Genomic DNA, 52,372 nt, shown 5'->3' with positions numbered 1-52,372 from the left:
AAGCTCTTGTTGGAGATCCACTTCATGAACCAGGCGATGACCGCGTACCCGGAGGCGAAGGCGATCACCGTCGCGAACAGCGTCGGACCCCAGGAGACATGGTCGCTCTCCATCGCGTCCTTGAGCTCGAACAGACCGGAGGCGAGCACCGCGGGGATCGCGAGGAGGAAGGAGTAACGGGCCGCCGCCTCGCGCCGGTAGCCCATGAACAGGCCGCCGCTGATGGTCGCGCCGGAGCGGGAGACGCCGGGGATCAGGGCGGCCGACTGGCACAGGCCGAAGACCAGCCCGTCCTTCACGCCCAGGTTCTCCAGGGTCTTGCGCTGTTTGGGCGCCCGGTGCCGGCCCCCCGTCTCGTCGCGCGCGGCCAGTCGGTCGGCGACGCCGATGACCACGCCGACGACGATCAGCATCGTCGCGGTGATCCGGAGATCGCGGAACGGCCCCTCGATCTGGTCCTTGAACAGCAGCCCGAGCACCCCGATCGGGATCGAGCCGACGATCACCAGCCAGCCCATCTGCGCGTCGTGGTCCCTGCGCATCTTCTTGTCGGCCAGCGAGCGCGCCCACGCCGAGACGATCCGGCCGATGTCCCTGCGGAAGTAGATCAGCACGGCCGACTCGGTGCCGATCTGCGTGATCGCCGTGAACGCCGCCCCCGGGTCCTTCCAGCCGGAGAAGGCGGCGGTCAGCCGCAGATGCGCGCTGGAGGAGACGGGGAGGAACTCGGTCAGCCCCTGGACGAGTCCGAGGACGAGTGATTCAAACCAGGACATGACGTCAGGGAGTCCAAGTGCTGATCGTGGAAGGGCGCAGGGCGCACCGCACCGGCGGGCGTGGAGATCACGGGCAGCGTAGCGTCCCCGAGTGACAGGCCCGGCACGGGGGTTGTGGGCGCCGCCCCGTCGTCTCAGGCGGCCGACGGCCCCGAGACCGTCCAGCCCTCGGCCTGCGGATGGGCCGTCAGATCCTCGTGACGCACCGCCTCGCCGCAGGCCCCGCAGGTGACGACGGGGACCAGTTCACTGCCGCAGATGTGCTCGATCACCATCGGGCGGTCGTCCTCCGTGCGCAGATGGCGGTCTCCCCACTCCATGAGCGTCATCAGGACCGGCTCGAGGTCGAGTCCCGCCTGCGTGGGCCGGTACTCGAAGCGCTGCGGACGCTCGCTGTAGACGCGCTTGGCGAGGATCCCGGCGTCGACGAGGCGGCGCAGCCGGGTGGCCAGGATGTCGCGCGGGGCGCCGATGTTGCGCACCAGCTGGTCGAAGCGGCCGTTGCCCAGGCACACCTCCCGCAGGACGAGGAGTGAGTACTTCTCGCCGACCAGCGCGAGCGTGTCGGCGATGGAGCAGGGACGCGGATCTTTCGGGGCGGCCATGAGGCCCAGTCTAGAGGAGGGTTTGTTTTTCCAACTCACGGAGTTATGGTGAGTTTGGATTTCCTACTCACTGGTAATCGGTCATTGCTCGTCCTGGAGGCCCGCACATGCGTGACGCCGTCGTCGTCGAAGCCGTACGCACCCCGATAGGCAAGGGCAAGCCCGGTGGCGCCCTCGCCCACGTCCATCCCGTCGAGCTCCTCGCCCACACCCTGCGCACCCTCGTCGAACGCTCGGGCGTCGACCCCGCGCTGATCGACGACGTCATCGGCGGGACCGTCGACCAGGTCGGCGAACAGGCCATGAACACCACCCGCTACGCCGTCCTGTCGGCCGGCTTCCCCGAGACCGTCCCGGCGACCACCGTGGACCGCCAGTGCGGCTCCTCCCAGCAGGCCGTGCACTTCGCCGCGCAGGGCGTCATGGCGGGCGCGTACGACATCGTCGTGGCGTGCGGTCTGGAGTCGATGAGCCGGGTGCCGATGTGGTCGAACGTGCCGGAGGGCAAGGACCCCTTCGGCCCCAAAGTCGCCGAGCGCTATCCAGAGGGCCTGGTCCCGCAGGGCATCAGCGCCGAGCTCATCGCCGCCAAGTGGTCGATCTCCCGCGAGCAGATGGACTCCTTCGCCGTCTCCTCGCACCACAAGGCCGCCGCCGCCTGGCAGCAGGGTCTGTTCGACGCCGAGGTCGCGCCCCTGGAGGGCGTCACGCGCGACGAGTGCATCCGGCCCGGCAGTACCACCGAGATCCTCGCCGGCCTCAGGCCCGCCTACCACGACCCCGCCTTCGCCGAGCGCTTCCCGCAGATCGAGTGGAACGTCACCGCGGGCAACGCGAGCCCCATCAACGACGGCGCCTCCGCCGTGCTCATCATGGCCGGCGAGACCGCGGCCCGCCTCGGGCTGCGCCCGCTCGCACGGCTGCACAGCTTCGCCGTCACCGGCAGCGACCCGCTGCTGATGCTCACGGGCGTCGTGCCGGCGACCGAGAAGGTGCTGCGCAGGGCGGGTCTGCGGCTCGACGACATCGACCTGTTCGAGGTCAACGAGGCGTTCTCCAGCGTCGTCCTGGCCTGGCAGCAGGAGACGGGCGCCGACCTCGGCAAGGTCAACGTGCACGGCGGCGCGATCGCCATCGGCCATCCGCTGGGGGCCAGCGGCGCCCGCCTGACGACGACCCTCGTGCACGCCATGCGCGCGCGTGGCGCGCGTTACGCCCTGCAGACGATGTGCGAGGCGGGCGGTCTGGCCAACGCGATGATCCTGGAAGCGGTGTAGACGATCCCGGAAGCGGTGTAGGCGATCCCGGAAGCCGTGTGGTGGACGCCTACCGGCTCCTGAGGTGGTGCCGCTTGCGCCAGGCCACCACCGCGGCCACCAGGGCCGGTACGGCGATGCACGCCATGGCGATCAGGAAGGCGGGCGACGTCGGCGCGGAGGCGCGGGCGCCGGCCACGACGTAGGCGGCGGTATTCGGGATGGAACCGAGCGCCGTCGCGAGCAGGAAGGGCAGCCAGCCCATGCGGGAGACCGAGGCGCAGTAGTTCGCCGCCCAGAACGGCACCCCCGGGAAGAGCCGGACCGCCATCATCGAGCGGAAGCCGTGCCTGCTCAGCTGTCCGTCCGCGGCGTTCAGCAGTCTGCCCCGCAGCAGCGGGCGCAGCGCGTCCTGGCCGAGTACACGGCCGAGGCCGAAGGCGATCCCGGCGCCCAGGACCGTGCCCGCCAGCGCGGCGCCGGTGCCGAGCTGGGAGCCGAAGAGCGCACCCGCCGCGAGGTTCAGCAGCGGCCGCGGCACGAAGGCCACGGTGCACAGGCCGTACGCCACCGCGAAGACCACGGTCGCCGCGGCCCCGTCGAGCTGCGGCGGCCAGCCGTGCGCCAGCAGCCGCTGCGGCTCGTAGATCAGCACGGCGCTCGCGGCGGCGGCGAGCAGGACGACGAGAAGCGACAGCCGCGTCCACGGCGAGAGCAGCACGCGCGTGCAGCGCACGCTCAGGCCCGAGGGCGCGGGTGCGGCGACGGCGAGCTCCGTGGCGGTGGCCCGGGGAGAGGCCGTGGCGGTGCCCCCAGAGCGGGTGGTGGCATCGAGCATCCGGTGACACTAACCGACATATGTGTGTGATCGCCGTATGGTTCGTCTCATGAGCGTCACAGGTGCGGGCATTCCGGATGTGCCGTCCAGCACACTCGCCGACACCGTCCTGCAGCGGCTCGCCGCCGTCTACGCCCCGGCCGCCGACCCCCAACGGGCCGCGCCCATGCGGGCGTACATGAAGGACGTGGCCCCCTTCCTCGGCCTGACCACGCCCGTGCGCCGGAGCCTGTCCCGCACGGTCCTGGAGGGCCTGCCGCGCCCCACGGAGGCCGACTGCAGAGCGATCGCGCTGCGCTGCTGGCAGCTGCCCGAGCGCGAGTACCACTACTTCGCCGTCGACTATCTGCGCCGCCACGCGCGCGTGTGCTCCTCCGGCTTCCTGCCGGTGGCCCGGCACCTCGTCTCCACCGTCCCCTGGTGGGACACGGTCGATCTCCTCGCCGCCCATGTGGTGGGCGCGCTGGTGGCGGCCGATCCCGCGCTGAAGGCGGACATGGACCAGTGGATCGTGGACGACGACCTGTGGGTCGCCCGCACCGCCCTGCTGCACCAGCTGCGTCACAAGGAACACACCGACACCGAACGCCTCTTCACCTACTGCCTGCGCCAGTCCGGGCACCCCGACTTCTTCATCCGCAAGGCCATCGGCTGGTGTCTGCGCGAATACGCCAAGACCGATCCCGAGGCCGTACGGACGTTCCTCGCGCGCGAACGCGGGCGGTTCGCACCGCTGTCGGTCCGCGAGGCCCTGAAGAACATCGGCCCCTGAACGCGCACGTCCCCGAACTCGGCCCGGCGGAAAACCATTCGACGTCCGACGACGCGTCGGCGATGATCGACGTCATGTTCCGGTACGCCTTCCACCTCGCAGCATCCGCGGTCGCGGATGCCCCGAAGGCTGCCGTTCCCACACTCGTCGCCGCAGTCGACGGCGCCCGAAGCTGACCCTCTCCGGAACGTCCGGCGGACCCCGCAGGGGGAGGGTCGGCACGTCCTTGGGGTCCTGATCTTCCTGATCTCTCCTACGAAGAGGCTTCGAGGTACCGCCATGTCCAAGACGGCGTACGTGCGCACCAAACCGCATCTCAACATCGGCACCATGGGCCACGTCGACCACGGCAAGACCACCCTGACCGCCGCCATCACCAAGGTGCTGGCCGAGCGCGGCACCGGCACCTTCATGCCGTTCGACCGCATCGACCGCGCTCCGGAGGAGGCCGCCCGCGGCATCACCATCAACATCGCGCACGTCGAGTACGAGACCGACACCCGCCACTACGCGCACGTGGACATGCCGGGCCATGCCGACTACGTCAAGAACATGGTCACCGGCGCCGCGCAGCTCGACGGGGCGATCCTCGTCGTCTCCGCCGTCGACGGGATCATGCCGCAGACGGCCGAACACGTGCTGCTCGCGCGGCAGGTGGGCGTGGACCACATCGTCGTCGCGATCAACAAGGCGGACGCGGGCGACGAGGAGCTCACCGACCTCGTCGAGCTGGAGGTCCGCGAACTGCTCACCGCGCAGGGCTACGGCGGCGACTCCGTGCCCGTCGTACGGGTCTCCGGGCTCAGGGCCCTGGAGGGCGACCCGCGCTGGACGGCGTCCGTCGAGGCGCTGCTCGACGCCGTGGACACCTATGTGCCCATGCCCGAGCGGTACTTGGACGCGCCGTTCCTGCTGCCCGTGGAGAACGTGCTCACCATCACCGGCCGGGGGACCGTGGTGACGGGTGCGGTCGAGCGGGGAGTCGTCCGCATGGGCGACCGGGTCGACGTGCTGGGCGCCGGGCTGGAGACCGTCGTCACCGGCCTGGAGACCTTCGGCAAGCCGATGGAGGAGGCGCAGGCCGGGGACAACGTGGCGCTGCTGCTGCGCGGGGTGCCGCGGGACGCGGTCCGGCGCGGGCACGTCGTCGCCGCGCCCGGCAGCGTGGCGCCCAGCCGGCGCTTCTCCGCGCGCGTGTACGTCCTGTCCACGCGCGAGGGCGGACGCACCACCCCGGTGTCGACCGGCTACCGGCCGCAGTTCTACATCCGCACCGCGGACGTGGTCGGCGACGTCGACCTCGGCGAGACGGCCGTCGCCCGGCCCGGCGACACGGTGACCATGACCGTCGAGCTGGGGCGGGACGTGCCGCTGGAGCCGGGGCTCGGATTCGCCATCCGTGAGGGTGGTCGGACCGTGGGCGCGGGCACGGTCACCGCGGTCGGCTGACCGTGTGCGGCGCCCGCCGCTTCGGGGGCGGGCGCCGCGTGCCCGGGCCGGTGATGGAGGCGGAACCGTCTGCTCCGCCTCCCGCTCCCGGCACAATGGAGCCGTGGACGAGCCCATACCCGTGACCCGCGACGTCGATCACGGGACCGCCAAGCTGATGCCCGACGTCGACCGGGCGCGGGCCTGGCTGCTGACGGTCGACGGGGCGCCCCAGTCCTACGTGGACCTGGACGCGCCGGAGCACCTGGAGTTCGAGTACGCGCGGCGGCTCGGGCATGTCCTGGACACGGTGGCGGCGCCGGGGGTGCCGATGGACGTGCTGCACCTCGGCGGGGGAGCGCTCACCCTTCCCCGCTACCTGGCCGCGACCCGGCCCGGCTCGCGGCAGGACGTCGTCGAGGCGGACCGCGCCCTTCTCGACCTGGTCGTGGAGCACCTTCCGCTCCCACCGGACGCCGGCATCACCCTGCACACCGCCGACGCGCGCGCCTGGCTGGAAGCGGCCCCGGCCGACTCCGCCGACGTGCTCGTCGCCGACGTCTTCGGCGGCTCCCGCGTCCCCGCACACCTCACCTCACTCGCCTACGCCCGCGAGGCCGCACGCGTGCTGCGCGAGGGAGGGGTCTACCTGGCCAACCTCGCCGACGCCACGCCCTTCACCTTCCTGCGCTCCCAACTCGCCACCTTCGCCGCGGTGTTCGAGGAACTCGTCCTCATCGCAGAACCAGCCGTCCTACGCGGCCGCCGCTTCGGCAACGCAGTCCTCGCCGCCGCCCACCACCCCCTCGACACCCCCACCCTGGCCCGCCTCACCGCCTCCGACACCTTCCCGGCCCGAGTCGAACACGGCCCGAGAATCCGCGAACTCACCGCGGGGGCGCACCCGGTACGAGACGAGGAGGCGGTTCCGTCACCGGAGCCGCCGGGTGGGGCGTTTGGGGTTGGTTGAGGGGGGCTCTGATTTGGGGGTTGGTCGTCGGGGGCGCGGCTGTTGGGGTGTCCGGGCGGGGGCTTGGTGTCCGGTTGGGGGGCGGGGTCCAGAGGTTTGTCGCCGACGCGCAGCCGGTGTGGGACGAGGAGGCGGGTCCGTCGCCGGAGCCGCCGGGTGGGGCGTTCGGTCTTGGCCCAAGGAGCGGGCCCCCGGGGTTCGTTCGGGGCGCAGCTGGTGCGGGATGCGGATGCGGTGGCGTCGCCGGTGCCGACGGGCCGGAGGGGTGCCAGTTGACGGGGGCGGGGTTCGAAGGTTGGTCGCCGACGCGTAACCGGTGCGGGACGAGGGCGCGGGTTCGTCGCCGGGGCCGCCGGGCGGGGTGTTCGGGTCGGTTGTGGGCGGCGAGATGCGGCGGTTCGTCGTCGGGGGCGTAGCCGGTGCGGGGCTGTGGGGTACGTGCGGTTACCCAGGCCCGGCGACGGGGCGTTCCCGGTGTTCGGGGGTTGCCGGGTCCTCTGTGGGCGGTGGTGTGTGGTTCAGGATCGGTCTGGTGGTTCGGCGGAGGTTGCGTACGTCCGGGACGCACAGGACCGCGGCCGTGACCAGGACGACCAGGGCGGAGCAGCCCCACAAGGAGGCCGTGCGGCCGAAGGCGTCCTCCGAGGGGCCCGCCAGAGCCGTCGCCAAGGGCACCAGGGCGATCGAGCCGAACCAGTCGTAGGCGGAGACCCGGGAGAGCTTGTCCTCCGGTATCTCCTGGTGGAGGGCCGTCATCCACGACACCCCGAACACCTCGACCAAAGTGCCCGACAACAGCATCACCGCGCACAGCACGCCCACGGGGACCGGGACGGCGAGTGCCGCGGAGGGCAGGGCCATCGGGAAGACGCACAGGGTGCCCGCGAGGAGGAGGCGGCGCGGTTTCCAGCGGGTCATCAGCAGGGCGCCGCAGACGGTGCCCGCGCCGAAGAACGCGAGAGCCAGGCCCCACGGTCCGGCTCCTCCCAGGTCGTCGCGGGCGACGAGCGGGCCGTAGACGGCGTCCGCGGCGCCCACCACGGCGTTGGCGATCGAGAACTGGACGACGATGCCCCACAGCCACGGACGGCCGGTGAACTCCCGCCACCCGTCCCGGAGATCGGCGAGCAGCCCACCACCGGGCGCGCGCGCCGGAACATGGCTGACGTCGATGAAGGACCGCAGCGCCCCGGCGACCGCGAACGCCGCCGCGTCCGCCGCGAGCACCCAGCCGGGCCCGACCAGGGCGACCATGGCACCGCCGAGCGCGGCGCCGCCCAGACCGGCCCCCTGCATCGCCATCCGGAACACCGCGAAGGCGCGGCTCGCCTGCTCCCCCTGGACCGACGACATCAGCATGCCCTCGGCCGCCGGGCCGAAGAACGCCTGACCGGTGCCGCCGAGCGCGGTCAGCAGCATCATCTGCCACAGCTGCGGGTGCCCGGTGAGGACGAGGACCGCGAAGGCGGCCTGCGACAGGCAGTTGAGGGCGTTGGCCGCGACCATCACCCGATGCCGCGGCAGCCGGTCCGCCACCGCTCCGCCGATCAGCAGGAACACCACGAGCGGCAGCGTGCGGGAGGCGGCCACCAGACCCACGTCCCCGCCGTCGCCGCCCGCGTCCAGCACGGCGAACGCGGCGGCGATCAGTGCGCCGTTGCCACCGAGGCCGGTGATCACGGCGGCGGCGGTCAACAGGCCGTAGTTGCGTCCCGCCCACGCGGGACGCGACCGGCCGGGAGCGGAGGCGGAGTGTTTGGTCACTTCCGAACTATGGCCAGCGACCCCGCCCCAGGACAAACCGATAAGGCCCCGCCCCGGGGCAGACCGACAACTCAGCCGCCGGTCGGCTCGCCGGACAGCCGTACGGTGCTCAGGATCTTCATGATCGTCTTGTCCGGGACCTCACCCTTGACGCCGGTCGCGCCGTAGAGATTCCAGGCCACGAAGTCGCCCGCGGAGTTCTTGAAGCCGAACGAGATGGCCTTGCCGTCGCTCGCGCACTTCGACTTGCCGATCTGCGGGCTGTTGTGCGAGCGGGCCCAGGCGTAGCTGCCCGTGATGCCGGCGGCCGTCGTGTACTTCTTGGCCTTCTTGTCGAAGGTGAGGCTCTTCTTGTCCGGCTGGGTGTAGCCACCGAAGACCCACCACGGCACCTGGTTCACGGCGACCTCGTCGGTGCTCTTCGCACCGTCCGCGCCCTTGGTGCCCACGGCGGCGAGCGCCGTGTCGTCCGACGTGCCGTCCTTGTTGGCGTCCGAGGTGCACCACTTGGACTTGTAGTAGGCCGGTGCGGACATCACGATGAGCGGCTTGCTGCCCGGGTCCTTGCTGTCGTCCTCGAAGCCGATGGTCGTACCGGGGGACTCGATCTCCCAGTCCGCCGGTACGTCGAACGCGGTGCCCCACTTGGGGTTCACGACGACCTTCCAGCCCGGAATGGTCGCCTTCAGGCCCTCGCCGCCACGCGGGTTGTCGTCCGAACCGGACGCCGAGGCGCTCGCCTCGGACGACGCGGGAGGCGACTGCCGGACCTTCTTGCCCGAGCCGCCGTCCGCCTTGTCGTCGTTGTCGCCGCCGAGCACCAGGAAGCCGGTGACACCCGCCGCCACGACCACGGCCGTGGCCGCCACGATCGCCACCAGCTTCGTCCGGTTGCCGCCACCGCCACCGCTGCCGCCGGCCCCGGTCGGAGGCTGCGGGGTGCCCGGCGCGCCGGGCGGGCCCCACTGCGGCTGCTGCCCATAGGTGTTGGGCTGCTGGTACCCGGGCTGCTGATACGGATTCGGCTGCTGGTACCCCGGCTGCTGGTACGGGTTGTTCTGCGCAGAGGGGTTCTGCCCCTGCGGATTCTGCTCGCCCCCGGGCGGCTGCTGTCCTGGCCACATGAAGAGCCACCCTAGTGCCGTCCCGGACACGATTCGGTCACTGTGGCTCGTCGAGGCCGTAGCAAAACAGGGCCCTCAGGATTCCTCGGGAGGCGTGTACAGACGTACGGTGCCCAGGATTTTCCTGACCGTCGCGTCCGGGACCTCCTCGCCGACCCCCCTCGCGCCGACGAACGACCAGGACGCGAAGTCGCCCTCGCCGTTCTTGAAGGCGAAGGTCGTCGCCTTGCCGTCGGAGTCGCACTTGTGCGCTTTCGTCACCCCGGCCGACCGCGAGGTGGCGACGCTGCCGACCAGGCCGGAAGCGGTGGTGAAGGCCGTGACCGGACCGGTGGTGACCTTCTTGTGGTCGGGCTGGGCGTACGCGCCGTAGACCCAGGCCGCCGCGTCCGAGCGGGCCGCCTCCTCGGTGCTCCTGGCCCCGTTGTTCTTCCGTGTGCCGACGCTGGCCAGGGGCGTGTTGTCGACCTGGCCGTCCTTGTCGTCGTCGGAGGTGCACCACTTCTCCTTGAGGAGGGCGGGCGCCTTCATGGCGACGAGCGGCTTGTCCTCGGGATCGTCGTCCTCCGCGACGTACGACACCCAACCCGGCGACTGCAGGGCCCAGTTGGCCGGTACGTCGAAGGCGATGCCCGCGTCGGGGTTCACCACGACCTGCCAGCCGGCGACGGTGGGCTTCGGTGCGTCGCCGCTCCGCGGGTCGGTCGACGAGGTGGGTGATGCCGAGGTCGCGGTCGGCCCCGGATCGGCCCCGTCGTCGCTGCCGCCGCCCAGCACCACGGCCCCGGTCACCGCGGCGGCCACCACGACGACGGCTGCTGTTGTGATGGCAATCACCTTGGTGCGGCCGCCGCCCGGCGGCCGGGGCGCCGGGGCCGCGACGGTCGGCGGCTGGGCGGCGTACGGGTTCGGCTGCTGGTATCCGGGCTGCTGGTACGGGTTGCCCTGGGCCGGCTGCTGCGGTTGCTGACCGTCCCCCGGCGACTGCTGTCCTGGCCACATGGGTCGTAACGATACGACGATCATCGAACACGTCTGGTCAGTGGAGGCTACTCATGGGTAACCTCCCCTCATGAGCGCAGACCAGATGTCGATCGGCGAGATGCTCGCCGCGACCGTGCCGATGGCCCGGACCCTGAACCTCGAGTTCCTGGAGACCACGCCGGAGAAGGCCGTCGTGGCCCTGCCGGACCAGAGCGAGTACCACAACCATGTGGGCGGGCCGCACGCCGGCGCGATGTTCACGCTCGGGGAGTCCGCGAGCGGGGCGATCGTGCTGGCCGCGTTCGGGGAGCAGCTCGCGCGGGCCGTGCCGCTCGCGGTGAGCGCCGAGATCGCGTACAAGAAGCTGGCGATGGGTGCCGTCACCGCCACCGCCACCCTGGGCCGTCCCGCCGCCGACGTCGTCGCGGAGCTGGACGCGGGGGAGCGCCCCGAGTTCCCGGTGTCGATCGAGATCCGGCGCGCGGACGACGCCGTCACCGGCGAGATGACCGTCGTGTGGACGCTGCGCCCCAACGGCTGAGCGCCCCGGCGCGTGCAAAAGGCCCGGGGGTGTGCGGTGTTCCCGGGCCTTCGGTGGGCCATCAGGCCGCCGGTCGGCTGTGTTCGCCGACGGTGCCGCCGTCCAGTGCGGCCACGAACTCCTTGAGCCAGGCGACGAATTCGGGGCCGAGGTCGTCCCGGTCGCAGGCGAGGCGGACCACCGTGCGCAGATAGTCGGCCTTGTCGCCGGTGTCGTAGCGCAGTCCGTCGAAGACGACGCCGTGCACCGTGCCGCTCGTGGCCAGTTCCCGTAGGGCGTCGGTGAGTTGGATCTCGCCGCCCCGGCCGGGCGGGGTGCGCTCCAGGGTGTCGAAGACGGCCGGTTCGAGGACGTAGCGCCCGATGACCGCGTAACTGCTCGGTGCGTCCCGGCGCGACGGCTTCTCCACCAGACCGGTGACCCGGACGACATCGTCCTCGCCGGTGGTCTCCACGGCCGCGCAGCCGTAGAGATGGATCTGCTCCGGCGCGACCTTCATGAGGGCGATCACGCTGCCCCCGTGGCGGTCGCGCACGTCGAGCATCCGGCTCAGCAGTGTCTCGCGCGGGTCGATCAGGTCGTCGCCGAGCAGGACCGCGAAGGGCTGGTCGCCGACGTGGCGGCGGGCGCACAGGACCGCGTGCCCGAGGCCGAGGGGCTCGCCCTGGCGGATGTGGTGGATGCCGGCCAGCCGGGCAGGGTCGCGCACGGCGTCCAGGCGTACGGCGTCTCCCTTGGCCGCGAGCGCCTGCTCCAGTTCGAAGGCGCTGTCGAAGTGGTCCTCGATGGCGCGCTTGTGGCGGCCGGTGACCATGAGGATGTCGTCGAGACCGGCCGCGGCCGCCTCCTCGACGACGTACTGGATGGCCGGCTTGTCGACGACCGGCAGCATTTCCTTGGGAGTTGCCTTGGTCGCGGGCAGGAAACGTGTGCCGAGTCCGGCGGCCGGGACGACCGCCTTGCGGACGGCGCGTGCGGGGGTGCCGGCAGAGGAGTGGGGGGAGGTCATGCGGCCCATGCTGGCGCACGCCGATGAGAGCAGGCCGAGAGAAACTTCGGAACTCGCTGTGGGTACGCGGGCGGTGGAGATTCGGTGTATTTCGAATGCGGGTGCGGGTACCGCCGGTAACTTATTTGAAGTTTCCGCTTTTTGAACAGGAGTCACTCGAACTTCTTGTTTCCTGTGCGTCAATTGTGCGAAAGTGAGCGGCCCCATAGCGGACCCACGGATGCGCTTTCCACCGTCCTGCGGCTCGGAAGGAATTGGTTCAGTGCAATCCCCTCACCCCCCACGACCGCCGTACCCGCCACGCCCGGGATCGGGCGCCACCGAGTCCGACCGCGATCTCCTCGCACGGCTGACCGAGGGCCCCGACAGCGGCCGTGCGACCGCGCTGCTGCTGGCCCGGCACTGGCGCGCGGCCTTCGACTACGCCGTCATCTGCTGTGCGTCCGGGGAGGATCCGGCGTCCATGGCCGCGGCCGCCGCGTTCCAGCGGGTCCTCGGGCGGCCGGCCGACGGCGCGCTGCGGCCACAACTCCTCACCGCCGTGCGCGACACGGTCAAGGAGTGGGCGGCGGATGACGGTATTTCCGTTCTTCTGCCGGAACTCCGCAAACCGACCGGAGGGCGCGGACTGCGTGCCGCGCGGTCCGTGACCCCGGAAAGGCGGCGCCTCGCGGAGCGGGCGTTCGGTGCCCTTCCGGGAGCCTCGCAATGTCTGCTGTGGCACACCGAGGTGGAGGCGGAGCCCATATCCGTACCGGCTGGTCTGTTGGGGGTGGATCCGGGCACCGCGAGAGCCGCCCTGGACCAGGCACGCGAGCAATTCCGGGCGGGCTGTGTACGCGCCCACGGGGAACTCGCGCCCGGCAAGGAATGCCGTTTCTACAACCGCCTCCTGGACGTTCCGATACGCCGGGGCGGCGCCCTGCTCCCCGATGTCCAGCAGCATCTGATGGCATGCCGGTACTGCCGTCACGCCGCCGAACAACTCAGCCATTTCGAGGGCGGCCTCGAGGAACTGCTCGCCGAGACCGTGCTCGGCTGGGGAGCCCGGCGCTATCTCGACTCCCGTCCCCGCCGCGGCGGCAGCAGGCCACTGACCGCCGGACGCGGCCCCCTGCGGCCCGACGGCATCGGACGCCACCGCCCGGGCCCGTCGCGCAGGCACACCACGGCGGTCGCCGTGGGCGTCGGTGTGGCGGCCCTCGCCCTGCTCGCCACCGTTCTGGTCAGCAAGGGCTGGACCGACGACAACGGCGTTCCCGGCCCCGGGGCCACCTGGGGTGCGCAGGGCGGCAGTTCGCAGCATCCGTCGCGCTCCGCGGACGGCAGCTCCGCGGACGGCAGCTACACGGGCGGCATCTCCACGGGTGCCACCTCCGCGAGCGGCAGCTCTGCCGACGGCTCCCCGTCGGCCGCCTCCGTGGGGCGGCCCGTCGAGATCGGGCACGGCAGACTGCGCAACCCGGCGTCCGGCCGCTGTCTCGACATCGGCGGCGGCGAGGCCGTTTCCGGCGCGGCGGCCGTACTGGCGGCCTGCTCCTCCGACGCCTCCCAGCAATGGTCGTACCAGGCCGACGGTCTGCTGCGCAGCGGCGCCGACCCCGCCCTGTGTCTCGACTCCGGCTCGGCCGCCGAGCCGTCGGTGCTGCTCGTCGGCTGCCCGGTGCACGGCGGCGAGATGCGTTACGACCTCACCGTCCGCGGCGAACTCCTGCTGCGCGACGGCGACGGGCTCCTCCTCGCACCCGGTACGGGCGCGGCAGCGGCGCGGGTCGTGGTCATGGCGCGGGACGGTTCCGTCGGGCAGCGGTGGGTGCTGGACGCCGGGGACGGTGACGCGGACGGTGACAGGGACGGCAACGGTGGATCCCGCGAGGGCGCTCACTCCGAGCGTCAGGACTCTCCCGGCAGCACGCCGAAGTCGCCCAACTTCCAGTTCCCGCCGGACAGTTCCGCAGGAGAGTCGTACGAGGTGCGCTTCGCCCAGGTCGGCGACGACACCGCACCCTCCGCACGGTCCGAGACACCACTCGCCGGCGTACACACCCTGCAGGCCGACGTGTTGGGCACGGTTACCACCGCGGCGGACACCGTGGCGTCCTCCGTGGACACCGCGGCCCCGCCACGTGTCGGCATCCGGCCGTTTCCCGTCCGCTTGATTGACGCGAGTCACTGACGGTTCTAGTTTTCCCGCCGCACCCCCACGCACCGGAGGTGAACAAGTGATGCGCCGTGTCGTCATCGGCCTGATCGCCCTCGTGGCGGCGCTCGTCGCTCCCGTACCGGCCGCGCAGGCCGCGTCGGCGGGCGGGGGTACCGTCGTCCGCACCGAGGCGGGGCTGGTGCGTGGCGAAGTCACCGCCGAGGGGCGGCAGTTCCTCGGCATCCCGTACGCCGAACCGCCCGTCGACGCACTCCGCTGGCGCGCACCGCGGGCCGTGCGGCCCTGGCACGGGGTGCGCCCCGCACGGGACTTCGGCAACAAATGCGTACAGAACGCGAGTTGGGACCCCGGCTACGACCAGCCCTCGTACACCGAGGACTGTCTCGATTTGAACGTGTACGTCCCCGAGGGCTCCGCCCGGCGCCCGGTCCTGGTCTGGTTCCACGGCGGCGGGCTGACCGCCGGAGCCGGACAGGACGTCGTACCGGACGTGTTCGCCCGGCGGACGGGGACGGTCGTCGTGACCGTCAACTACCGCCTCGGCGCGATGGGTTTCCTCGCCGCGACGGGTCTCGACGACGAGGCGCGCGACGGGGTCTCCGGCAACTTCGGCATGCTCGACCAGCAGGCCGCGCTGCGCTGGGTGCGCGCCAACGTCGGCCGCTTCGGGGGCGATCCGGCCCGCGTCACCATCGCGGGCGAGTCGGCCGGCGGCCGCTCGGTCTGCACCCAGCTCGCCTCGCCGACGGCCAGGGGCCTGTTCCGCGCGGGCATCATCGAGAGCGGTGCCTACGGCGACTGCGGCGCACGTACGCACCAGGACGCGGTGGCTCAGGGAGCCGCCTTCGCCCAGAAGCTCGGCTGCGCGACCGTCGCGTGTCTGCGCGGGAAACCGGCCCGGGAGATCCTCGAGGCCCAGGGCGGCTTCGACTGGGCACCGGTGGTCGGCGGCGCCTTCCTGCCGGTGCAGCCCGAGCAGGCGATCGCGAACGGGACGGCGTCCCGGGTGCCGGTGATCAACGGCTCGAACAAGGACGAGGGGCGGCTGTTCGCCTTCTCCTCCTTCGACCTCGCCGGTACACCCCTGACGGCCGAGCAGTACCCGGGGGTGATGCGCGACAGCTTCGGCGACGAGGCCCTGCGGCGCTACCCGCTCGCCGCCTATCCGACGCCCACCATCGCCTACGCCACCGCGCTCGGCGACACCCTGTTCAGCTGCTCCGCGCTGCGGCTGGACGGCCTGCTCGCCGCCCGCGGTCCGGTCTACTCGTACGAGTTCGCCGACCGCACCTCCCCGCCCTTCGCCTCCCTGCGCGATCTGCACACCGACTTCGACTTCGGCGCGACCCACGTCAACGAGATCCAGTACCTCTTCAAGCACTTCGGGCTGGACTCGCCGCTGAACGCCGAGCAGAGGGCGCTGTCGCGGCAGATGGTGCAGTACTGGGGCTCCTTCGTGCGGACCGGCGTCCCGCGGGCCGAGGGGCAGCCCGCGATGCCCGGTCGTCCCGGCGTGGTGCTCTCCCTGAAGACCGCCTCCGAGGGCGGAAACACCCTGAGCGGATCCGTCCACGAGGACCATCGGTGTGATCTGTGGGACGGCGCTCCGGCACAGTGACCCGGTAGGCTTCCCGGCGTGCGCCCGATGCGGCGCGCGCCGGGAATGCAGGAGCAAAGGGTCACACAACGGGAGGACCGGCGTTGCACGTCCAGGAATGGCTCGACACGGTACCGGCGGGAGCCGTCTACGCGGTGGTGGCGCTGGTCATCGGCCTGGAGAGCCTGGGCATCCCGCTGCCGGGCGAGATCGTCCTGGTCTCGGCCGCCTTGCTGTCCTCCCACCACTCCGGCGTCAACCCGATCGTGCTCGGCGCCTGCGCCACCGCCGGGGCCGTGATCGGCGACTCCATCGGCTACGCGATCGGCCGCAAGGGCGGACGGCCGCTGCTGGCCTGGCTGGGCAAGAAGTTCCCGAGACACTTCAGCGAGGGGCACGTCGCCACCGCCGAGCGGTCCTTCGAGAAGTGGGGCATGTGGGCCGTCTTCTTCGGCCGCTTCGTCGCCCTGCTGCGGATCTTCGCCGGGCCGCTCGCGGGCGTGCTGCACATGCCGTACTGGAAGTTCCTGACCGCCAACCTCCTGGGTGGCATCTGCTGGGCGGGCGGCACGACGGCCGTCATCTACTACGTGGGCGTCGTCGCCGAGGACTGGCTCAAGAGGTTCTCCTACCTGGGCCTGGCGATCGCGGTCCTGATCGGCCTGACCTCCATGCTCATGATCAAGCGCAGGGCGAAGAAGGCGGCCGCGCATCGGGAGGCGAAGGAGCCGGCCGAGGCGGAGACCGTACCGGCGGTTGACTGAGCCGCAAGCCGACGCCCGGCCGGCTCCTTCGAGGTTCCTACGGCTTCTCGTGCACCTCGTGGTGCGCCTTCGCGAGTTCCGTGTAGAAGGTGCCGTTCAGCGTGACACCCTCGCGCTCCTCGGAGGTCAGCTCCCGCTTCACCTTGGCCGGTACTCCCGCCACCAGTGACCCCGGCGGCACCTGCATCCCCTGCGGCACCAGGGCCTGCGCGGCGACGAGCGAGCCCGCGCCGATGACGGCTCCGTTGAGCACGGTGGCGCCCATGCCGATCAGACAGTCGTCCCCGACGGTGGCCCCGTGCACCACGGCGTTGTGCCCCACGGACACCCGTGCACCGATGCTGACGGGAAAGCCGGGGTCGGCGTGGAGCGTGCAGTTGTCCTGGATGTTGGCCTGGGCGCCCACGGAGATCCGCTCGACGTCACCGCGCAGGACCGCGCCGTACCAGACGCTCGCCCCGGCCTCCAGCGTCACATCGCCGATCACCGACGCCGTGGGTGCCACGAAGGCCTCGTCGTCGATCCTCGGTTCCCTGCCGCCGATCCCCGTGATCAACGCCTTGTGCGTCATGGCCGCCCTCTCCTCGTCGTCGGTTCACACCGCACCGTAGGCGATGAACCCCCTGAGCAGCGCGCCGGGGCCGGGCGTCACCCGCCGCGGGTGGCCGCCGACCGCGGGTCACCTGCCGAGGGTGATGCGCGGCGGGCGGCCCGGCCCGACCGTGAGGGCATGGACAACACGACGCCGGGGCAGCGCCGGCCGGCACGGGCGTCACTGGCGGCCGCCACGGCGTCGGTGCTCGTCCTGGCCGTGTTCGCGGGGCTGAAGACCTTCGGCCTGCTGGCGGTGGGGCTCGCCGGTACGGTCATGACCGTCGCCGCCGTGTGGTGGCTTCTGACCCGGCGGGGTCCGTCCCGCCTGTTCGCGGCGCTGCTCGCGGTCGGCGCGCCCGTCTGGGTCGTCGTGTCGTACACGAGCGCCCACCTGGCCTGGGTCGTCGCGGTGGCCGGTGCCCTGTGGGTGCCGGCGCTCGGCGCAGGCCGCAGCGCCCTCGTCCGGGCCGACGCGTCCCTGCGGCCGACGGAGCATCCCGCGCCGCCGGTCGGCCACGCCGTGCTGATCATGAATCCGCGGTCGGGCGGCGGCAAGGTCGAGCGGTTCGGGCTGCGCGAGAAGGCCGAGTCCCTGGGCGCGCGGGTGCTGCTCCTGGAGGGGCCGGGGGAGACCGACGTGTCCGAGCTCGCCCGCAAGGCCGCGGCCGAGGGCGCCGATCTGCTCGGCGTCGCGGGCGGGGACGGCACCCAGGCCCTGGTCGCGGACGTCGCCGCCTCGCTCGGCGTCCCCTTCCTGGTGATCCCCGCCGGGACCCGCAACCACTTCGCCCGCGATCTCGGCCTGGACCGCGAGGATCCCGCCAAGGCCCTGGACGCCCTGCGCGACGGCGTGGAACTCAGGGTCGACCTGGGCCGGGCGGGCGTGCGCCCCTTCGTCAACAACGTCTCGTTCGGCGCCTACGCCGAGGTCGTGCAGAGCCCCGCCTACCGCGGCGAGAAGACCCGCACCACCCTGGAACTCCTCCCCGATCTGCTCCTGGGCCACGAGGGCGCCACCCTGACCGCCGTCGCGGGCGACACCCTCTTCACCGCGCCACAGGCCCTGCTCGTCAGCAACAACCCCTACGGCACCGGCGACATCGCGGGCCTCGGCCGCCGCGCCCGCCTCGACACCGCAGTGCTGGGCGCCGTCGGCGTGAACGTCACCAACGCCGCCCAGGCCGCAGGACTGCTCCGCGGCACCCGCGCCACCGGCCTGACCCGTGCAACGGCCACCGAGGTGGTCGTCGACGCGGACCGCCCCTCGATCCCGGCCGGCCTCGACGGCGAGGCCCTGATGCTCCCCGTCCCCGTACGCTGCACGATCCGTCCCCACGCACTACGAGTCCTGGTGCCACGCCACCGCCCGGGGATGCGCACGCCGAAGCCCCGGCTCGAGTGGGGACGGGTTGTCCGGATGGCGTTGCCGGCGGTGCGTGGTGGGCGGGGTGACGCCTCGGCCGGCGCCGTCACCCCGGTCGTGTGATGTGCCGTGCCGGGACCCGGGAGATGGTGGGCGTACCCGGGTCGCGGCAGCGGAGGTGACTCCCATGGGCACGGCAGACGAGCGCGGACCTGAGCGGGGCGGGGCGCGGGCCGGCGGCGACTTCGAGATCCGGATCAAGGGCAGGGTCGGCAGCGCCTTCCGGTCCGCCTTCGCCGAGTTGACGGTGACGGTCAACCCGCCGGAGACGGTCCTGCACGGCGCCGGACTCGACCAGGCCGCCCTGTACGGCATCCTGGACCGCATCCAGGCCCTCGGACTGGAACTCGTCGAGGTCCGACGGCTGAATGGGCCGTAAGACCCCCTTCCGCCCCGGAAGCCGAGCCTGCACCGTTGGGCGTGTACCACCCACCCGCCGAGGAGGTGAGGGACATGCCTGCGGTGCTTGGCCGTGTGACACGGCAGAAGAGCGCGAACTCCCCGGCCACCGACGTCCGTCGGGCGTCGGTTCTGCACGGGCAGCTGCGCGCCCTCGGCCGCAACGTACCCGGGGCGGACACCGCGGTGGCGACCTGCCTGGTGTGGGTCGCGGACACCCTCGTGGAGATCGCGAGCGCGCTGCGTGATCCGCGCAGTGCGGACGTTCCGGTGGACGAGGCGGCGGCCCAGCACTTGACGGAGCGTGAACACAGTGTCCTCGTACGGCTCCAGGAGGACGTGCCGCTCCGGCAGATCGGTCTGGACCTCTTCATCTCCCACAACACGGTGAAGACCCACGCACGCGCGGTGTACCGGAAACTCGGTGTCTCCTCGCGCACCCAGGCCCTGGACCGGGCGAGGCAACTGGGACTCCTGTGAACCCCAGCAATCAGGGTCCTCCCGAAGAGACCATCACCCCACTCTCAAGTCCCGCCGCACTCACAGCAGTTCGAGCTCGCGGGCTCGCCGTACCGCGGCCGATCGCCTGGTCACGGCGAGCTTGCGGTAGACGCCCTTGAGATGCGTCTTGACCGTGTTGACCGACAGATACAGGTCGGCGGCGATCTCTTCGGTCGTCATCATCTGCGCCAGCCGCCGCAGGACGTCGTACTCCCGTGCGCTCAGTTGCTCGACCGGCGGACGGTCGTCCTGTTCGCCGGGGCCCGGCGGAAGAGCCCGCCCGTCGGCCCCCGACGCCCTCAGCGTGTGGACCCGCGCCGCACAGACCGAGGCGGCGCACGCCTGCCGCACCGGCCTGCGCAGGTCCTCGGCGAGCCAGTCGGCGGAGTCCGGCAGGGCGGCCACGGCCTCGGGCGACGGCGGCGCCCCGCCCTCCAGCGCGCAGAGAAGCTGGGCCACGAGCGACCCCACCCCGGCCACGAACGGATCGGGCGCCGAGCGCAGGGCGCTGCGGGCCAGGGCGAGTTCGCCGCGCGCCCGCGCGCACTCGTACCGCACCAGACAGACCCAGGCCCGTACGACATGCAGGGCCGCCGCGGACGGGTCTTCGGGCGAACCCGCGGGCCGCGGCGCTCGCAGAGCGTGCCCGGCGAGCTCGTCCGCGACCCGGAACCGTCCGCGGAGCACTTCGAGCAGCGCGAGTTCGGCCAGGCACTCGCGGCGCAGCACACCGCTGCCGACGGCACCCGCGGCCTTCAGCCCGACCGTCAGGGAGGCCTCGGCCGCCTTGAGAGTGCCCTCCCGCAGTTCGGCGCGCCCGCGGATGGACAAGGCGAGCGCCTTGAGTTCGGGGCGGCCGGCCGGCAGGCCGTGCGGCATCCGCGCGAAGAGCTGCTCGGCGTCCGCCGCCGCCAGACGTGCGGCCTGCGGATCGCGGCACCTGTCCCGCACCATGCGGATGACGGCGTGCGTCAGCCGGCAGCGGGCGATCCGGTCGCTCTCGTCCGGCGGCAGCTCCGTGAGCAGCTTGTCGGCCAGCTCCAGGGCCTCGGCGCAGACCGGCTCCTCGCCGCGCCGGAGCGCGACGGCCGCGGCCACCAGGGCGCACTCGGCGTCCGGCGACTGCGCGGGCGGCAGCGTGTCGGCGAGGGGCGGTCGCACCAGCTCGCCGGGCAACCGGGCGTCGGTCAGGGCGAGTACGTCTCCGATCGCCAGCTGATGGACGACCAGACGGCCGGCGTAGCGCCGGTCGCCCGCGGACAGTGCATGGCACACCGCCTCGGCGAGCAGCCCGTGCTCGCCCAGCCAGACGGCGGCCCTGCGGTGCAGCCCGGGGATCAGATCCGGCGCCTCGTGGCGCAGACGCACCCGTAGGACGTCGGTGAACATGCGGTGGCAGCGGTACCAGCCGCGCCCGGCGTACTGCAGGAAGGAGTTGTGCTCGACGAGCGCCGGGAACTGCGCACCGGCCTCCTTGCCCGCGAGTTCGGTGGCCAGTTCGGCGTTGAGGTGGTCCAGCACGCTCGTGGCCACCAGGAGTCTGCGCATCTCGGGGCTCTGTCCGTCCAGGACCTCCTCGACGAGATAGCTGACGACCGCCTCGTCGTCGCCCGCGAACTGCGCCACGAACCGTTCGGGATGCGGGTGTTCGGCCATTGACATGGCGGCCAGACGCAGCCCCGCCGCCCAGCCGTCGGCGCGTTCGCGCAGCGTGCTGACGGCCGACCGGGACACCTCCACGCCGTGCTGGGCCAGCAGCGCCGCCGTCTCCCGGTCGTCGAAGGCGAGGTCGGCGGTGCGCAGTTCGGTCAGTTCGCCGGCCAGCCGGTGCCGGTGCAGATGCAGCGGCGGGTCCCGGCGCGAGAGCACCACCAGCCGCAGCACCGGGCCCGCGTGCCGCAGCAGCCGCGCGGTCCCGCGTGCCACGGGCGAGCCGGTCTCCGGCTGGAAGTCGTCCAGCACCAGGACGACCGGCTCCTTCCGCGCGGCGAGCGCGGCGGCCAACGAGGCGACCAGGAGGGGCTGTTCGGCACCGGGATCGCCACCGGGATCACCATGCGGCACATCCTCCTCGCCGGCCGGCGCCTCGCGCACGACGGCTTCTCGTACGGCCTCCTCGCCTACGACCGCATCCCGTACGGCCGTCTCGCGCGCGACTGCTTCCCGTACGACCGCATCCCGTACTGCCGCCGCCCGTGCCCCCGTCTCCCGTGCGACCGCCTCCCGCACGACCGCCCCGGGCAGTTCCGTCTCCGGCTGCAGTGCGTCCGGGAACGGCGGCAGGTCGACGCCCGCCTCGCGCAGCGCGGTTGGCACCCGGGACCAGAAGACGTCCGGTTCCTCTTCCGCGCCGTCGCAGGTGACCCAGGCGACGGGGCCGGGTGCCCTGTGGGTGTGGGCCCACTCCACGGCCAGCGCGGACTTTCCGGCGCCCACGGGGCCCACCACCACGGTCAACGGCCCGAGAACACCGCGGGCGAGACGGTCCGTGAGCCTGGGACGCGGCACGAGCCAGGCCGGCAGGGGTGGGACACCGACCTGGCTCGGGAGCCCAACCGCTGTGGAGGCGACGCGTGCGTCCGGCGGCCGCTGCCGCCCCGTCCACTCGTCCATCGCCGGGCACCTCGCTCTCCAAGCCGTCTGGTGCACGTCAGACGAGTGTGGCCGCGCGGATGCGGGAGGCACATCGCTCGGGCCTGATCTCACCCGGGTGACTTCTGTTCAATGTTCAGTCGGGTGTGCGTGGCAGCAGCCCCGGTGCTTCACCCATGGCGGGTGAGGACTGGCCGTCCGCATCCGCGGCGGCCGGGATCCACTGCGCCCCGGTCCGGGCGCGGTACGCGGCGACCGCGGCCTCGATCGTCGGGAAGAAGTGGGCCGGGTCGATGGTCCGGGTCAGCCCATAGCGCTCGATCTTGCGCCGGACCGGGTCCTTGAGCTCGGCGAACACCAGACTCACCCCTTGCGCGTCGAGCGCCTCGTCGAGCTCCTCCAGTTCGTCGGCCGCGGTGGTGTCCACGTCCGTCACGGGCTCGGCGGCCACCAGCACCCACACCGGCTGCGGCTCACGGCGGGTGAGCCGCATGATCTCGTTGCGGAAGGCCTTGGCATTGGCGAAGAACAGCGGTCCGTCGAAGCGGTGGATCACCAGGCCCGGCAGATGCTCGGCCGTGGGGTAGGAGCGGATGTCGTGGTAGCCGGGCAGGCCCGGCACCCGGCCCAGCACGGTGTTGTAGGGCCACCAGGCACGCCGGAAGACGTTCAGGATCGACAGCCCGACGGCGACCGCGATACCCGGCAGCACCCCGAGCAGCGCCACGCCGAGAAAGGCCGCCATGCACAGCAGGAACTCCGCCCTGCGCTGGTGCCACAGCCGTCGCGTGCCCGCGATGTCGGCCAGCGACAGCGAGGCGGTGATCACGACGGCGGCCAACGCCGGCTGGGGCAGGTCGCGGAAGAGGCCGGGCAGCAGGACGAGCATCAGCACGATCAGGCCCGCCCCGACGCTCCCCGTCAACTGGCTTCGGGCGCCCGCCCGTTCGGCCACCGCCGTGCGTGATCCGCTGGTGCTGACGGGAAAGCCCTGGAACAGTCCGGCCGCCGCGTTGGCCGCGCCGATCGCCGTCATCTCCTCGTTGCCGCGCACCTCCTGGCCGGTGCGGGCGGCGAACGCCGAGGCGTTGGAGATGGCGTCGGCGAGGGACACCAGGGCGATGCCCAGCGCTCCGGCGCACAGCGGACCGAGATCGCCCCACCCCACCTGCGGAAGGGTCAACGGCGGGAAGCCCTGCGGCAGTTCGCCCACCAGGCTCACGCCGTGCCGGCCCAGGTCGAGGACCGAGGTCGCGGCGATCGCCGACACCACCATGACGAGCACCGCGGGCACCTTGGGCAGCCACCGCTGCAGCACCAGGATCAGCACGATCCCGGCGACGCCCACCGCCACGGCCGCGCCGACCGTCTCGCCGTCGGCCAGGCCGCGTACGAAGGCGCGGGTCTCGTCGACGAGGCCGTCGGCGTCGGTCCTGAAGCCGAAGAGCTTCGGCAGCTGCCCGATCAGGATGGTCAGCGCCAGCCCGTTCATATAGCCGATCATGGTGGGCTTGGAGATGAGGTCGGCGATGAAGCCCAGCTTGCACACCCCGGCCAGGATCGTGAGGGCGCCCACCATCAGGGAGAGCATCGAGGCGAGCGCCACCGCCCGGCCGCTGTCACCGCCGGACGCGATCAGCGGCAGGATCGTCGCCGCGATCATCGGGCCCAGCGAGGAGTCCGGGCCGAGCACCAGGATCCGTGACGGTCCGAAGACCGCGTACGCCAGCAGACAGAGCACCGACGTGTACAGGCCGGTGATCGCGGGCAGGCCCGCCAGTTCCGCGTAGGCCATGCCCTGCGGGACCAGCAGCGTGGTCAGGACGGTGCCCGCGACGACGTCCTTGACCAGCCATGCGCGCCGGTAGGCCAGGAGCGCCTGCCCTCCCCCCCGGCCTGTTCTCCTTCAGGGCCGCGCCTTTGCGGCTAGTAGGACTCGGAGTCGGGCTGCACCACGCACAGCGCCCAGATGATGAAGCCGTACAGCGCGATCAAGGTCACGGACCACAGCGGGGCGTACGGGATGTCGAGGAAGTTGCCGATGATCAGCAGCGCGGCGACGCCCACGCCCATGATCCGCGCCCACTTTTGCATCACGACCAGGCCGATGCCGACGGCCATCGCGACGACGCCGAGGCCCAGATGGATCCAGCCCCAGCTGGTCAGGTCGAACCTGAAGACGTAGTGGGGGGTGTTGATGAAGACCTCGTCGTCCGCGATCGCCATGATGCCGCGGAAGATGTCGAGCATGCCGCACATGACGAGCATCACCGCGGCGAACATCGTCAGACCGCTCGCGGCCGCCCGCACTCCCTCCGAGCGCTGGTGCTGCGTGGTGGTGGTCATGGCAGGACCTCCGTCCTGGGGTCGGCCGCCGGTGGCGGCACTTGTTCCACACCTACTCCGGGCACGTACTGCGGGCGTCACCTCGCAAGGGTGAGGACGGGTGGGCGGTCGACAGGGGGCTGTTGGAACGGTGTGGCTTGGTGTTGCGGATGGGGTGTGCGGGTGGGGTGCGTTGCGGATGGGGTCCACGGGTCAGAAGTGGTGGTAGCGCACGGCGCCGGCCACGATGACGTCCTGGAGCGAGGCGTGACGCCGGCTGAAGGGGATCCAGAACAGGCCCACGGGAAGGGCGATGCACAGCACGGCCCGCAGCAGTGCGCGGGTGATGCCGAGCAGCCGGCCTGCGCGGTCGGTGACGCGCAGCCCCAGCAGCCGGTCGCCTACGGTGCCGCCGGTCACTGTCCAACTGACGGCCAGGTAGAGCACCGCGACGGCCCAACCGAGCACACCCGTCAGCCATGCGGAGAGGTCGGGCATACGGAAGGGCGGCCCGGTGACGAACAGCCGCACCCCGCCGAACGCGAGCTGCGCGCCGAGGCCGATGCCCACAACCACGACCACGTCGACCAGGGCCGCGAGACAGCGCGACACGACTCCCGCGGTGTCGCTCCGGGGCTCGGCGCCCGGACGCGCCACGGCCACGGCCCGCTCCGCGGCGCGGGTCACGGGGGCTGCCCATGCGGCGGTACGAGACCGTCGACGCGTTCGGGAACTTCGGGAACCACGCCGGGCCGATGCAGCAGCCGATCGGCGACGCGATTAACCATCCGGTCGGCCCGCATACTCCTCACCCGCAGCGCATCCACCGTCTCCTCGGCCATGCCCCCGCCGGTCTCCCGCACGATCCGCCCCAGATCAATCTCCTCCAGGACAGCCCGAACGAGCGCAACCAGATCGACCCGGTCGATCACAGCGTCCACATCCACCCGAGCAACAATCCGATCGACATCGATCCCCGCAACGACTCGGTCGACGTCGACACGTTCCACGACTCGGTTGACGTCGATGCGGTCGGCGACCTGGTCGACGTCGAGCCGCGCCGCGACTTCGTTCACGTCCACCCGCCCCGCGATCCGTTCGACGTCCACTCGGTCGGCGACGCGGTTGACGTCGATGCGGTCGGCGACTTGGTCGACGTCCAGTCGTGCGGCGATCGCGTTAACGTCCACCCGCTCGGCTACCTGGTCGACGTCCAGCCGCGCCGCGACTTCGTTTACGTCCACCCGTCCCGCGATCCGTTCGACGTCCACTCGGTCGGCGACGCGGTTGACGTCGACTTGGTCGGCGATGAGGTCGGCATCGACTCGTTGGGCGACCCGGTTGACATCGATGCGGTCGGCGACTTGGTCGACGTCGAGTCGTGCGGCGATCGCGTTTACGTCCACCCGCTCGGTGACCTGGTCGACGTCGAGCCGTGCGGCGACTTCGTTTACGTCCACCCGCCCCGCGACCCGCGTCACGTCCACCCGGTCGGCCACGCGGTCGACGTCGAGCCGGGCCGCCACCTCGTTCACGTCCACCCGCCGCGCGACCCGCGCGACGTCCACCCGGTCGGCCACTCGGTCCACGTCGACCTGGTCGGCGATCAGGTCGACGTCAACCCGGCGGGCCACGCGCATCACGTCGATGCGGTCGGCGATCCAGTTGACGTCGAGTCGTGCGGCGATGAGGTTGACGTCGATGCGGGCGGCAAGTGCGTTGAGGTCGAGGCGGTTCAGGATGGGGGCCGTCACGGCGGGGATCAGGCGGTCGGCGAGGGCGCCCGCGGCCCCCAGTGCGTACCGTGCCATCCGTTCGGCGGCGTCGAAGGGGTTCACGAGGCTGAGCCTGGTCATCTCTGCACCGCACCACAGCCCGAGCGCGGCCGCCTCATCCGCTACGGGTGATCCGGGCACCGGGGGCGCGTGCTCCACCGGGCTCTCGTGCTGCTCCGCCGACACGTCACCCCCATGCCGCTCCGCAAGCGCGCCCGTGCCGCTCTGCCGGTGCTCCCGTGCCGCTCTGCCGGTGCTCCCGTGCCGCTCCGCAAGCGCGCCCGCGCCGCTCTGCCGGTGCTCCCGCGCCGCTCCGCAAGCGCTCTCGTGCCGCTCCGCCGACACGCCACCCCCCATGCCGCTCCGCAAGCGCGCCCGTGCTGCTCTGCCGGTGCTCCCATGCCGCTCCGCAAGCGCGCCCGTGCCGCTCTGCCGGTTCCCCCCCGCGCCGCTCCCCAGATGCCCGCTGCTCCAGACCCGCGCCCCACTGCCCCGGTGGGGTGAAGATCACAGCGTCCAGGGCGCATCCCCCCACCCGGCGCTGAGTACCGTGAGCGGGTGCCGAAGCGCAAGAACACGTTCTCATCCTGGCGGCGAAGCCTCATGCAGCGCGCCGTCCATGCGGGCTGGGCCTGGGTGCAGCGCACCGGTTCGGTCACCGCGGAGCACCCGGGACGCTTTCGCTTCGGCGCGCTGGGTGTGCACACCAGGCTGGCCTTCCCGCTCGGCACCGTCTTCGGCGAGCCCTGGATCCACCTGGGCGCCCACTGCATCGTCGGCGAACAGGTCACCCTGACCGCCGGCCTCATGCCCGACCTGGACCTCGGCGCCGAACCCATCCTGCGCATCGGCGACGGCGTCGTCCTGGGCCGCGGCAGCCATGTCATCGCCGACACCTCGGTCACCATCGGCAGCGACTGCTACTTCGGGCCGTACGTCTACGTCACCTCCACGAACCACTCCTACGACGACCCGCACCAGCCGATCGGCAAGCAGTGGCCGCGCATGGAACCCGTGGAGATCGGCCCCGGCTGCTGGATCGGCACCGGCGCCGTGATCCTGCCGGGCGCGCGCATCGGACGGAACGTCGTGGTGGCCGCGGGCGCCGTGGTCCGGGGCGTCGTACCCGACCACGCCGTCGTTGCGGGCGCACCCGCCCGGGTCGTACGCCGCTGGACGCCCACGGAGGGCTGGCAGCCCCCGCTGCGGACCCCCGCCCCGGTGCCGATACCCGACGGCGTCACCCCCGAAGAGCTCCTCGCCCTCTCGGAGTTGGACGAGGAGACGGTGGCGAGGCTGGCGCAACTGGACGAGGAGGCGGCGGCCAGGCTGGCGGAACTGGACGCCGAGGGCTGACGTCCCGTCGGCCGTCGCGCGCCGCGCGCCCGGTCACTTGACCGCGTCCTCGACCGTGTCCCGTACGTCGAGGACTTCGTCCGCGCCGGTGAGCTCCAGGATGCGCCGGAGCTGTGGTGCGGGTGCGGCGATGCCGAGTGACGTTCTCTGATGGATGCGGAGCAGCAGATTCAAGAAGGTCGAGTCCGCGAACGTGAGGCCTGCCGCGTCCACCACGACGCGCTCGCGCTTCTCTGCCGCCGTCTCCAGCGCCTCTTCGATGGGTGCGATGGAATTGGGATCGTAGTCACCGTTGGCGACGACGACCCAGGCGCCCGCCCTCTCGTACTGGACGACCTCGGGTCCGGTCGGCGCGTGTTCACTGAACTGCATGCGTGTCTCCGAGCTGTGTCCGGCGCTTTCACTCAGTGACGTGGAGGTTCAGTCTTCGCGACAGCTCGCCCTGGATGTCCGTCGCGAGATGACCGGTTCTGCCCCAGGCAACGACGAGCGCCGCCACATGGCGGAGCTTGATGTTGGTGCTCATGGACGTTTCGCGGAGGACGTCCCAGGCCTCGTCGGACGAGAGCCGTCCGACCGCGATCAGCACGCCCGTCGCGCGATCGACGACGGCGTGTGACTCCAAGGCGTTCTCCAGTTGCCCGAGTTTGGACTGAAGATCGTGGATCTGCGCACTCTGGGCCTCGACGACCTGCTCGGTCCCCGAGGTTGGTTCGGCATCGTGACGCACGGCGGGCTCCAGGGTCCAGGGATCCACGACGGTTCATTCATCGTCTCTGCCCCTCCCGTGAGTGCCGTACACGCGGGGCAGCCGTCGGGGCAGCAAGGCCACCACCCGATGCCGCTGCTCCCCCACAAGGATCAGCCCGTCGCAGGCCGAGCGCATGCTGAGCTGTGGGTTTTGTTACAAAGACAAGATTGTCAGCCCGTGGCCAGCAGCAATGTGCCGATCAGGGCGAGTCCGGCGCCCGCCGTCTGGATGGCGAGGAGCCGTTCTCTGAGGAAGCCGCGGGCGGCCAGGGCCGTCACCACCGGGTAGAGCGAGGCGAGGACGGCGGCCACGGTGACCGGGCCGTGCTGGGCGGCGACCGAATACGTGCCGTTGGCCGCCACGTCCGCGAGGCCGACGAAGGCGAACGCGGGAAGGGAGGCCCAGGGGAAACCGCCCTCCGGGAAGGCTTCGGCGCCGCGCCTGACGGAGGCGTACAGAGCGATGCCGCCCGCGGCCACGTTCGTCACGCGTTGCACGAAGAGGGCGAGGAAGAGCCCGGTGACGGTCGTGGAGGCCTCCGCGATCAGCGCGAACACCGTGCCGAAACCGCCCGCCGCGACCAGCGTGAGCAGCACGGTCCGCCGCTGCACGGAGGCGCCCCCGAGGCGTGGACCGCCCGCGAGCATCACCCCGGTGACGGCGACGGCGATCCCGGCGACCTGCAGCAGACCGGGCCGCTCGCCGAGAAAGAGACCCACGCCGACCGGAACCGCCACGCTCAGCGTGGCGAGCGGCGAGACCACGCCCATCGGGCCCAGGGCGAGCGCCTTGTAGAAGGCGATCATCGCCACCGGTCCCACCAGGCCGGCCGCGAAGGCGAACCACAGCCGCGGACCGGCCTCGCTCCAGCCGCTCGTGGCCACCACGACCGCGCCGAGCACGGCCGCCGCGATCGTCTGCGAGACGACGACCACCGTGAGCGCAGGGGTGCGTCGCGTCAGCATCCCGCCGCCGAAGTCGGCCAGCCCCCACAACAGGCTCGTGGCCAGGGCGAAGAATGCTGTCACGGGTCGCCTCGCAGTACAGTTCGGTGAACGATCGGGTACACCACACCATAGTTCAGTGAAGTGCACCCAGTCATCCATAATATTGGCCTCGCTCGATAAGGACATTGGACGGAACGTGTCGGACCTCGACCTGCTGACCCAGTCCCTGGCGCGCAACGTCAAACGCTGGCGCAACGACCGCGGCTTCACCCTGGACGCGCTCGCCGCCCGCGCCGGGGTCAGCCGCGGCATGCTGATCCAGATCGAGCAGGCCCGCACCAACCCGAGCATCGGCACGGTCGTGAAGATCGGCGACGCGCTCGGGGTCAGCATCACCACGCTGCTCGACTACGAACAGGGCCCCCAGGTCCGTATCGTCCCCGCCGACCAGGCCGTGCGGCTGTGGAGCACCGAGGCGGGCAGCTTCAACCGGCTGCTGGCCGGCACCGAGGCGCCCGGCCCGCTGGAGATGTGGGACTGGCGGCTCATGCCGGGGGACGCCAGCCCGTCCGATCCGCACCCCACCGGCACGGTCGAGCTGGTGCACGTCCTGGCGGGGGAGCTGACGCTCACCGTCGACGGCGTCAAGCACCGCATCCCGGCCGGAGCCAGCGCGTCCTTCGAGGCCGACACCCCGCACACCTACGGCAACGAGGGCGGCGAACCGATGGAGATGGTCATGGCGGTCTCGGTCCCGCCCGTGCGCTGAGGCCGCTCAGGACGTCCTGTTAGCGTGCGGCCATGCGCGCACCCATCGGACACTTCGACATCGCGATCCCGGCCCCCGACGCCCTCGACGAACTGACGGCCCCCGTCGCCGACGCCGTACGGAACTGGACAGGCAGCATCCCCGCCGACCAGATCGTCTACGTCGACACCGACCCGCAGTGGGCCGACACCGCCGTCTTCGTGGAGCACTACGGACAGGAACTGCTGGAGCGGTCGGCGAACTGCGTGGTGGTGGCCGGCAAGCGCGGCGGCGAGACGACCCTGGCCGCGTGCCTCGCGCTCTCCACCACCCGGGTCGACGTCAACGGCGTCGTCCGCCGCCAACTCGGCTCCCGCAAGGCCTCGTTCGCGTCCATGGACACCGCGACCGGCGAGACCGGCATGGAGTACGGCGGCATCACCCCGATCGGACTCCCGGCCGGCTGGCCGATCCTGGTCGACTCGGCCGTCGTCGACCTCCCCCACGTCCTCGTGGGCAGCGGCCGCCGCCGCGGCAAGCTCCTGGTTCCCGGCAAGGCCTTCGCGGAACTCCCGGGCGCGGTGGTCCTGGAGGGCCTGGGCGTCTGACGCCTGCCCGGGCCGCGGGAACCTAGTGCGCCGCGTGATGTGCCAGCACCCGGTGCGGGTCCTCCTGGCCCGGCGCGGGGGCCGGGTCGGCGTGGACCAGGGCCGCGGTCAGCCTCGGCACGGCGTGCAGCAGGGCGTGCTCGGCCTCGACGGCGATCGCGTGCGCGGCCCGTACGGTCGCCTCGCCGTCGACCACCACCGCGACCTCCGCCCGCAGCCGGTGCCCGATCCAGCGCAGCCGCAGCTCGCCGACCTCCCGTACGCCCGGCACCGCGCGCAGCGCCCGCTCGGCGCCGTCCACCAGTGCCGGGTCGACGGCGTCCATCACCCGCCGGAACACCTCACGGGCCGCGTCGCGCAGCACCAGCACGATCGCCGCGGTGATCGCCAACCCCACCAGCGGGTCGGCCAGTTGCCATCCGAGGGCCGAGCCGCCGGCGCCCAACAGCACGGCCAGCGAGGTGAATCCGTCGGTGCGGGCGTGCAGACCGTCGGCGACCAGCGCGGCCGAACCGATCTGCCGGCCCACCCGGATCCGGTACCGGGCCACCCACTCGTTCCCGGCGAACCCGACCAGCGCGGCGAGCGCCACGGCCGGGACGTGCGCGACGGGACGCGGATCGAGCAGCCGGTCCACCGCCGCCCAGGCGGCGAACGCCGCCGACCCGGCGATCGTCAGCACGATCGCGATCCCCGCGAGGTCCTCCGCCCGCCCGTAGCCGTAGGTGAACCGCCGCGTCGCCGCCCGCCGCCCGAGCACGAAGGCGATGCCCAGCGGCACGGCGGTCAGCGCGTCCGCGGCGTTGTGCACGGTGTCGCCGAGCAGCGCCACCGAGCCGGACACCGCGACCACGACCGCCTGCACCACGCCGTGGCGCCGAGGACGGCGAGCGAGACCCACAGTGCGCGCATGCCGCGGGCCGAGGACTCCAGGGCGGAGTCGAGCTTGTCGGCGCTCTCGTGGGAGTGCGGGGTGAACAGGTGGCCGAGGCGGTGCCGCAGGCCGGGGGAGTGGTGGGGGTGCCGATGCGGGTGTGCGTGGTGCTCGTGCCGGTCGCTCACGTGGGTCCCCTTCCGGTGCGCGGCAGTGGACGTGTCGGGCCCACGGAGTCATTATGTGCGTATGAGCGCACGCATGCACCTGTCATCTGCACACGATGCGCAGGAGGCACATCCCCGCAGCCCCGGCGACGAGCAGTTCGCGCTGGCCGCCGAACTTCTCGCACTCCTCGGCGACCGCACCCGGCTCGCCCTGCTGCACGCCCTGACCGGCGGCGAGGCCGACGTCACCACCCTCACGGAGGCCTGCGGCGCGGCCCGCCCCGCGGTCAGCCAGCATCTGGCCCGGCTGCGCCTCGCGGGCCTGGTGGCAACGCGCAAGGAGGGGCGCAGGGTCGTCTACTCCCTGCGCGACGGCCATCTGCGCCGCCTCGTGGACGAGGCCCTGAACGTCGCCGACCACCGCCTCAGCGACCGCCCGCCGCACGACTGAGCCCGCCGTACGACCGAGCCCGCCGTACGCCCGGGCCGGTGCGGTCAGGACGCCGAGCTCTTGCCGAGGTACTGCTCCGCGAACGAGGCGGCCGCCGCCGGGGATTCGAAGAGCCGGCGCAGCCGCGCCAACGTGGTGCCCGCACGGTAGGCGTCGCCCGACGACATGCCGTGGTACACGTCCGACAGCCACTGCGAGAACTCCTGGTAGTCCCATACGCGGCCGAGGCAGGCCGCCGAGTAGCCGTCCAGGCCGCTGCTGTCGCCCTTGGTGAGGTGGGCGACCAGACCGTCGCCGAGCAGGAACGCGTCGTGCAGGGCGAGGTTCATGCCCTTGGCGGCGATCGGGGCGGTCAGATGGGCGGCGTCCCCGGCCAGGAAGAGCCGGCCGAACACCATGGGTTCGACGACGTAGTTGTGCATGTCGAGGACGCGCTTCTCGATCAGCCGTCCCTCGGTGAGCGGCGGGCGGTCGGCCGCCGCGAGCCGCTCCTGCAGCTCGGTCCAGACCCGCTCGTGCGACCAGTTCTCCGGGTCGTCGCCGGGCGGGCACTCCAGGTAGTAGCGGGTGACCTCGGGGCTGCGGGGCATGTGCCCGGCGAAGCCGCGCGGATGGATACCGAAGACCACGCAGTCGCTGGACGGCGGCGCCTCGGCGAGCAGCGCCAGCCAGCCGATGCCGTAGTCCTGCCGCGCGATCCCGGCCTGCGGCGGCAGCACGCTGCGGGTCACCCCGCGCGCACCGTCGCAGCCGAGCACGAACTCGCAGTGCACGAGCTCGCGTTGCCCGCTGACCGGGTCGGTGTACGACACCGTGGGACGGTCGGAGTCCATGCCGTGCAGCTGGACGTCGCGCACCCCGAAGCGGATGGCTCCGCCGCGCACGTCGGCGTACTCGCGCACGAGGTCCGTCACCAGCAACGGCTGCGGGTAGACGAAATGGTGATGCCCCGTCAGCTCGGTGTAGGAGAAACGGTGCCGCTCCCGCTCGACGCGGAACTCGCACTGGGTGTGCAGCTCCGCACGTTGCAGCAGGTTGGCGGCCAGACCCCGCTCCTCCAGTCCGCGGACGGCCCACTCCTCGATGACGCCGGCTCGTGGGCGCCGCTCGATGAACTCGCGCGTCTCGACCTCGAGGACCAGGCAGTCGATCGAGGCGGCACGCAGGATGTTCCCGATGGTGAGGCCGGCGGGGCCCGCCCCCACGATCACGACCGGAAAGCGGGGCCGGGCAGGTGAGTTGGGCGGTGCGGGCGTCGAAGTCACCCGAGCATTATGACGGTGACCCGTCAGTGCGCGGGAGCGTCGGTGACCACGACCTCCTCGATGCTGCGCTCGATCTCCTCCGGCCGTGGGGCGGTCGCCCGGGCCCAGTAGTAGATGACCAGCGAGAAGGCGGCGACGACGAGGATGTCCCACCACAGGCCGATGTTGCCGGTGCCGCCGAAGCTGCCCTGCGCGGAGATGACGCCCATGCCGAGCAGATAGACCGGCAGCCACTGGGCGGCCCTGAAGTCCATCCGCGGGGCGTCGGGCTGGTGGGTGGCGTTGGCCCACCAGGCGTAGCCGCCCAGCAGCAGATAGCCGAGGACGACCGCGACGCCGAGCCGCCACAGGGTGTCCCAGCCGGACCAGTAGATGATCAGGTTGGCCACCACGAAGGACAGCGGGGCGACGACCCGGCCGGCGGGCAGCCGGTACGGGCGCTCGTGGCCCGGCAGCCGCTGCGCGAAGACGCCGTACGCCAGTGGGGCGCCCGCGTACATCAGGACGCTCGCCGAGGTGATGAAGCCGACCAGTTCCTGCCAGCTCGGGAAGGGCAGGAAGCAGACCACGCCGGTCATGAAGGAGACGATCAGGCCGAACCACGGCACGCCGCGGCGGTCGGTGCGGGTGAGGAGCTTCGGCGCGTAGCCGTTCTTGGCCAGGCCGTAGGAGACGCGGGAGGTCGCGGTGGTGTAGATCAGGCCGGTGCCGCCCGGGGAGATCACGGCGTCGGCGTACAGGATGACGGCGAGCCAGCCCAGGCCCACGACCGTGGCGAGGCCCGCCCAGGGGCCGCTGATGCCCGGGTAGTCGAGGTGGGCCCAGCCCTTGGCGAAGGCGCTGTGCGGCAGCGCGGCGATGAACACCACCTGGAGGGCGACGTAGATGACCGCGCCGATCGCGACGGAACCGAGGGTCGCCCGCGGCAGGTCCCGCCTGGGGTTGCGGCTCTCGCCCGCCAGCTGGATGGCCTGCTCGAAGCCCAGCAGGGCGAAGATGATGCCGCTCTCGCTGATGGCGCTGAGCACGCCCTTCGCGCCGAACGGGGCGAAGCCCTCGGAGTGGAAGTTGGCCGGGTGGAAGTTGCCCACCGCGATGACGAAGATCGCGCCCAGCGGGACGGCGATCTTCCACCAGGTCGCGGCGCTGTTGGTGTGCGCAAGGGCCCGTACGCCGAAGAAGTTGACGGCGACGAAGACCGCCATGAGCACGACGGCGGTGAGCAGACCGGACGGCGTCAGGGTCTGGTCCTTGTGCTGCAGGCCCTGCGCCCAGCTCCAGTGGCCGGCGTAGCCGATCATCGCCTCGACCTCGATCGGCGCCACGGTCGCCGCCTGCAGCCAGGAGAACCAGCCGAAGGACAGTCCGGCCAGACCGCCGAAGGCGTAGTGCGGATAGCGTGCCGTGCCGCCGGCGACCGGGAACATGCCGCCCAGTTCGGCGTGGACCAGCGCCAGCAGGACGATGGCCACCGCGCCGATCACCCACGAGATGATCGCCGCCGGACCCGCGGCAACGACCGCCTTCTCGGCGCCGTAGAGCCAGCCGGAGCCGATGATCGAACCCACGGAGGCCCACATCAGACCGATCAGTCCGACGTCCCGCCTGAGGTCGCTGGGACCTCTGGCCTCCCGCACGGGGGTCTGCTCAGTGCTCACCATTTTCTTGGCGACCTCTCACCGTTTGAATAACCTGTTTCAGTGGGTGTGAGGTCGCAGATTAGGTATCAGTGAGCGCGGCGCAGAAGGCCACTTGCGAAGTCTTGACCAGGTCACGGGTGGTTCGTGTACAGGCCATCAAAAGTTCTGTAGCAGGCTCACAGAGAAGGGTTCTGTGGCAGGACCACAAGGACGGTCAGCCCAGGCGCGGTATCTCGATCGCGGGGCAGCGGTCCATCACCATGTCGAGACCCGCCGCGCGCGTGCGGTCGTACGCCGCCTCGTCGATCACGCCGAGCTGGAACCAGACGGCCCGCGCGCCCTTGGCCACCGCCTCGTCGGCGATCGGTCCGGCCAGGTCGCTGTTGACGAAGACATCGACGACGTCGACGTCGAAGGGGATGTCCGCGAGAGACGCGTAGCCCTTCTCGCCGTGGACCGTCTCCGCCTTGGGGTGCACCGGCACGACGCGCTTGCCGAAGCGCTGCAGCACCTTCGCGACGCCGTAGGCGGCACGCCGCTCGTTCGACGACAGGCCCACCACCGCCCAGGTGTCGCCGGACTCGGTCAGGATCTTGCGGACCGTCGCCTCGTCGCCGTACACCGGTGCCTCCCTGAGCCCTGCGTCCTGTGCCTGGAACATCTGCTGTTCAGTCCCTCAACGGCCCGTGCCGGGCGATGATTCCCGTCCCGGTCCGGCTGTTGAATCCCGCCACCTTGTCCGGAATTCGCGCCGGATGCCTGCGCGAGGCCGCCCCCGCGCCTACGCTCACCCCGTGCTGCGCATCACCGACGCCCGAACCGGCGAGCCCGTCGAAGCCGCCCCGGCCCGCCGCGGACTGACCAGGGTCGAAGCCCATGTGCCGGGCTTCGGTGCCGGTTCCCTGCGGGTCGTGCTGGTCGCCGATGTCCTGCTGCGCGCCCTGGAACTGGGCGGCACTCCCGTGTGGGCGGTGCTGAACGCCGAACGGGAGCACCCGCAACTGCGCGCCGGGGTGGCCGCGCTGGGCATCCGGCCCTTCGAGGACCGGCGGGACGTCGGCTCCGGCCTGGGCGAGGCGCAGATCCTCCATGTCGTGGCGGAGGGCGGCGCGCGACCCGACGGCGTGCGGATCGCCGTCGCTCCCGTCCACTCCGAGGAGCCCGGCATCCCGGAGGGCGTCGACCCGACCGCGCTGCGCCTGGCCCTGCTCTCCCGGCGCCGCGACCTGCCGGTGACGCTCGACGCGGCCGCCCTGGATGAGGCGCGGGCCACCCTCGTACGCTGGCGCCGTGCGGTCGCCGCCTGGGCGCAGCGCCCGTCGCGGCCCATTCCCGACGAGGCGCGCGCACGCCTGCGCAGCGCGTGGGAGGACGACTTGGACGTACCCGCCGTGCTCGACGTGCTGACCTGGGTCGAGGCAGAGGACGAGCTGCCGGACGGCGCCCGCTTCGAGACGTACGCCTATGCCGACCGGCTGCTCGGCGTCGATCTCACCCGCGAGCTCGGAACCCTGGCGTGATCGCGCGCGCGGGGGCGGGCCCGCTGCGCCGCCTGGTGGTGCTGCGGCACGCCAAGTCGGCCCGCCCGGAGGGCGTCGACGACCATCAGCGCCCCCTGGCGCCGCGCGGCATCCGGGACGCACCCGCCGCCGGCCGGGCGCTCGCCGAGGCCGACTGCCTGCCGGACCTCGCGCTGTGCTCCACCGCCGTCCGCGCCTTCCAGACCTGGGAGCTCGCCTCGGCCGAGTGGGGCACACCGCCGCCGGTGCGCCACGACCCCCGGCTCTACGGCGCCGACGCGGGCGAACTGCTCGGTGTCGTGCACGAGGTGCCGCCCGAGGTCGAGACGCTGCTGCTGGTCGGGCACAACCCCGGCCTGGAGGACCTCGTCCTCGAACTGGCCGGGGACGGCCTCGACGACGCGATCGAGGAGGTGCGCACCAAGTTCCCCACCTCGGCGATCGCGGTACTGGCCTGGCACGGGTTCACCTGGGACACCCTCGCCCCGGCCACCGCACTCCTGACGAACATGATCGTGGCACGGGGCAGGAAGGGCGGCGGCACATGAGCGTGGCCCGACTGCGCCCCGCCCGGCGCCCACCGGCCGAAGGCCGCCCGTCCTCCCCGCAGGGACGCCGTTGACCACGGACTAGGCTGGCCGGATGCAGGACGAGTACCGCACGGTGGCCCACGCGGGCGTGCACGAGACCGAGGTCAACCGCTCGCGCTTCCTGTGCGCACTCGCGCCGGCGGCCACTGAGCAGGAGGCCCAGGACTTCATCGCCGCGGTGCGCAAGGAGCACGCGGACGCCACTCACAACTGCTGGGCCTACGTCGTCGGCGCCGACGCCTCGATCCAGAAGGCGAGCGACGACGGCGAACCGGGCGGCACCGCGGGCGTGCCCATGCTCCAGATGCTGCTGCGCCGCGACATGCGCTACGTCGTCGCCGTCGTCACCCGCTACTTCGGCGGGGTCAAACTCGGCGCGGGCGGCCTCATCCGGGCCTACGGCGGCGCGGTCGGCGAGGCCCTGGACGCCGTCGGCACGCTCACCCGCCGCCGGTTCCGGCTGGCCACCGTGACCGTCGACCACCAGCGCGCCGGCAAGGTCGAGAACGACCTGCGCTCCACGGGACGCGAGGTGCGCGACGTCCGCTACGGGGAGGCGGTCACCATCGAGATCGGCCTGCCGGACGCCGACGTGGACGCCTTCCGGTCCTGGCTCGCCGACGCGACCGCCGGGACCGCCGCGTTCGAACTGGGCGGGGAGGCCTACGGCGACGCCTGATGTTCCGTGGGAGGACTTCTGACGTTCCGCATGAAACGGACGTAACGGGCAGGCGTGGGGCGGCCCATGACGGCCCATGACGGGCCGATACGGGAGTAACCGCCCGTGATGTCAGACCCGGCCGTTAGGGTCGGGGATCATGAGACTGCTGCACACTTCCGACTGGCATCTCGGCCGGGCGTTCCACCGGGTGAACATGCTCGGTGCCCAGGCCGAGTTCATCGGTCACCTCGTCATGACCGTGCGCGAGCGCGGCGTGGACGCGGTGGTCGTGTCGGGGGACGTGTACGACCGCGCGGTGCCCCCGCTGGCCGCCGTCGAGCTCTACGACGACGCCCTGCACCGCCTCGCCGACCTCGGCGTGCCCACGGTCATGATCTCCGGGAACCACGACTCGGCCCGCCGACTCGGCGTGGGTGCCGGCCTCATCGACCGCGTGGGCATCCACCTGCGCACCGAGCCCTCGGCGTCCGGCACACCGGTGGTGCTCTCCGACCGCCACGGAGAGGTGGCCTTCTACGGACTGCCGTATCTCGAACCGGCCCTGGTCAAGGACGAGTTCGGGGTGGAGAAGGCGGGACACGAGGCGGTGCTCGCCGCCGCCATGGACCGGGTCCGCGCCGACCTCGCCACCCGTGCGCCCGGCACCCGCTCCGTCGTCCTCGCGCACGCCTTCGTCACCGGCGGCGAGGCCAGCGACAGCGAGCGGGACATCACCGTCGGCGGGGTCGCCTCCGTGCCCGCGGGCGTCTTCGACGGCGTGGACTACGTGGCGCTCGGTCATCTGCACGGCTGCCAGACGATCACCGAGCGCGTGCGCTACTCCGGCTCCCCGCTGGCGTACTCCTTCTCGGAGGCCGAGCACCGCAAGACCATGTGGCTCGTCGACCTCGGCGCCGACGGAGCCGTCGGCGCCGAGCGCGTCGACTGCCCGGTGCCGCGCGCGCTGGCCCGCATCCGCGGCACGCTGGAGGAGCTGCTGGCCGATCCGGGGCTGACCCGGCACGAGGAGGCCTGGATCGAGGCCACCCTCACCGACCCGGTCCGCCCGGCCGACCCCATGGCCCGGCTCACCGAGCGCTTCCCGCACACCCTGAGCCTGGTCTTCGACCCCGAGCGGGCACCCGGCGACCCCGACGTGTCGTACGCGCGTCGGCTCGCGGACCGCAGCGACCAGGAGATCGCGGAGGACTTCGTCGCCCATGTGCGCGGCGCCGGGCCCGACGAGCGCGAACGTGCCGTGCTGCGGGACGCGTTCGACGCGGTGCGCGCGGACGAGGCCGTGCGGGAGGTGGCGCGATGAGGCTGCACCGGCTGGACATCACGGCGTTCGGGCCGTTCGGCGGCTCTCAGAGCGTCGACTTCGCCGAATTGTCCGCGGCGGGACTGTTCCTGCTGCACGGGCCGACCGGCGCCGGCAAGACCTCCGTCCTGGACGCCGTGTGCTACGCCCTGTACGGCGCCGTCCCCGGCGCCCGCCAGAGCGGCCAGGGCCTCGCCCTGCGCAGCGACCACGCCGCGGCCGGCACGCGCACGGAGGTGAGCCTCGAACTGACCGTCGCCGGACGCCGGTTGGAGATCACCCGGCAGCCGCCCTGGGAGCGTCCCAAGAAGAAGGGGCGTCCGGGGACCACTGTTGACAAGGCACAGAGCTGGCTGCGCGAGTACGACGCGAAGGCCGGTGCCTGGAAGGACCTCAGCCGCTCGCACCAGGAGATCGGCGAGGAGATCACCCAGCTGCTCGGGATGAGCCGCGAGCAGTTCTGCCAGGTCGTGCTGCTGCCCCAGGGCGACTTCGCGCGCTTCCTGCGCGCCGACGCCGAGGCCCGCGGCAAGCTGCTGGGCCGCCTGTTCGACACGCACCGCTTCGCCGAGGTCGAGAAGTGCCTGGCCGAGCGCAGGCGCGCCGCCGAGGCGCAGGTCCGCGACGGCGACGCCGCCCTGCTCGCCGACGCGCACCGCATGCAGCAGGCGGCGGACGGCGCCCTGGACCTGCCGGAGCTGACCCCCGGGGAGCCCGGTCTCGCCGAGGCCGTCATAGCCGCCGCGGCCGTCGCCCGCAGCACCGCCCGCGAACAGCTGACCATCGCCCACTGCCGGCTCGCCGCCGCCGAGTCCGCCCAGGCAGCGGCCGAACGGACGCTGGACGACGTACGCGAAGTGGCCCGGCTGCAGCGGCGGTTCGCCGAGGCCCGGGAGCGCGCCGCCCGGCTGGAGCAGCGGGCCGAGGCGCACCGGGACGCCCAGGCGCGCATGGAGCGCTCCCGCAAGGCCGAGACGGTCGCCCCCGCCCTGGACCTCAGGGAGGCCGCGGACCTCGAACACCGCCGGGCGGCCGACGCCGAGGCACGCGCGCGTGCCCTGCTGCCCGCGTCGTTCGCGGACGCCGGCGCGGGCGGTCTCGCGGCCGCGGCCCGCCGCACCGCGGAGGAGCTGGGCGGCCTGGAGTCCGCCCGCCGTGCCGAACAGCGCCTGGCCGAACTCGTCGCGGAGCGCGCCGACCTGGACCGCCAGGAGCGCGCCGACGAGGACGTGCTGCAGGAGGCCGAGGCCTGGCTCGCGGACTGGGAGACGACCCGCGCCGGCCTGCAGGCCCGCATCGAGTCCGCGCAGGAGGCCGCGACCAGGGCCGAGCAGTTGTCCGTGCAACGCGAGCCCGCGCGGCGCAGGCTCGGCGCGGCCCGACAGCGCGACCAGTTCGCCCACGACACCGAGGACGCCCAGGCCCGCGTCCTCGCCGCCCGTGAGCACGCCACCGAGGCCCGTGCCCACTGGCTCGACCTCAAGGAACAGCGGCTGAGCGGCATCGCGGCCGAGCTGGCCGCGAACCTCACCGACGGCGAGCCGTGCGCCGTCTGCGGAGCAACCGAGCACCCCGCGCCCGCGCGCAAGGTCGCCGGACACGTCGACCGGGAGGCGGAGGAGCGCGCCCTCGCCGCCTACCAGCGCGCCGACGAACAGCGCGCCGAGGAGGAGCAGCGCCTCGGTCTCGTACGGGAAGCCCTGGCCGCCGCCACCGCGGAGGCCGGCGACACCCCCACGGCCCGGCTCGCCGAAGAGGTCGAGGAACTGGAGCGGGAGTACGGCCGGGCCCGCACCGCCGCCGGTGAGCTGCACGCCGCGCACGAGGAGCAGCGCCGGGCGGAGCAGGAGCATGAGCGCCGGATCGCGATACGGCAGCAGGCCGCGGTCAGAGCCGCCTCGCGGGTCGGCCACCGGGACCGGCTGGACCGCGAACGGACCGATCTGGAAGAGGAGTTGACGCAGGCGCGCGGCGCGGCCGAGAGCGTCGCCGCGCGGGCCGCGCAGCTGGAGCGCCAGGTCGCACTGCTCACCGAGGCCGCCGACACCGCGCGCATCGCCGAGGACACCGCCCAGCGGCTGAAGGACGCCGACGCCCGGCTCGCCGACGCCGCCTTCCGGGCCGGCTTCGAGACCCCGCAGGCCGCGGCGGCCGCACTCCTGGACGACGACGCCCACCGCGAACTGCAACACCGCCTGGACGCCTGGCAGTCGGAGGAGGCCGCCGTGCGCGCCGTCCTCGCCGAGACCGACACCGCTGCCGCCGCCCAGCTTCCGCCAGCCGACCTCGACGCCGCGGATCGGGCCGCGGCGCTCGCCTCCCAGCGCCTGCGCGAGGCCGCCTCCGCCCGCGACGCGGCCGCCCGCCGCTGCGGCGAGCTCGACCGGCTCTCGGCCCGCTCGGCCGCGGGCGTACGGCGCCTCGCCCCGCTGCGCGAGGAGTACGACCGGGTGGCGCGCCTGGCCACGCTCGCCGCGGGCACCTCCGCGGACAACGAGCGCAAGATGCGCCTCGAGTCCTACGTCCTTGCGGCACGCCTGGAACAGGTGGCCGCCGCGGCGACCGTGCGGCTGCAGCGCATGTCGTCCGGCCGGTACACCCTGGTCCACTCCGACGACCGCAGCGGACGCGGCCGCAGCGGCCTCGGACTGCATGTGGTCGACGCCTGGACCGGACGGGAGCGGGACACGGCGACGCTGTCGGGCGGTGAGACCTTCTTCGCCTCGCTGGCGCTCGCCCTCGGCCTCGCGGACGTCGTCACCGACGAGGCCGGCGGAGTCCGTTTGGACACCCTCTTCATCGACGAGGGCTTCGGCAGCCTCGACGAGCAGACCCTCGACGAGGTCCTCGACGTGCTCGACTCCCTGCGCGAGCGGGACCGCAGCGTCGGCATCGTCAGCCACGTCCCTGACCTGCGGCGGCGGATCCACGCGCAGCTGGAGGTCGTGAAGGGCAGATCCGGGTCCGTGCTGCGGCAGCGGGGGGCTCGGTAGCGCTGCCGGGCGGCGGCCGGGTCAGTGGCCGAGGGGCCGCCGGGGCAGCGGGGAGGAGTAGACGACGCTCGTGGTCACCGAGCCGAGCGCGCCGATCCGGCCCGCCACCTCTTCCAGATGGCGCATCGTGCGCGCGGCGACCTTGATGACGAAGCAGTCGTCGCCCGTCACATGGTGGGCCTCCAGGATCTCGGGCGTCACGGCGACCAGGTCGTGGAAGGGCTTGTAGTTGCCGGTCGGATACCGCAGCCGTACGAACGCCAGGATCGGCAGCCCCAGCCGGTCGGGGTCGACGACGGCGGCGTAGCCCTGGATGACGCCCGCCTCCTCCAGGCGGCGCACCCGTTCGGTGACCGCGCTCGGCGACATGGAGACGGCACGCGCCAGCTCCGCGAAGCTGGCGCGGCCCTCGCGCTGGAGGACATCGAGAATGCGCCAGTCGGTGGCGTCCGGGGAATACGCGGTCATCAGGGATAGATAGCAGGGAAATCCCCGGCGGAACAAGGGGAAGGCCGGGGATCGCCGCTTCAGGCGGCCGTACGACCGGCATAGATTCACGGTCATGATCACTGACACCGAGAACCCCGTTCTGCGGGTGGCGCCCGCCGCTCCGGCCGAGGCAGCCGCTCACTTCCGCGCGAGCCTCGCCTTCCACGCCGACGTCTCGGACGTCGCCGCCGCGCTCGCGGCCGGCGGCGACCCCGGCTTCGTCGTCCTGGACTCCCGCTCCACCGAGGCCTGGGACCAGGGCCACATCCCCGGCGCGGTCCATCTGCCCACCGCGCTCATCCCCGGACAGGCCGCTCGACTCCTCGACAGGGCCGTGCCGGTGGTCACCTACTGCTGGGGTCCCGGCTGCAACGGCGCGACCCGGGCGGCGCTCGCCCTCGCCGAACTCGGCTACCAGGTCAAGGAGTTGCTCGGCGGCTTCGAGTACTGGGCGCGCGAGGGCTTCGAGTTCGAGACCTGGGAGGGCCGCGAACGCCGCGCAGCCGACCCGCTGACGGCGCCGAGGCAAGGGGACGACTGCGGCTGTTGAGACGGGAGCGGAGTGGTGGGTTCCAGGGGCGTGTACGGTTCTGCGCCATGGTGCGATACTCGGAATCCGGTGTGGTGGAGTGGGTCCAGTCGGGCGGTGGCCCGTTGATTGCGGTGCCGGAGACGGTCCTGCCGTTCTGGACGGGCGCGGACGGCGAGGAGAACGCCTCCGACTACGACCGGGCCTGCGAGATCGACGGATATCTGGGGCTGCTCCCGGTCGGCGACTCGGCCGCCCTGGTCCTCGGCGACCAGCCCGCCTCCACCGCCTTCCTGCCGGAGCACGGCGCCTTCGTACGGCTGTGGGCGGCGGAGTCCGAGGACGAGGTCCTGGCCGGCGTCGACACGGCCATCACCTCGGCGGAATGGCTGCACGAGGTGAGGTGGGAAGTGCCCGGCACCGTCCTGCTGTTCGACTCGGCCTGGCCCGGCAAGGACACGGACCGGACCGACTGTCTCCGGGTCGAGCTGGAACCGGGACGGTACGCGGTGCGCGCGGCCAACGTCCAGCCGGGGCCGGAGACTTGGCTGGGGCTCGTACAACTGCGGCGGCTTCCTTAGCGGTTGGGGTCGCGGGCCCTGAGACGCACGCCTCGCGGAGGTCGAAGCGCGCGGCTTGCGGATGTTCCCGACGACGCACGCCTCACGGACGTTCGCGAAGCGCACGCCTCACGGACGTTCCCGGCGACGCACGCCTCGCAGATATTGGCGTGCGTCGCGGGGCAGTCGTCCCCATCATGGTCATCCATGCCATTGATGCCGCACCCCGCCCCCGAAGACCTCCGCCGCGACCCCCTGCCCCTGCGCGGCCGTACCGCCCTGGTGACCGGGGCGAGCAGACGGGCCGGCATCGGACATGCCGTCGCCCGGCGGCTCGCCGCGTACGGGGCGAGCGTGTATCTGCACCATCACGTGCCGCACGACTCCGCCATGCCCTGGGGCGCCGACCGTATCGAGGACGTGATCGCGTCCGTGCGTGCGGCACTCGGCGACCCGGGGGCACGTGTCGTCGCGGGCCCCGGCGACCTGACCGAGCCGTCCGCGCCCGCCGAGCTGATCGCCACCGCGACCGAGACACTCGGCGGCCGGCTCGACATCCTCGTCGCCAACCACGCCCTCAGCGGCAGCGACGGCACCCTCGACACGATCGACGCCACGATGCTCGACGCGCACTGGGCCGTCGACACCCGCTCCGTGCTGCTCCTCGTCCAGGCCTACGCCCGCCACCGCGCCACCCTGCCGCCGCGCACCCCCGGCGGACGCGTCGTGATGATGACCTCCGGCCAGGACATCGCCTCCGGCATGCCGGGCGAGATCGCCTACGCCCTCCAGAAGGGCGCCCTCGCCTCCATCACACGCTCCCTGTCCACCACGCTCACCGAGAACGCGATCACGGTGAACACCGTCAACCCCGGCCCCGTGGACACCGGTTACGCCACCGGCGAGATCTACGACGCCGTCGCCGCCCACTCCCCGGCAGGCCGCTGGGGCATGCCCGACGACCCGGCCCGCCTCATCGCCTGGCTCACCACGGACGAGGCAGCCTGGATCACGGGCGAGGTAATCAACTCGGAGGGCGGGTTTCGCCGCTGAGACGGGTTGCGCCGGCGCGGGCTCGGGAGTTGGACCGGGCGCTTTTGCGGGCCGGGGCTTCAGGGGGGCCGGGAGCGGGGTCGGGCGTAGTGCTGGGGCGGGTTTTGAGCGGGGGCGGGGCGCTGGGTCAGCTGCTGACCGGGCTGGCTCTCGGGTAGGCCCGGGGGCTCGCCTCGCCGCCAACCCGGGTCGGGCCTCGGGCCGTTCCGGGAGTCGGAAGCGCTGCCCCGACTCCGGCGCGGCCCAGGACTCGGAGCCGGGCCCCGGGGCCGGCCCCGGGGCCCGGCTCCGTGCGGGCGGAATTGGACGCGAGGCGCCGAATCCCGTACGGGCGGCCTCGGACGCAAGGCCCGGCCCCCGGCCCCCGTCCTCAGAGCCGGGACAGTTCGTCCACCAGGTCGTCGAGGCCGAGCGAGCCCTGGGAGAGGGCTGCCATGTGCCAGGCCTTGAGGTCGAAGGTGGCGCCGTGGCGTTCGCGGGCCTTTTCGCGGCCCAGGAGCCAGGCGCGCTCGCCGAGTTTGTAGCCGATGGCCTGGCCTGGGATCGTGAGGTAGCGGGTCAGCTCGCTCTCCACGAAGTCCGCCGGGCGGCTGCTGTGGGCGCCGAAGAACTCCTGCGCCAGTTCGGGCGTCCAGCGCTCGCCGGGGTGGAAGGGGGAGTCCGCCGGAATGTCCAGCTCCAGGTGCATGCCGATGTCGACGATGACCCGGGCGGCCCGCATCATCTGCGCGTCGAGGTAGCCGATGCGCTGCTCCGCGTCGGTGAGGTAGCCGAGCTCGTCCATCAGCCGCTCCGCGTACAGCGCCCACCCCTCGGCGTTCGCGCTGACCCCGCCGATGGTGGCCTGGTAGCGGGAGAGGTCCCCGGCGACGTGGGCCCACTGCGCGAGCTGGAGGTGATGCCCCGGGACGCCCTCGTGGTACCAGGTCGAGACGAGGTCGTAGACCGGGAAACGGGTCTGCCCCATGGTCGGCAGCCAGGTGCGGCCCGGGCGGGAGAAGTCCTCCGACGGGGGCGTGTAGTACGGCGCCGCCGCACCGCCGGGCGGTGCGATGCAGGACTCCACCCGCCGTACCCGCTCGGCGAGTTCGAAGTGCGTCCCGTCCAGCTCGTCGATCGCCTGGTCCATCAGGCCCTGCAGCCAGTCACGGACCTCGTCGACGCCCTCGATGTGCTTGCCGTGCTCGTCGAGGTGGGCGAGCGCCACCCACGGCGTCTCGGCGCCGGGCAGGATCTTCTCGGCCTCCTGCTTCATCTCGCCGAGCAGCCGGTGGAACTCCGACCAGCCGTACGCGTACGCCTCGTCCAGGTCGAGGTCCGTGCCGTTGAAGTAGCGCGCCCAGCGGCCGTACCGCTCGCGGCCCACCGTGTTCGGCGCACCCTCGATCGCGGGCGTGTACACATCCCGCATCCAGTCCCGCAGCTCCACGACCGCCGCGGTCGCCGCACGAGCCGCCTCGTCCAGCTCCGCGCGCAGCGCCTCGGGCCCCGCCGAGGCGAACTCCTCGAACCAGCCGCGGCCCTTGCCGTCCGTGTCCGACCACTCGGTGAGCTGCTCGACGAAGGTGGCCGTCGGGCGCGGGGCGGCGTACAGCTTGCGCTCCAGGCCGAGCGAGAGGGACTCGCGGTATCCGGCGTACGCGGCGGGCACCGCTCGCAGCCGCTCGGCGATCGCCGCCCAGTCCTCCTCGGACTGGTTCGGCGTCACGGTGAAGACCTCGCGCACCGAGTGCGCGGGAGTCGCCATGTTGCCGACCGCGCGCAGCCCCTCCTCGGCCTCGTGCACGGCCAGTTCGGCCGTCAGCCGCTCGCGCAGCAGACGGCCGCAGCGGCGCTCGATGTCACGGTCCGCGCCGGGCTGCCGCTCGGCCTCGTCGAGCCGCTCCAGGGTCCGCCGCGCCAGCTGTGCGAGCGCCTCCTGCCCCCCGGGCGACAGATCGGGCAGCCTGCTCGAACTCTCCTTCACTCCGAGGTACGTACCGGTCACCGGATCGAGGGCGATGAGCTCGTCGACGTAGGCGTCGGCGACCTCGCGGGGCAGCGGGTTCGTGGTCTGTGACATGCGGTCCATCCTCATACGAGGGCCCGCCGCACGTCACCCTGATTGTGCCGAGGGCGTAGGCGGAAGGAGCGGTCCGCAGTCCCACTGCTGGAAGATCAGCCGGGTCTCCACACGGGCCACTTCCCGCCGCGACGTGAACTCGTCCAGGACCAGCCGCTGCAGATCGGCCATGTCCGCGACCGCGACATGCACCAGGTAGTCGTCAGGCCCGGTCAGATGGAAGACCGTGCGGGACTCGGGCAGCGCCCGGATCCGCTCCACGAACGGCCCCACCAGCTCCCGCCGGTGCGGCCTGACCTGCGCCGAGAGCAGCGCCTCGAGGCCGCGCCCCAGCTTGGCCGGATCGAGCCGCAGCTGATGCCCGAGGATCACACCCGCGCGGCGCAACCGCGTCACCCGGTCCAGGCAGGTCGACGCCGCCACGCCGACCTGCGCGGCGAGGTCGCGGTAGGTGGTCCGGGCGTCGTTCTGCAGCAGCCGCAGAAGATGAAGATCCACCGGATCCAGTACGACAGATTCGGGCATCGTCCGAACGTAGCACGCCATCCACCTCCCGCCACCCGGCGGTTGTTCATTCTCCGTGCATGGACTCCACGCGAGCACTGCCCGGCTCCACGAGAGCACTGGCCACCGAAGCCGTCCACGCCGGCCGCGACGACCTCGCCCGGCAGGGACTGCACGCCGCGCCGATCGACCTGTCGACCACCTATCCCTCGTACGACAGCCGGGGCGAGGCGGCCCGTATCGACGCCTTCGCCGCCACCGGTGCCGAACCCGAGGGCCCGCCCGTCTACGGGCGCCTGGGCAACCCGACGGTCGCCCGCTTCGAGACCGCGCTGGCCCGCCTGGAGGGCACGGATTCGGCAGTCGCCTTCGCCAGCGGTATGGCGGCACTGACGGCCGTCCTCCTCGTACGCGCCTCCGCGGGCCTGCGCCATGTCGTCGCCGTACGCCCCCTGTACGGCTGCAGCGACCATCTGCTGACCGCCGGGCTCCTCGGCTCGGAGGTGACCTGGACCGACCCCGCCGGAATCACGGACGCCCTGCGCCCCGACACCGGTCTGGTGATGGTCGAGTCCCCGGCCAATCCGACCCTCGCCGAATTGGACCTGCGGGCCGTCGCCCACGCCTGCGGCTCCGTCCCACTGCTCGCGGACAACACCTTCGCCACGCCGGTGCTGCAGCGCCCCGCCGAACAGGGCGCACGGCTGGTGCTGCACAGCGCCACCAAGTACCTCGGCGGACACGGCGACGTGATGGCGGGCGTGGTGGCCTGCGACGAGGAACTCGCCGGGCAGCTGCGGCAGGTCCGGTTCGCCACCGGTGGCGTACTGCATCCGCTCGCCGGCTATCTCCTGCTGCGCGGCCTCGCGACCCTCCCGGTGCGCGTCCGGGCCGCCTCGGCCAACGCCGCCGAACTCGCCGCCCGTCTCGCCGCCGACCCGCGCGTCACACGCGTCCACTACCCGCGCATCGGCGGCGCCATGATCGCCTTCGAGGTCGCCGGCGACCCGCACGAGGTCATCGCCGGCGTCCGCCTCGTCACCCCGGCCGTCAGCCTGGGCAGCGTCGACACCCTCATCCAGCACCCGGCCTCCATCAGCCACCGCATCGTCGACGCCGACGACCGCCGCACAGCAGGAGTCAACGACCACCTGCTACGCCTCTCGGTGGGCCTGGAGGACGTAGAGGACCTCTGGACGGACCTGGACACGGCACTGGGGCGCACCTGCTCCCTGCAAGGGGCGCGGGGATCGGGGCGCGTCAGCGCCGATCCAGGGGCGCGGGGAACTGCGCGACAAGCCACAGCGAACCGCTAGCCGCCCACACACCCCAACCCCTACGGCGCTTCGAACCGCCCAACCTCACCCGCACCGGACAACTCCCCCCGCTCCCGGGCGGAGCCCCCACCCAGGCGCGCAGTGATCACCAGGGTCCCCTCCTCGACCTGATAGTCGAGGGGGAGCCCCAGTCCCCGCATCGCGGCAACCATCCCGGTGTTGGACGCCTGCGTCACGGCGTACACACTCGCGCACCCCGCCTGCGCAGCCATCCCCACCAGCCGCTCCAGCAGCTCGGCACCGATGCCGCGCCGCTGCCACTTGTCCTCGACCAGCAGCGCGACCTCCGTCTCGTCCCCGTCCCACAGGAGGTGGCCGAGACCGACGATGCGTCCCGAGGCGGTCTGCACCGCCAGGGTGCGGCCGAAGCGGGGGCTGAGCAGGTGGCCGAGGTAGCGGTCCGCGTCGCCGACCGGCCCGTGGTAGCGCCTGCCGAGAGTGGCCGGCGAGCACCGCTGGTGCATCGCCTTCGCGGCCTCCAGGTCGCGTTCGTCGGCCCGGCGCACGGTGATCTCGTTGCCCTCGGGCAGCGTCAGCACGTCCCGGCCGCGCGGCAGGCGCGGTCCGAGCAGGCCGTCCAGCTCCACGAGGGCCCGTGCGCGGGCGAACTCGGTCGGGGTGAACGGCAGATACGGCCGCTCCACGGCGATCACTCCGCCCTCGGGCGCCCGAAGACGCATCACGGTGTCCTCAAGAACGCCTTCCACGGGGACGCACTGATCGGGGACGCCTTGGACAGCAACGCCATCGACGGCGACGCCTCCGCCGGACACACCCTCCGTCGCCCGGCCACCGCCGACCGGCGCGGCCGGACGCTGACGGATGGTGCACCGGCCCAGCAACTGCCTGAGCGCGAGCGGCAGTTCGGCCGCATCCAGTGCCGTGCGCGCGGCCAGGCCCAGGACCCGGGTCGGCGCGTCCACCAGGTCGTGGGCGTCGGCCCGCTCCATCCAGGTGTCGGCGCCACCGGCCCGCGAGACCACCCGGTCGAGTTCGGTCGCCATGAGCTCACCGGGCGCCCGCAGCAGGAACTCGTCCACCGTCCCCTCGGCCAGCGGATGCGTCTGCAGGCTCAGGATGTCGACCCGCCGCTCGGCGAGCGCCGTGCACAGCACGGCCAGCGAGCCCGGTTCGTCCCGCACGGTCGTCCGCATCCGCCATAGGGCGCTGTCCGCGGACGGCCCGGTCTGCTGCTCCGGCGGGAGCGACCGGGCGCCGGTATCGCTCGCCGGTGGTGCATGACCGTGGCGGCGTGTCCACCACGAGTGGAACCCCTCGGCGGCGGTACGGACCACCGCCCTCACGGAACGGTTCTGGTGTGCATGCGTCGCGTCAGACATGTCTCGAGTCATGCAACTACTGTGAAGGAAGGGTGTTGCGTGATCACGAACGTCCTGTGACCGATGGGTAAAGCGTGCCTATGCTCCCTTTGTCAAACTATTGACTATTTCTCTCGGCTCCAGGGTGAGCGCGATCCGCAACCGGCGGGCCTGGGACACCAGCCGGGACGCACCGCGCCGCTGCGCCGCCTGTGCCAGGTGCGGCAGTTCGCCCCGCGCCCCGCATCGCTCGGCGCACTCCGCGGCCACCGCCAGCAGATCGCCGAGCCCGCGCGCCGGCGTATTCGCGCCGCCCACCGCGAGTTCGGCCAGCAGCACGGGCAGGGTGTGCCGCAGCATTTCCCAGACCGTGGCGTTCGCGCCCGTGGCCGCAGCCGTCCGCGCCGACTCCGCGAGCCGCACCGGCTTGACGGCCCCGCGCCGTATCAACTGGCCCAGATCCGCGCCCAGTCGGGCCGCGTCGAGCTGTCCGCGCGCCGCCAGCGTCAGCAGCGCGTCCACCGCGGCGAGCCGGTCCTCCGGATGCCGGGCGCCGAGACCGTACGCCAGACACAGATGCACGGCCTCGCCCGCCGCACCGCCGGACTCGGCCAGCAGCGGCAGGAACGCGGCGGCTCCCCGAGCGTCGTCCACGGCCGCGGTGGACACGTCGCGCAGCAGCCGTACGGCCACCAGCTCGCGTCGCTCGGGCAGCAGCGCCAGCCAGTGGCGTCGTATGTCCCCGCTCCAGTGGTAGCAGTACCAGCGCTCCCGGTAGACGCTCACCGGCCGGCCGAGCGGACGGAACTCCGCCGGGAAGTCCTCCTGCAGCTCCGGCAGTTCACCGTATTCGAGCAGGATGCGGTTGCCCGAGGTACGCCTCCGCTCCACGGGAAGATCCGGGCCCCGATGGGTCAGCCGGCGGGCGAGTCGCGCACCCTCTGTCGTGCCGAGCGCCGCCGCGCGTTCGGCGGCCGTCTCTGCCGCGGCCCGGTCCTCGCGCCGCACCCGCAGCAGCGCCTGCGCGAAGTCCGCCTCGCCGACCCGTGCGTCCAGACGTACGTACTCGGCCAGGCGGTCCACCAGTTCGTCCGGCTCCAGCAGGCCCGTGCTCCAGGTGGGCGTCGACAGCAGGAACGGCAGCGGCTCGGTCCGCAGTCGGTAGGACACCTCCCACAGGCGGGCTTCGAAGGCCCGGGAGAGCGGACTGTGCACACAGGCCGTGCCCGCAGTGCCCTGCTGGACCGACCTGAGGAGTGTCGCGGTGTGCACACGACCGTGGAGGGTGGCGAGGAGGAGGTCGAGCCCGTCGGCGGCGTTGTAGATGCGGTCCGCTCGGCCGAAGTGGTCGTCGGCACGCATGACGTACCTGGGATCCGTGCTGTTCCACCAGCGGCGCGCGACCACCGGCGTGAGCGCTTCGAGGAGAACGTCACGGTCCCGGTGGGCATGGCGCACCAGTCCGTCCAGCGCCCGCTCGAACGCGGCCACGTCCCCCTCCGTCGCCATCAGCGCCCCCACCTCCTCGGCGAGCTCCGCCGCCGTCTCCGGGGCGGGCGCCAGCCGCACCGGCTCCGGCGCCAGTGGCAACACCTCCGCGTAGGCGACCGGTTCAGGCCCGGCCTGCTCGGCCCCCAGCGTCCGCACCGCCCGGACACGGAGAGCGGGGATCAACTGGTCGGCGGCGGATGCCAGTTCGGCCCGGACGTCCTCGGACTCGACCTTCTTCAGATGGCGCTCCACCAGCTTCAGCGCCCGCTCCTGCACCTCGGAGTCCTCGTGTCCGAAGGCCTGCGCGACGGCGGGCAGCAGCTCCTCGGCGGTGGAGGCGTCGCGGGTGAGGATCTTCCTGAGCAGGACGAGCTGGGCGCGCACCAGCTTCTTCTCCGGACGGAACAGCACCGCGTCGGACATCTCGGCCAGCTGTCGCGGCGTCAACCCGCCGTCGAGGGCGAGGGCGCCGAGCACCGACTGGGCGTGCGAGGCGACGGGCGAGACCGCGTCGGAGGCGAGGGCCAGCCAGTCGGCGATCCGCGCCCGCTGCTCCTCGGCCGTCAGGGACAGATCCTTCAACAGCCGCAGGAACGCCCGCTGATCGGCCGTGGTGCCGCCCCGCAGCAGCCGGGCCACACAGGCGTCGATCATCGCCCCGCGGTCGAGCGTGCCCTCGGCGGCGAGCCGGCTGAGCGCGCCGTACCAGCTGTTGGGGCCGTCGCCCGCCAGCCACCCGAAGAAGCCGCCGATGTCGTCGGTCTCGAAGAGCGCGGCCACCAGCTGCGGCAGATACGGGTCCTGCCGGAGCCGGTCCAGCACCGTCTCCTCGCGCTGCCAGGTCGCGCCGATGTGACCCAGCCAGCCCCGCACATAGGCATCCGTGGTCGGCACCGGGCAGCCCGACAACCGCACCAGACCCGCCATCAGCTCGT

Annotated in this window: 48 protein-coding genes and 1 pseudogene (1 of these 49 cut by a window edge); 24 read left to right on the top strand and 25 right to left on the bottom strand. The window is 72.3% G+C overall.

Translation table 11 applies throughout. From position 1 onward, the window contains the following. The coding region (locus MQN93_RS36240) for an undecaprenyl-diphosphate phosphatase (protein WP_242712872.1) at positions 1–776 on the bottom strand (776 nt) is incomplete at its 3' end. Between the two features lie 134 nt (positions 777–910). Next, positions 911–1,381 carry a winged helix-turn-helix transcriptional regulator gene (locus MQN93_RS36235; RefSeq protein ID WP_016434048.1) on the bottom strand — a complete coding sequence of 157 codons (471 nt, stop codon included), beginning with the start codon at positions 1,379–1,381 and terminating at the stop codon, positions 911–913. A gap of 107 nt (positions 1,382–1,488) precedes the next feature. Between MQN93_RS36235 and MQN93_RS36230 the strand changes: the two genes are divergently transcribed. Next, positions 1,489–2,658 carry a thiolase family protein gene (locus tag MQN93_RS36230; RefSeq protein WP_016434047.1) on the top strand — a complete coding sequence of 390 codons (1,170 nt, stop codon included), beginning with the start codon at positions 1,489–1,491 and terminating at the stop codon, positions 2,656–2,658. A gap of 49 nt (positions 2,659–2,707) precedes the next feature. Here the strand turns inward: MQN93_RS36230 and MQN93_RS36225 are convergent, their stop codons facing one another. After that, complete coding sequence (locus MQN93_RS36225; protein ID WP_242712871.1) at positions 2,708–3,475, bottom strand: TVP38/TMEM64 family protein; 768 nt, start codon at positions 3,473–3,475, stop codon at positions 2,708–2,710. 49 nt (positions 3,476–3,524) lie between these two features. Here MQN93_RS36225 and MQN93_RS36220 point away from each other — a divergent pair, with 49 nt between their 5' ends. The 3 genes from MQN93_RS36220 (at position 3,525) to MQN93_RS36210 (ending at position 6,645) form a co-directional block, all read left to right on the top strand. Next, positions 3,525–4,247 (top strand): DNA alkylation repair protein, encoded by a 723-nt coding sequence (locus tag MQN93_RS36220; RefSeq protein ID WP_242712870.1) that lies wholly within the window; start codon positions 3,525–3,527, stop codon positions 4,245–4,247. 279 nt (positions 4,248–4,526) lie between these two features. Then, positions 4,527–5,696 carry an elongation factor Tu gene (gene tuf, locus MQN93_RS36215; RefSeq protein WP_016434044.1) on the top strand — a complete coding sequence of 390 codons (1,170 nt, stop codon included), beginning with the start codon at positions 4,527–4,529 and terminating at the stop codon, positions 5,694–5,696. Positions 5,697–5,799: 103 nt separating this feature from the next. Continuing rightward, the gene (locus MQN93_RS36210; protein ID WP_242712869.1) at positions 5,800–6,645 is read left to right on the top strand and encodes a spermidine synthase; all 846 of its coding nucleotides are present in this window, start codon (positions 5,800–5,802) and stop codon (positions 6,643–6,645) included. Between the two features lie 444 nt (positions 6,646–7,089). On the opposite strand, the gene MQN93_RS36205 is transcribed toward MQN93_RS36210, so the two are convergent. From MQN93_RS36205 to MQN93_RS36195, 3 genes are all read right to left on the bottom strand, one after another. Continuing rightward, on the bottom strand, positions 7,090–8,409 hold the full coding sequence (locus tag MQN93_RS36205; RefSeq protein WP_242712868.1) for an MFS transporter: 1,320 nt from the start codon (positions 8,407–8,409) through the stop codon (positions 7,090–7,092). 71 nt (positions 8,410–8,480) lie between these two features. Beyond that, entirely contained in the window at positions 8,481–9,533 is a 1,053-nt protein-coding gene (locus MQN93_RS36200; RefSeq protein WP_016434041.1) for a DUF8017 domain-containing protein, read from the bottom strand. A 75-nt stretch (positions 9,534–9,608) separates the two neighbouring features. After that, positions 9,609–10,535 (bottom strand): DUF8017 domain-containing protein, encoded by a 927-nt coding sequence (locus MQN93_RS36195; RefSeq protein ID WP_016434040.1) that lies wholly within the window; start codon positions 10,533–10,535, stop codon positions 9,609–9,611. 70 nt (positions 10,536–10,605) lie between these two features. Here MQN93_RS36195 and MQN93_RS36190 point away from each other — a divergent pair, with 70 nt between their 5' ends. Then, complete coding sequence (locus tag MQN93_RS36190) at positions 10,606–11,058, top strand: DUF4442 domain-containing protein (protein WP_199786535.1); 453 nt, start codon at positions 10,606–10,608, stop codon at positions 11,056–11,058. 61 nt (positions 11,059–11,119) lie between these two features. On the opposite strand, the gene galU is transcribed toward MQN93_RS36190, so the two are convergent. Then, complete coding sequence (gene galU, locus MQN93_RS36185) at positions 11,120–12,067, bottom strand: UTP--glucose-1-phosphate uridylyltransferase GalU (protein ID WP_242712867.1); 948 nt, start codon at positions 12,065–12,067, stop codon at positions 11,120–11,122. A 262-nt stretch (positions 12,068–12,329) separates the two neighbouring features. On the opposite strand from galU, the gene MQN93_RS36180 reads away from it, so the two are divergent. The 3 genes from MQN93_RS36180 to MQN93_RS36170 all read left to right on the top strand — a co-directional run bounded on the left by MQN93_RS36180 (position 12,330) and on the right by MQN93_RS36170 (position 16,592). Further along, positions 12,330–14,243: an RICIN domain-containing protein gene (locus MQN93_RS36180; protein ID WP_242712866.1), complete on the top strand. Its 1,914-nt coding sequence runs from the start codon at positions 12,330–12,332 to the stop codon at positions 14,241–14,243. Between the two features lie 49 nt (positions 14,244–14,292). Continuing rightward, positions 14,293–15,849, top strand: a complete 1,557-nt coding sequence (locus tag MQN93_RS36175) for a carboxylesterase/lipase family protein (protein ID WP_242712865.1) — start codon at positions 14,293–14,295, stop codon at positions 15,847–15,849. 83 nt (positions 15,850–15,932) lie between these two features. After that, complete coding sequence (locus tag MQN93_RS36170; RefSeq protein ID WP_242712864.1) at positions 15,933–16,592, top strand: DedA family protein; 660 nt, start codon at positions 15,933–15,935, stop codon at positions 16,590–16,592. A 37-nt stretch (positions 16,593–16,629) separates the two neighbouring features. On the opposite strand, the gene MQN93_RS36165 is transcribed toward MQN93_RS36170, so the two are convergent. Continuing rightward, complete coding sequence (locus tag MQN93_RS36165) at positions 16,630–17,163, bottom strand: gamma carbonic anhydrase family protein (protein WP_016434034.1); 534 nt, start codon at positions 17,161–17,163, stop codon at positions 16,630–16,632. Positions 17,164–17,322: 159 nt separating this feature from the next. Between MQN93_RS36165 and MQN93_RS36160 the strand changes: the two genes are divergently transcribed. From MQN93_RS36160 to MQN93_RS36150, 3 genes are all read left to right on the top strand, one after another. Continuing rightward, a complete protein-coding gene (locus tag MQN93_RS36160; RefSeq protein ID WP_242712863.1) occupies positions 17,323–18,672 on the top strand; it encodes a diacylglycerol/lipid kinase family protein in 1,350 nt (449 codons plus the stop codon). A gap of 64 nt (positions 18,673–18,736) precedes the next feature. Beyond that, positions 18,737–18,988 carry a DUF8691 family protein gene (locus MQN93_RS36155; RefSeq protein WP_016434032.1) on the top strand — a complete coding sequence of 84 codons (252 nt, stop codon included), beginning with the start codon at positions 18,737–18,739 and terminating at the stop codon, positions 18,986–18,988. A 74-nt stretch (positions 18,989–19,062) separates the two neighbouring features. Next, positions 19,063–19,488, top strand: a complete 426-nt coding sequence (locus tag MQN93_RS36150; protein ID WP_016434031.1) for a LuxR C-terminal-related transcriptional regulator — start codon at positions 19,063–19,065, stop codon at positions 19,486–19,488. Positions 19,489–19,548: 60 nt separating this feature from the next. On the opposite strand, the gene MQN93_RS36145 is transcribed toward MQN93_RS36150, so the two are convergent. The 5 genes from MQN93_RS36145 to MQN93_RS36125 all read right to left on the bottom strand — a co-directional run bounded on the left by MQN93_RS36145 (position 19,549) and on the right by MQN93_RS36125 (position 26,282). Then, positions 19,549–22,122 carry a winged helix-turn-helix domain-containing protein gene (locus tag MQN93_RS36145; protein ID WP_242712862.1) on the bottom strand — a complete coding sequence of 858 codons (2,574 nt, stop codon included), beginning with the start codon at positions 22,120–22,122 and terminating at the stop codon, positions 19,549–19,551. Positions 22,123–22,237: 115 nt separating this feature from the next. Further along, positions 22,238–23,974: a SulP family inorganic anion transporter gene (locus MQN93_RS36140; RefSeq protein ID WP_242712876.1), complete on the bottom strand. Its 1,737-nt coding sequence runs from the start codon at positions 23,972–23,974 to the stop codon at positions 22,238–22,240. A gap of 53 nt (positions 23,975–24,027) precedes the next feature. Then, on the bottom strand, positions 24,028–24,447 hold the full coding sequence (locus tag MQN93_RS36135; RefSeq protein ID WP_242712861.1) for a DUF7144 family membrane protein: 420 nt from the start codon (positions 24,445–24,447) through the stop codon (positions 24,028–24,030). Positions 24,448–24,639: 192 nt separating this feature from the next. Next, complete coding sequence (locus MQN93_RS36130) at positions 24,640–25,113, bottom strand: RDD family protein (protein ID WP_242712860.1); 474 nt, start codon at positions 25,111–25,113, stop codon at positions 24,640–24,642. Beyond that, positions 25,110–26,282, bottom strand: a complete 1,173-nt coding sequence (locus MQN93_RS36125; protein WP_242712859.1) for a DUF4097 family beta strand repeat-containing protein — start codon at positions 26,280–26,282, stop codon at positions 25,110–25,112. The genes MQN93_RS36130 and MQN93_RS36125 overlap by 4 nt, the downstream gene beginning before the upstream one ends. Before the next feature lie 477 nt (positions 26,283–26,759). Here MQN93_RS36125 and MQN93_RS36120 point away from each other — a divergent pair, with 477 nt between their 5' ends. After that, on the top strand, positions 26,760–27,557 hold the full coding sequence (locus MQN93_RS36120) for an acyltransferase (protein ID WP_242712858.1): 798 nt from the start codon (positions 26,760–26,762) through the stop codon (positions 27,555–27,557). Positions 27,558–27,590: 33 nt separating this feature from the next. Here MQN93_RS36120 and MQN93_RS36115 read toward each other — a convergent pair whose 3' ends face one another. The 3 genes from MQN93_RS36115 to MQN93_RS36105 form a co-directional block, all read right to left on the bottom strand. Then, positions 27,591–27,929, bottom strand: a complete 339-nt coding sequence (locus tag MQN93_RS36115; RefSeq protein ID WP_242712857.1) for an STAS domain-containing protein — start codon at positions 27,927–27,929, stop codon at positions 27,591–27,593. 28 nt (positions 27,930–27,957) lie between these two features. Further along, a complete protein-coding gene (locus tag MQN93_RS36110) occupies positions 27,958–28,314 on the bottom strand; it encodes an ANTAR domain-containing response regulator (protein ID WP_242712856.1) in 357 nt (118 codons plus the stop codon). A gap of 164 nt (positions 28,315–28,478) precedes the next feature. Beyond that, a complete protein-coding gene (locus MQN93_RS36105; protein WP_242712855.1) occupies positions 28,479–29,336 on the bottom strand; it encodes a DMT family transporter in 858 nt (285 codons plus the stop codon). A gap of 115 nt (positions 29,337–29,451) precedes the next feature. On the opposite strand from MQN93_RS36105, the gene MQN93_RS36100 reads away from it, so the two are divergent. Together MQN93_RS36100 and MQN93_RS36095 are read left to right on the top strand one after the other, a co-directional pair. Further along, the gene (locus MQN93_RS36100; protein ID WP_016434022.1) at positions 29,452–30,024 is read left to right on the top strand and encodes a helix-turn-helix domain-containing protein; all 573 of its coding nucleotides are present in this window, start codon (positions 29,452–29,454) and stop codon (positions 30,022–30,024) included. 32 nt (positions 30,025–30,056) lie between these two features. Continuing rightward, on the top strand, positions 30,057–30,611 hold the full coding sequence (locus MQN93_RS36095; protein WP_242712854.1) for a YbaK/EbsC family protein: 555 nt from the start codon (positions 30,057–30,059) through the stop codon (positions 30,609–30,611). 22 nt (positions 30,612–30,633) lie between these two features. Here MQN93_RS36095 and MQN93_RS36090 read toward each other — a convergent pair. Further along, positions 30,634–31,673: pseudogene (locus MQN93_RS36090) on the bottom strand (cation diffusion facilitator family transporter). Between the two features lie 61 nt (positions 31,674–31,734). Between MQN93_RS36090 and MQN93_RS36085 the strand changes: the two are divergent. After that, a complete protein-coding gene (locus tag MQN93_RS36085; RefSeq protein WP_242712853.1) occupies positions 31,735–32,103 on the top strand; it encodes an ArsR/SmtB family transcription factor in 369 nt (122 codons plus the stop codon). Positions 32,104–32,147: 44 nt separating this feature from the next. On the opposite strand, the gene MQN93_RS36080 is transcribed toward MQN93_RS36085, so the two are convergent. From MQN93_RS36080 to MQN93_RS36070, 3 genes are all read right to left on the bottom strand, one after another. Beyond that, the gene (locus MQN93_RS36080) at positions 32,148–33,368 is read right to left on the bottom strand and encodes a 4-hydroxybenzoate 3-monooxygenase (protein ID WP_037781562.1); all 1,221 of its coding nucleotides are present in this window, start codon (positions 33,366–33,368) and stop codon (positions 32,148–32,150) included. 23 nt (positions 33,369–33,391) lie between these two features. Further along, positions 33,392–35,029 carry an APC family permease gene (locus tag MQN93_RS36075; RefSeq protein ID WP_242712852.1) on the bottom strand — a complete coding sequence of 546 codons (1,638 nt, stop codon included), beginning with the start codon at positions 35,027–35,029 and terminating at the stop codon, positions 33,392–33,394. Between the two features lie 193 nt (positions 35,030–35,222). After that, positions 35,223–35,630 carry a CoA-binding protein gene (locus MQN93_RS36070; protein WP_242712875.1) on the bottom strand — a complete coding sequence of 136 codons (408 nt, stop codon included), beginning with the start codon at positions 35,628–35,630 and terminating at the stop codon, positions 35,223–35,225. A 133-nt stretch (positions 35,631–35,763) separates the two neighbouring features. Here MQN93_RS36070 and MQN93_RS36065 point away from each other — a divergent pair, with 133 nt between their 5' ends. The 5 genes from MQN93_RS36065 (at position 35,764) to MQN93_RS36045 (ending at position 42,093) form a co-directional block, all read left to right on the top strand. Continuing rightward, complete coding sequence (locus tag MQN93_RS36065) at positions 35,764–36,528, top strand: hypothetical protein (protein WP_242712851.1); 765 nt, start codon at positions 35,764–35,766, stop codon at positions 36,526–36,528. Further along, positions 36,525–37,076, top strand: a complete 552-nt coding sequence (locus tag MQN93_RS36060) for a SixA phosphatase family protein (RefSeq protein WP_242712850.1) — start codon at positions 36,525–36,527, stop codon at positions 37,074–37,076. The genes MQN93_RS36065 and MQN93_RS36060 overlap by 4 nt, the downstream gene beginning before the upstream one ends. A 94-nt stretch (positions 37,077–37,170) precedes the next feature. Continuing rightward, complete coding sequence (locus MQN93_RS36055) at positions 37,171–37,797, top strand: YigZ family protein (protein WP_242712849.1); 627 nt, start codon at positions 37,171–37,173, stop codon at positions 37,795–37,797. A gap of 139 nt (positions 37,798–37,936) precedes the next feature. Next, on the top strand, positions 37,937–39,100 hold the full coding sequence (locus MQN93_RS36050) for an exonuclease SbcCD subunit D (RefSeq protein ID WP_242712848.1): 1,164 nt from the start codon (positions 37,937–37,939) through the stop codon (positions 39,098–39,100). After that, positions 39,097–42,093 carry an AAA family ATPase gene (locus MQN93_RS36045; RefSeq protein WP_242712847.1) on the top strand — a complete coding sequence of 999 codons (2,997 nt, stop codon included), beginning with the start codon at positions 39,097–39,099 and terminating at the stop codon, positions 42,091–42,093. Before MQN93_RS36050 ends, MQN93_RS36045 begins: the two co-directional genes overlap by 4 nt. Before the next feature lie 21 nt (positions 42,094–42,114). On the opposite strand, the gene MQN93_RS36040 is transcribed toward MQN93_RS36045, so the two are convergent. After that, a complete protein-coding gene (locus tag MQN93_RS36040) occupies positions 42,115–42,561 on the bottom strand; it encodes an Lrp/AsnC family transcriptional regulator (protein WP_016434010.1) in 447 nt (148 codons plus the stop codon). 94 nt (positions 42,562–42,655) lie between these two features. Here MQN93_RS36040 and MQN93_RS36035 point away from each other — a divergent pair, with 94 nt between their 5' ends. The 3 genes from MQN93_RS36035 (at position 42,656) to MQN93_RS36025 (ending at position 44,724) form a co-directional block, all read left to right on the top strand. Continuing rightward, positions 42,656–43,132 (top strand): rhodanese-like domain-containing protein, encoded by a 477-nt coding sequence (locus tag MQN93_RS36035; RefSeq protein ID WP_016434009.1) that lies wholly within the window; start codon positions 42,656–42,658, stop codon positions 43,130–43,132. Between the two features lie 47 nt (positions 43,133–43,179). Further along, the gene (locus MQN93_RS36030) at positions 43,180–43,692 is read left to right on the top strand and encodes an immunity 21 family protein (RefSeq protein ID WP_242712846.1); all 513 of its coding nucleotides are present in this window, start codon (positions 43,180–43,182) and stop codon (positions 43,690–43,692) included. Between the two features lie 186 nt (positions 43,693–43,878). After that, on the top strand, positions 43,879–44,724 hold the full coding sequence (locus MQN93_RS36025; RefSeq protein ID WP_242712845.1) for an SDR family oxidoreductase: 846 nt from the start codon (positions 43,879–43,881) through the stop codon (positions 44,722–44,724). Between the two features lie 370 nt (positions 44,725–45,094). On the opposite strand, the gene MQN93_RS36020 is transcribed toward MQN93_RS36025, so the two are convergent. Together MQN93_RS36020 and MQN93_RS36015 are read right to left on the bottom strand one after the other, a co-directional pair. Beyond that, positions 45,095–46,786, bottom strand: a complete 1,692-nt coding sequence (locus MQN93_RS36020; protein ID WP_242712844.1) for a DUF885 domain-containing protein — start codon at positions 46,784–46,786, stop codon at positions 45,095–45,097. A gap of 33 nt (positions 46,787–46,819) precedes the next feature. Further along, the gene (locus MQN93_RS36015; RefSeq protein ID WP_242712843.1) at positions 46,820–47,311 is read right to left on the bottom strand and encodes an Lrp/AsnC family transcriptional regulator; all 492 of its coding nucleotides are present in this window, start codon (positions 47,309–47,311) and stop codon (positions 46,820–46,822) included. Positions 47,312–47,370: 59 nt separating this feature from the next. Here MQN93_RS36015 and MQN93_RS36010 point away from each other — a divergent pair, with 59 nt between their 5' ends. Next, positions 47,371–48,606, top strand: a complete 1,236-nt coding sequence (locus MQN93_RS36010; RefSeq protein ID WP_242712842.1) for a trans-sulfuration enzyme family protein — start codon at positions 47,371–47,373, stop codon at positions 48,604–48,606. Positions 48,607–48,626: 20 nt separating this feature from the next. Here MQN93_RS36010 and MQN93_RS36005 read toward each other — a convergent pair whose 3' ends face one another. Continuing rightward, a complete protein-coding gene (locus MQN93_RS36005; protein ID WP_372504520.1) occupies positions 48,627–49,967 on the bottom strand; it encodes a GNAT family N-acetyltransferase in 1,341 nt (446 codons plus the stop codon). A gap of 78 nt (positions 49,968–50,045) precedes the next feature. Continuing rightward, positions 50,046–52,372 carry the 3' portion of a DUF7824 domain-containing protein gene (locus tag MQN93_RS36000; RefSeq protein ID WP_242712840.1) on the bottom strand. The gene runs 361 nt beyond the window's last position, so the window shows 2,327 of its 2,688 coding nt (coding positions 362–2,688); the start codon falls outside the window, past its right edge; its stop codon occupies positions 50,046–50,048.

This window comes from Streptomyces spinosisporus, from assembly GCF_022698145.1.
GTDB classification, from domain to species: Bacteria; Actinomycetota; Actinomycetes; order Streptomycetales; family Streptomycetaceae; genus Streptomyces; species Streptomyces spinosisporus.
This window is presented reverse-complemented; position numbering and strand designations above follow the sequence as displayed.

Bases quoted from the DNA above. Each gene is read 5' to 3' on its own strand.
- MQN93_RS36235 (WP_016434048.1), bottom strand. From the start codon at position 1,381: ATGGCCGCCCCGAAAGATCCGCGTCCCTGCTCCATCGCCGACACGCTC.
- MQN93_RS36230 (WP_016434047.1), top strand. From the start codon at position 1,489: ATGCGTGACGCCGTCGTCGTCGAAGCCGTACGCACCCCGATAGGCAAG.
- MQN93_RS36225 (WP_242712871.1), bottom strand. From the start codon at position 3,475: ATGCTCGATGCCACCACCCGCTCTGGGGGCACCGCCACGGCCTCTCCC.
- MQN93_RS36220 (WP_242712870.1), top strand. From the start codon at position 3,525: ATGAGCGTCACAGGTGCGGGCATTCCGGATGTGCCGTCCAGCACACTC.
- tuf (WP_016434044.1), top strand. From the start codon at position 4,527: ATGTCCAAGACGGCGTACGTGCGCACCAAACCGCATCTCAACATCGGC.
- MQN93_RS36200 (WP_016434041.1), bottom strand. From the start codon at position 9,533: ATGTGGCCAGGACAGCAGCCGCCCGGGGGCGAGCAGAATCCGCAGGGG.
- MQN93_RS36195 (WP_016434040.1), bottom strand. From the start codon at position 10,535: ATGTGGCCAGGACAGCAGTCGCCGGGGGACGGTCAGCAACCGCAGCAG.
- MQN93_RS36190 (WP_199786535.1), top strand. From the start codon at position 10,606: ATGAGCGCAGACCAGATGTCGATCGGCGAGATGCTCGCCGCGACCGTG.
- galU (WP_242712867.1), bottom strand. From the start codon at position 12,067: ATGACCTCCCCCCACTCCTCTGCCGGCACCCCCGCACGCGCCGTCCGC.
- MQN93_RS36175 (WP_242712865.1), top strand. From the start codon at position 14,293: ATGCGCCGTGTCGTCATCGGCCTGATCGCCCTCGTGGCGGCGCTCGTC.
- MQN93_RS36165 (WP_016434034.1), bottom strand. From the start codon at position 17,163: ATGACGCACAAGGCGTTGATCACGGGGATCGGCGGCAGGGAACCGAGG.
- MQN93_RS36160 (WP_242712863.1), top strand. From the start codon at position 17,323: ATGGACAACACGACGCCGGGGCAGCGCCGGCCGGCACGGGCGTCACTG.
- MQN93_RS36155 (WP_016434032.1), top strand. From the start codon at position 18,737: ATGGGCACGGCAGACGAGCGCGGACCTGAGCGGGGCGGGGCGCGGGCC.
- MQN93_RS36150 (WP_016434031.1), top strand. From the start codon at position 19,063: ATGCCTGCGGTGCTTGGCCGTGTGACACGGCAGAAGAGCGCGAACTCC.
- MQN93_RS36145 (WP_242712862.1), bottom strand. From the start codon at position 22,122: ATGGACGAGTGGACGGGGCGGCAGCGGCCGCCGGACGCACGCGTCGCC.
- MQN93_RS36135 (WP_242712861.1), bottom strand. From the start codon at position 24,447: ATGACCACCACCACGCAGCACCAGCGCTCGGAGGGAGTGCGGGCGGCC.
- MQN93_RS36125 (WP_242712859.1), bottom strand. From the start codon at position 26,282: ATGACCAGGCTCAGCCTCGTGAACCCCTTCGACGCCGCCGAACGGATG.
- MQN93_RS36115 (WP_242712857.1), bottom strand. From the start codon at position 27,929: ATGCAGTTCAGTGAACACGCGCCGACCGGACCCGAGGTCGTCCAGTAC.
- MQN93_RS36095 (WP_242712854.1), top strand. From the start codon at position 30,057: ATGCGCGCACCCATCGGACACTTCGACATCGCGATCCCGGCCCCCGAC.
- MQN93_RS36085 (WP_242712853.1), top strand. From the start codon at position 31,735: ATGAGCGCACGCATGCACCTGTCATCTGCACACGATGCGCAGGAGGCA.
- MQN93_RS36075 (WP_242712852.1), bottom strand. From the start codon at position 35,029: ATGGTGAGCACTGAGCAGACCCCCGTGCGGGAGGCCAGAGGTCCCAGC.
- MQN93_RS36065 (WP_242712851.1), top strand. From the start codon at position 35,764: ATGCCTGCGCGAGGCCGCCCCCGCGCCTACGCTCACCCCGTGCTGCGC.
- MQN93_RS36055 (WP_242712849.1), top strand. From the start codon at position 37,171: ATGCAGGACGAGTACCGCACGGTGGCCCACGCGGGCGTGCACGAGACC.
- MQN93_RS36050 (WP_242712848.1), top strand. From the start codon at position 37,937: ATGAGACTGCTGCACACTTCCGACTGGCATCTCGGCCGGGCGTTCCAC.
- MQN93_RS36045 (WP_242712847.1), top strand. From the start codon at position 39,097: ATGAGGCTGCACCGGCTGGACATCACGGCGTTCGGGCCGTTCGGCGGC.
- MQN93_RS36040 (WP_016434010.1), bottom strand. From the start codon at position 42,561: ATGACCGCGTATTCCCCGGACGCCACCGACTGGCGCATTCTCGATGTC.
- MQN93_RS36035 (WP_016434009.1), top strand. From the start codon at position 42,656: ATGATCACTGACACCGAGAACCCCGTTCTGCGGGTGGCGCCCGCCGCT.
- MQN93_RS36030 (WP_242712846.1), top strand. From the start codon at position 43,180: ATGGTGCGATACTCGGAATCCGGTGTGGTGGAGTGGGTCCAGTCGGGC.
- MQN93_RS36025 (WP_242712845.1), top strand. From the start codon at position 43,879: ATGCCATTGATGCCGCACCCCGCCCCCGAAGACCTCCGCCGCGACCCC.
- MQN93_RS36020 (WP_242712844.1), bottom strand. From the start codon at position 46,786: ATGTCACAGACCACGAACCCGCTGCCCCGCGAGGTCGCCGACGCCTAC.
- MQN93_RS36015 (WP_242712843.1), bottom strand. From the start codon at position 47,311: ATGCCCGAATCTGTCGTACTGGATCCGGTGGATCTTCATCTTCTGCGG.
- MQN93_RS36010 (WP_242712842.1), top strand. From the start codon at position 47,371: ATGGACTCCACGCGAGCACTGCCCGGCTCCACGAGAGCACTGGCCACC.
- MQN93_RS36005 (WP_372504520.1), bottom strand. From the start codon at position 49,967: ATGTCTGACGCGACGCATGCACACCAGAACCGTTCCGTGAGGGCGGTG.